This window comes from Mycobacterium shigaense (assembly GCF_002356315.1).
Lineage (GTDB): Bacteria > Actinomycetota > Actinomycetes > Mycobacteriales > Mycobacteriaceae > Mycobacterium > Mycobacterium shigaense.
In genome coordinates, this window is sequence record NZ_AP018164.1 from 4138585 (window position 1) to 4194352 (window position 55768).

Below are 55768 nucleotides of genomic sequence, written 5' to 3' on the forward strand. Positions count from 1 at the left end.
GACGCAGGAATCGGCTATTACCCGCCGGGAACCTACCCGCGAGTAAATTGCCAAGATTTTCCGAATCGTGACTCAAAGATTCCTTAATGGTTGCTCTTACGCTCAATGTCATGTGGATCGACGACACGAGCGCAGACGTCATCAAGGCTGACTTCGATGCCCTCTACCACGGCGACATGCTGGTGGAAGGCGAGACCTCCGAGCAGCTCGAAGACTGGCAGTTCCTGCAAACGGCAAGCTGACCTGATGAGCATGCTCGCGCGGCTACTGATGGCCGAACCCGCCGTCAGTCGATGGTTCCGTCGGTCCCACTGAACCTGACTGAATAAACGAAAGCCCCCGCCACGGCGGGGGCTTTCGTTTCGGCGGCTCGAGCGCTCAGCGGGGCGCCATGCGGATCGCACCGTCGAGGCGGATGACCTCGCCGTTGAGCATCGGGTTTTCGACGATGTGCACGGCCAGCGCGCCGTACTCGTCGGGGTCGCCCAAGCGGGCCGGGTGCGGCACCTGCTTGCCCAGCGACTTCTGCGCCTCCTCGGGCAGCGAGCCCAGCAGCGGCGTCTTGAACAACCCCGGCGCGATGGTCACCACTCGGATCAGCTCGCGGGACAGGTCGCGGGCGATCGGCAGCGTCATGCCGACCACGCCGCCCTTGGACGCCGAGTAGGCGGCCTGGCCGATCTGGCCATCGAACGCGGCGACCGAAGCGGTGTTGATGATGACCCCGCGCTCCTCACCGAGGGGTTCAGTCTTGGCGATGCGCTCGGCGGCCAGTCGCAGCACGTTGAAGGTGCCGATCAGGTTGACCCCGACCACTTTCTTGAACGCGTCCAGCGGGAAGGGGCCGTCCTTGGACAGCGTCTTGATGGCGTTGCCGATGCCCGCGCAGTTGACGTTGATGCGCAGCGGGCCCATCGCCTCCGCGGCGTCCAGCGCCTTGCCGACCGCGGCCTCATCGGTGACGTCGGCCTCGACGAAGCGCGCCCGATCCCCCAGCTCGCGGACCGCGTCCTCGCCGCGCAGGTCGATCACGACCACCTGCGCGCCGCGGTCGAGCAGTCGCTTGGTGGTGGCCAGGCCCAGGCCCGACGCTCCCCCGGTGACGACGGCTACGGCGTCCTTGATCTCCATCCCGAGTCCTCTCCTGCTGCGCTCTGCCGACCAACCTGTTGGTCGGGACTATACCCAGCCCTCGAGCACGTCCCGGCCGTCGGGCACCGACACCGCCGGGCGGGGCAGGTCGTTGGCGGTGCGGGAGAACCGCGGCGCGGGCCGCGGCTGCAGGTTGCCGTCTACTTCGTAGAAGGTGTCCCGCTCGGTGTTGTGCGGCTCGGTCTGCACCTCGCCGAACGCCAGCACGGGGGTCACGCAGGCGTCAGACTGGGCGAACACCTTGGCCCAGTGGTCGCGATCGTGGGCGCCGAAGGCCTCGGTCAGGGCCGCCCGCAGCTCGGGCCAGCGGTCGGCGTCGTTCTGGGCGGGCAGGTCGGCGCCCTCGAGACCGAGGCCGGCCAGCATCGCCGCGTAGAACTGCGGCTCGATGGCGCCCACCGCGACGTAGCGCCCGTCGGAGCACTCGTAGGTGTCGTAGTAGGGCGCGCCGGAATCGAGCATGTTGGTGCCGCGCTCGTCGGTCCACATCCCCGAGGACCGGAACTGCCATATCATCTGCGCCAGCACGCTGGAGCCGTCGACCATGGCGGCGTCCACCACCTGCCCCTTGCCGGAGGTCTGGCGCTCCCACAGCGCGGCGAGGATACCGACGAGCAGGAACATCGAGCCGCCACCGAAGTCGCCGGCCAGGTTCAGCGGCGGCACCGGTCGCTCGTTCACCCGGCCGATGGAGTGCAGGATGCCGTTCAGCGAGATGTAGTTGATGTCGTGGCCGGCTTGCTGGTTGCGCGGCCCGGTCTGGCCCCAGCCGGTCATCCGGGCGTAGACCAGACGTTCGTTGAGCTTGGCGCAATCCTCGGGGCCCAGCCCCAAGCGCTCGGTGACGCCGGGACGGTAGCCCTCGATCAGGACGTCGGCCTTGGCGATCAGGTCGAGCACCAGCTGCCGGCCCTCGTCGGATTTCAGGTCGGCGGCCACGATGCGCCGGTTGCGGTTCGTGTTGTCCCGCACGGCGGCAACCGGATTCACCGACGGCCGATCGATGCGCACCACGTCGGCGCCCAAATCACCGAGGATCATCGCCGCATGCGGTCCCGGGCCGATGCCGGCCAGCTCCACTACCCGTAGTCCCTTGAGCGGTCCTGCCATGACCCACCGACCTTTCGTCTGCCCTGACGCGTGTCAACCAGTTGGCATCTTCGCAGCTGCCCCGAAGGAGCGCGCAACCCGGTCGCCTAGGGTGAGCCCATGCCGGAATCCGCCATCGCCGCCCTCGCTCCCGTCGCAGGCCTCGACGTCACCCTGTCCGGGGGCGTGCTGTCGGTCACCATCAACCGCCCCGACAGCCTCAACTCCCTGACCACTCCCGTGATCAGCGGGCTTGCCGACACCATGGAACGCGCGGCCGACGACCCGGCGGTCAAGGTGGTGCGCCTCGGTGGCGCTGGGCGCGGCTTCTGCTCCGGAGCGGGCATCAGCGCCGACGACATGTCCGGCGGTGGCGGAGTCCCGGACGACATCATCATCGAAGTCAACCGACTGATCCGAGCCATCACCGCGCTGCCGCATCCGGTGGTCGCCGTCGTTCAGGGACCTGCGGCGGGCGTCGGTGTTTCCCTCGCCCTGGCCTGCGACATCGTCTTGGCTTCGGAGAAGGCGTTTTTCATGCTCGCCTTCACCAAGATCGGGTTGATGCCCGACGGCGGCGCGTCGGCACTGATCGCGGCCGCGATCGGGCGGATCCGCGCGATGCGCATGGCGCTGCTGGCCGAGCGGCTGCCGGCGGCCGAGGCGCTGGCGGCGGGCCTGGTCACCGCCGTCTATCCGGCCGACGACTTCGACGCCGGAGTCGCCGAGGCGATTTCGACGCTGCTCGCCGGTCCCGTGGTCGCCTTCGCCAAAACCAAGGACGCGATCAATGCGGCCACGCTGACCGAGCTGGATGCCACCCTGGAGCGGGAGTACCGCGGGCAGTCGATCCTGCTGCGGTCGCACGACTTAAGGGAGGGCACAACGGCATTCCAGCAGCGCCGCACCCCGCAGTTCACCGACCAACTGCAGGCTTAATCCCGGCCGAACTGGCCATCCTCCTATGGGTCGGTTCCGAATAACCGGCGGGCACGAGAGGAGACCCGGTGGGCGGACAGGTTCATTGCCTGGTGACGGGCGCGACCGGTTACATCGGGGCGCGGCTCGCGCCGCGGCTGCTGGACGAGGGCCATCGGGTGCGCGCGCTGGCGCGAAACCCGGACAAGCTGGCGCCGGTGCCATGGCGGGAACGAGCGTCGGTGGCGCGCGGTGACCTGGCCAACGTCGATTCGCTGGCCGCGGCGTTCGACGGCATCGACGTCGTCTACTACCTGGTCCATTCGATGGGAAGCTCCAAGGATTTTGCCGCCGAGGAGGATCGGTCGGTCCGCAACGTGGTGACCGCCGCCCGCCAGGCCGGGGTGCGCCGGGTTGTCTATCTTTCCGGGCTGCATCCGGAGGGCGGCGGCAGGCTTTCGGCCCACCTGGAGTCGCGCCGCGCCGTCGGCGAAGCGCTGATCGACTCGAGCCTGGAGGCGGTGGTGCTGCAGGCCGGCGTGGTGATCGGGTCGGGGTCGGCGTCGTTCGAGATGATCCGGCACCTCACCGACCGGCTGCCGGTGATGACCACACCGAAGTGGGTGCACAACCGGATTCAGCCCATCGCGATCGCCGACGTGCTGCACTACCTGGCCGCGGCGGCGACGGCGGCGGTGCCGTCCTCGCGGACCTGGGACATCGGCGGGCCCGACGTGCTGGAGTACGGCGACATGATGCGGGTGTACGCCGACGTCGCCGGGCTGCGCCCGCGCCATCTGATCGCGCTGCCGTTCCTGACGCCGACGATCGCGAGCCTCTGGATCGGGACGGTCACCCCGATGCCGCCCGGGCTGGCGCGTCCGCTGATCGAGTCGCTGGAATGCGACGCGGTGATGCGCAACGCCGACATCGACACCGTCATTAAGCCGCCGCCGGGCGGCCTGACGGGCTACCGCGATGCCGTCGAGCTCGCGCTCGACCGCGCGGTGCAGGGCCTGAGCGGGGCGGACTGGGCATCGCTGGGCTCGCGCCCGGCCGACCCCCTACCCACCGACCCGGACTGGGCCGGGGCCCGCTGGGCGCTCAGACGCCGAACAGCGGCGGCAAGGCGAGCACCATGATCAGCCCCCACACGAAGTGGGTCAGCACCGGCGCCAGCACCCCGCCGCTCGCGCGTCGCTCCAGCGCGCAGACCAAACCCAGCACCACGGCGGCGAAGCTGAGCATCGGGTTGCCACTGGCCATCGTCGCCAGGGTGTAGAGGATCGTCGAAATCAGCACCGGGCGCCGCCGGCCCAGCGCGGTGTAGACCGCGCCGCGGAAGAACATCTCCTCGGCGATCCCGTTGATCAGCGTGATCGCCACGACGAACAGCAGCGTTCCGCGGCTTTCGTATTGCAGCACCCGCACGATCAACGCCGCGACCGCCGGGATCTCCCTGACGATCAGGCCGCCGGCCAAGAAGATCGCGCCGAGCACCAGACCGACCGTCAGCCCGGAGATGACCGGGCGCTGATTGCGGCCCCGCCAATTGATGCCGCCCAAATGCAGCGGTCGGGACGCGAACGCCCCCGCCAACCACACCCCCGCCAGCGCCAGGGTCAGCCAGTAGAAACTCGATTCGCCGGGCGTGCGCCGTAGCGAAAACCCCAGCACCGCAGCGCCGATCACCAGCGTGATGGCGACGACGACGCGGCGGCGGCGCACGACCACGGGCGATTCATTTTGTGGCACAGCAACATTGGTGATCGCGCGGCGCAGCTCGGAGTACAAGCTGGCGCGATACGGGACCGCGGGCTGGCTCATGCGGACAGCGCCTGGAGGGTCAGCGCGATCAGGGGGCTGCGGCCGGTGCGCCGCCCGCCGCCGAGCATCCGGGCGAACCGCCGCGCCCGCAGCGCGTCACCGCCGGCCCACTCCGGGTCGGTGTCGGCGAGGTCGTGCGGATCGGCCAGCGCATTGACCGGCCGCGGCGGGCGCGCCTGCCCCGCCAGTGCCAGCGCGATGGCGTCCTCGACGCCGAGCAACCCCCCGGGGGGATCGGGCACCCGGTCGCGCAGATTGCTGACCGACGCCACCATCGGGTGATCCAGCGAGTCGACCAGGTCTCCGGCCAGGCCGTAGGGCACCGGCAGCGTCAGGGCCAGCAGCCGCGCGGTCACCGCTGTCTGGAACCCGGGCACCCGGAAACTGAGCTGCCACCTGCCGGCCACTCGCGCATACGTTTTCAGCAGCCGCCGGTACGAGGTGGTTTCGGGGCCGGAGATGTCGTAGGCGCCCGCGGGCACCCGGTCGGGGTCGGCCGCCGCGACCAGATAGTGCAGCACGTCGCGGATCGAGATGGGGTCGATGGGGTTGTCCAATCGCGGCGGCGTCGGGATCACCGGGAACCGGTCCGCCACGTAGCGCAACATTTCGAACGAGGTCGAGCCGGCGCCGAGAATGATCGCCGCGCCCAGCCACACCAGCTCGGGGCCGCCCTCGACGGTCAGGGCCCGGGCGACTTCGGCCCGGCTGGCCAGGTGCTCGGACAGCGTCTCGTCGCCCGGCACGAAACCGCCCAGGTAGACGATCCGGCCGACGCCGGCGTCGCGGGCCGCGGCCGCGACGTTGGCCGCGGCGGCGTTGTCGGCGTCGCGGAAGTCATGCTGGCCGATGGCGTGCACGAGGTAATACACCACGTCGATCGGGTCCCCGGCCGCCGTCACATCGGCCAAGGCCGCCTGCGCCGACTCCGCATCGGAGGCGTCCAGGCGCACCGGCGCGACCTGGTCGAACCAGCCGAAGCTTTTGAGGCGCTCCGGGTTTCGGGTGGCCGCAACCACCTCGTGCTGGGCCGCTAACAGGGCCGTGACCAGCCGCGATCCGACATATCCGGTGGCGCCGGTGACCAAGATTCGCATACCTCGACCCTAGCGGGGGCGCGCCGAACGTGACGGGGCACGCGGCCGACGTGCCCGTCGGGACGGTTGAACCGAACAACCTACGGTCCCGTAACAGATTTACATATGTACCACCGCAGGTGGCGAGGTACCACCACAGGGGGCTACTGCAGTGCGCCCACCTTCGAAATCACCCATGACCTACGCGGATCCGTCCAGCGTGGCGGCCGCGGTGTCGCTGGCGCCGCACGACGTGTCCCGGTGGGTCTGCCGCCCGGGCGGGCCGCGGGTGATCGAGACGGTCGAGGACGTGCTGGATCTTCCCGGCGGGGCCCTGGATCACACGCGAAACTCATTGCGCAACAACGGCAACTTGTCTTCGGTGTGGGTGCTCGACGTGCTACGGGCCAATTTGGCCGATCCGCCGCCTGCTGGTTCGATGGGCCTCATGATCGCGATGGGCCCGGCTTTCTGCTCCGAACTCGTCCTGCTGGCCTGGTAGGGACGCACAGGAGATAGTGAAGACATGTACTACCTGCTGATCCTCGCGGTCGGGATCGAACGCGTCGTGGAGCTGGTGCTGTCCAATCGCAATGCGCAGTGGTCATTTGCGCAGGGCGCCAAGGAGTTTGGCCGACCGCACTACGTGGTGATGGTGATCATCCACACCGCGCTGCTGGTCGGCTGCGTGGTCGAGCCGTGGGCGCTGCACCGCCCGTTCCTACCCTGGCTGGGCTGGCCGATGTTGGCGGTGGCGGCCGCCAGCCAGGTCCTGCGCTGGTGGTGCATCGCGACGCTGGGGCGCCGGTGGAACACCCGGGTCATCGTTCTGCCGGCCGAGCCACTGGTGCACGCCGGCCCCTACCGGTGGCTGCACCACCCGAACTATGTTGCAGTCGTGGCTGAGGGGATCGCGCTGCCGCTGATACACACCGCGTGGCTGACCGCGGTGGTCTTCACGCTGGCCAACGCGATCCTGCTCAGCGTACGCATCCGGGTCGAAAACTCGGCGCTGGGTTACACATGAGCTACGACACCGACCTGTTGATCGTCGGCGGCGGCCCGGGCGGACTCGCCACGGCATTGCACGCTAGGCGGCTCGGGCTTTCGGTCATCGTGGCCGAGCCGCGGGAGAGCCCCATCGACAAGGCGTGCGGCGAGGGCCTGATGCCTGGGGGGCTGGCCGAGCTCGCCTCGCTGGGCGTGGATCCGGCCGGGATGCCGTTTCACGGGATCGCGTATCTGGACGAAAGCCGCCGCGCCGAGGCACGGTTTCGCGGCGACCCCGGCCGCGGCGTCCGGCGCACCACCCTGCATGCCGCACTGGCCGCCCGGGCCAAAGAGCAAGACACCGAATGGATCCGGACGCGGGTCGGCACGGTCGAGCAGGACGCGCATGGGGTGACCGCCGCCGGCGTGCGCGCGAAGTGGTTGGTGGGGGCTGACGGACTGCACTCGGCGGTCCGACGCGCCGTCGGCATCGAGGCCACCGCCGGGACACCGCGGCGCTACGGCGTGCGCTGGCATTTCCAGGTGCCGGCGTGGTCGGAGTTCGTCGAGGTGTACTGGTCGCGATGGGGCGAGGCGTATGTGACGCCCGTGGAACCGGATCTGGTCGGTGTCGCCATCTTGTCACCCGGACAGCCCGACCTGGCCTGGTTCCCGCGGCTGGCCCGGCAACTGGCGGGCGCCGAACGCGGGGCCGCGCGCGGCTGCGGCCCGCTGCGGCAGGTGGTCTCGCGGCGGGTCGCCGGCCGGGTGCTGCTGGTGGGCGACGCCGCCGGCTACGAGGATGCGCTGACCGGTGAGGGCATCAGCCTCGCCGTCAAACAAGCCCGCGCGGCGGTCGACGCCATCGCCGCGGGCGCGCCCGAGACCTACGAGGCGGCCTGGCACCGGGCCACCCGGAATTACCGGCTACTCACCCGCGCACTGGTGCTGGCCAGCACGCCTGGCCCGGTACGGCGGGCGATCGTCCCGGCCGGCCGGCTGCTGCCCTCCGCGTTCCGCTACGGGGTCAACATCCTGGCCCATTAGCGGGCCTTCCAGACCGGTTCCCGCTTCTCCGCGAACGCAATCGGGCCTTCCTTGGCGTCCTCGGATCGGATCAGGGTGCGCATCTCGTTTTGCGTGCGCTCCCAGCCCGCGACCTCGTCGGTGACGACACCGTCGTCGGCGCCGCAGGCGATACGCTTGCTGGCCTGCACCGACAGCGGCGCGTTGACGGTGATCCGCGCCGCCAGGGCCAGCGCGGCGTCCAGCACCGAGCCGTCGGTGACGACCTGGTTGATCAGGCCCCACTCCCAGGCGTCGTGGGCGGTCAGCGGTTCGCCGGTCATCAGCAGTTCCATCGCCACCTTGCGGGGCAGCTGGTTGACGATCCGGAAGACCCCGCCGGCGGCGGCGACCAACCCGCGTTTGACCTCGGGCAGGCCGAACTTGGCGCGCTCGTGCGCCACCACCAGGTCGCTGGCCAGCGCCAGCTCGGTGCCGCCGCCCAGGGCGGTGCCGTTGACCGCGGCGATAGTGGGCTTGTCGACGAAGTGCTGGACGTAGCCGGCGAACCCCCATTCCGGATGGTCGGGGTGATAGATGTTCTCGCGGCGGGCGATTGCCTTGAGATCGGCTCCGGCACAGAACGATTTGTCGCCCGCGCCAGTGATCACCACGGCCCGCACCTCGGGGTCGTGCTGCGCTTGGTCGAGCGCCTCCCCCACCCCGATGCTGACGGCGGCGTTGATCGCGTTGCGCGCCTCGGGACGGTTGATCGTGATGATCGAGACGTTGCCGGCGCGCTCCACGAGCACCGCCGGCTGCTCGGCGGGTTCCGTCACAGCAGCTCGACGATGGTCGCGTTGGCCTGGCCGCCGCCCTCACACATCGTCTGCAGGCCGTACTGAATTCCCTTGTCCCGCATATGATAAAGCAGCGTGGTCATGATGCGCGCGCCCGAACCACCGAGCGGGTGGCCGAGCGCGATCGCGCCGCCGTTGGGGTTGAGCTTCTTCTCGTCGGCGCCAATGTCCTTGAGCCAGGCCAGCGGAACGGGCGCGAACGCCTCGTTGACCTCGTAAGCCCCGATGTCGCCGATCGACAGCCCGGAGCGCTTCAGCACCTTCTGGGTGGCCGGGATCGGAGCGGTCAGCATGATGACCGGGTCGGCGCCGGCCAGCGTGGCGGTGTGCACCTTCGCAATTGGCTTGAGCCCCAGCGACTTTGCCTTCTCGGCCGACATGAACAGCAGCGCGGCCGCACCGTCGGAGATCTGCGAGGAGTTGCCGGCGTGGATCACGCCGTCCTCCTTGAAGGCGGGCTTCAGCGAGGCCATCTTCTCGATCGAGGTGCCGCGGCGGATGCCTTCGTCCTTGAGGACGACGTTGCCGTCGGCGTCCTTGATCCCGACGATCTGGTCGTCGAAGGCGCCGGAATCCTGTGCGGCGGCGGCCTTTTCGTGCGAGTCGAGGGAGAACTGGTCAAGGGTGGTTCGGTCGAAGCCCCACTGCTCGGCGACCATCTCGGCGCCCACGCCCTGGTTGGGGACCTGGCGGTCGTAGCGATCCAGGAACGCGTCGGGGTAGGGCCGCCCGCCGTTGGCCAGCGAGGCACCCATCGGGGTCCGCGACATCGACTCCACACCGCCGGCGACGACCACGTCGTAGTGCCCGGCCACGACGCCGGCCGCGGCGAAGTGAATGGACTGCTGGCTCGAACCGCATTGACGGTCGACCGTCACGCCCGGGACGGTCTCCGGCCAGCCGGCCGTCAACAGCGCGGTGCGGCCGATGTCGAGGGCTTGCTCGCCGGCCTGCATCACGCAGCCCCAGATCACGTCGTCAACGATTTCGGGGTCGACGCCGGCCCGGCTGACCAACCCGTTGAGCACCTGCGCGGACAGCTCGGCCGGGTGGACGCCCGACAGCCCGCCGTTTCGCTTACCGACCGGTGAGCGCACTGCCTCGACGATGACGGCTTCAGCCATGGTGATGTCTCCTTCGACAAACGGTGGGCTACGTGACCACTTCAGATGACTCCGTCAGAAGATTGTCAACCAAGGGGTTGGGAGAGGGCCTACCGGGGTGCTTTTCGCCGACGCCCGGCTGCGCGCCATCTGCTCACTCCGAGGTTGCCGTCACGGTCGTGATCAGGGTGAGATCACAACCGTGACGGCAGTTTCGACGGTCAAGCGGCAGCAGCGAACTCAGAGCGCGGGATAGGCGACGGACTTGATCTCGGTGTACTGGTCGAATCCGGCCACGCCGTTCTGGCGTCCCACGCCGCTCTCCTTGTAGCCACCGAACGGCGTGTCGGCGCCGTACGGGGCACCGCCGTTGACGCCCATGAAACCGGCCCTGATCCGGCGGGTCACCGACAGCGCCCGCTCGAGCGAACCCGCAAACACGTTGCCGGCCAACCCGTACACGCTGTCGTTGGCGATCCGGATCGCGTCCTCCTCGTCGTCGAACGGGATGACCGAGAGCACGGGGCCGAAGATCTCCTCCTGCGCGATGGTCATCTTGTTGTCGACGTTCGTGAAAAGCGTTGGGCGGACGTAATATCCCTTGTCGAAGCCGGTCTCTGCGCCCGGGCCGCCGACCAGTGCGGTGGCGCCCTCGTCGACACCCTTCTGGATGTAGCCGGTCACCCGCTCGTACTGCCGTTCCGAGATCACCGGGCCGCACAGCGTCGCGGGGTCCTGCGGGTCGCCACAAGTCACGTTCTCGTAGATGTTCTTGAGGATTTCGACGCCCTCGTCATAGCGCGACCGCGGCAACAGCAGCCGGGTCGGGTTGGCGCAACCCTGGCCGGCGTGCATGCACGGCGCGATGCCGACCAGGCACGCCGTGCCGAAGTCGGCGTCATCGAGGACGATCGTGGCGGACTTGCCGCCGAGCTCGAGGAACAGCCGCTTCATCGTCGCGGCGCCCTTTTCCATGATCCGCTTGCCGACCACGGTCGAACCCGTGAACGAGATCAGGTCCACCTTCGGCGACAGGGTGAGCTCCTCGCCGACGAAGTGGTCCGAGGCGGTGACGACGTTGACGACGCCCGCGGGGATGTCGGTCTTCTCGGCGATCAGCCGGCCGAGTCGGGTCGCGTTGAACGGGGTGTTGGGCGCCGGCTTGAGCACGACGGTGTTGCCGGTGCCCAGCGCCTGGCCCAGCTTGTTGAGAGTGACCTCGAACGGGAAGTTCCACGGCACGATCGCCCCGACGACGCCGACCGGCTCCCGCCACACCTTGCGGGTGGTCAGCGTTCCGGTCAGGCTGATCACCTTGTCGCCCAGGTCGGTTTCCCAGGCGTACTCGTCGATCAGCCGGGCCGGGTACTTGAGCCCGTCTTCCAGCGGGGCGTCCAGCTGGGGGCCGAAGGTGATCGCCCGCGGCGAACCCACCTCGAGGATGAGCTCCTCGCGCAGCTCGTCGATCTCGGACTCGATCGCCTCGTGCAGCTGCAGCAGACAGCGCTTGCGCAACTCCTTGTCGGTGGACCAGTCCGTATCGTCGAAGGCCCGCCGGGCGGCGTCGATCGCGCGCAGCATGTCCTCTTTCGAGGCGTCAGCCACCTCGCCGAGCGACTCCTCGGTCGCCGGGTTGATGTTGGTGAAGGTGCCGGCCCGGCCGTCGACGAGCTTGCCGTCGATCATCATCTTCGGCTCGAACCGGACCTTTACAGTGTCAGCCATTTCTGTCGCTCTCCATTTGCTGGGGGCCTTCTGCGGGTCATCCTACGGAGAGCCTTACGGGAAACTAGCCGATTGGCAACCAGCAACTCGCTTAGCGCCGGTCAACGGCTCGGCAGGCGCCTCGCGCGGGGTGTCCAACCCCCCGGCGAGCCGTGCGGCGGGCCTATCGGCGGCTCGGTGCCGTCCCGGAACAGACCGCTCCCCGGTGACGCGCCGCGCTGTAAACCTAAGATTTGTTCACACCATGACGCGGCGTGTGCCGGACCGTCGATCAACCCGCCGGAGAGCTGCCGGCAGGGGCTCTCCGGCGCGGTTGACCAAAAATCTGCTCCGCCGTAAAGTCCGGCTTGACCGCAGTCATCGTGCAGGGTCGATCAAGGGACCGTCTAGAACGTGGACTTCTCATACCCGGCGGAGGTGGAACAGTTCCGCGCCGAGCTGAGCGCTTGGCTGTCGGCGAACCTGACCGACGATGTGATCGCCGCGCGGCGGAGCCACGACGACGCGGGATTCGAGAAGCTGCGCGGGTGGAATCGCACGATGGCCGACGCCGGCTGGGCCGCGGTGTCGTGGCCCGCCGAGTACGGCGGCCGGGGCGCGACTGTGCTCGAGCAGTTGGTCTACACCGAGGAGACCACGCGGGCCCGGGCGCCGATGCCGCTCAACATGATCGGCATGAACAACATCGCCCCGGCCATCATGCAGTACGGCACCGAATCCCAGAAGACGACGCTGCTCCCCCGCATGATGCGCGCCGACGACATCTGGTGCCAAGGCATGTCGGAGCCCGAGGCCGGATCCGATCTGGCGTCGCTGCGCACCAGAGCGGTGCCCGACGGTGACGACTTCGTGGTGACCGGCCAGAAGATCTGGACCTCGCTCGGGCATCGGGCGCAGTGGTGCCAACTGTATGTGCGCACCGACCCGGATGCCGCCAAGCACAAGGGCATCTCGTGCCTGATCGTCGACATGCGACTGCCCGGCATCGAGGTTCGCCCGCTCGTCACACTCAACGGCGAGACCGATTTCGCCGAGGTCTTCTTCCACGACGTGCGCGTGCCCGTGGACGCGTTGCTCGGACCGCTGAACGGAGGCTGGAGTGTGGCCACCACCACGCTGAGCCACGAGCGAGCCGGCGCCGCGCGGCTGTACGCCGAGATGCAAGTGCGGCTGGAAGAACTGGTCGATGACATCGCCGCGCGCAGCGACGGCCTCGAGGACCCGGTGACGTTGCGGCGGCTCGGCGAAATCGCCGTCCGGATCAAATATCTCGAGGTGCTCTGCCAGCGCTCGATCTCCGCGACCCTGCACGGCGGTTCGCAGCTGGCGGCCTCCGGGACGGCCAGCCTCGCCAAGACGGTGTGGGGCGAGATCGGACAAGACCTGGCCGCCTTGGCTTTCGACGTGCTCGGCATGGGCAGCGAGAACGCCGCGTGGGCCAACTACCGCCTGACGTCGCGGTCCCTGACCATCGCGGGCGGCACCACCCAGATCAACAAGAACATCACCGCGCAGCGCGTGCTGGGATTGCCGCGCAGATGAATCTCGAGCTCACCGCGGAGCAAGTGGCCCTGCGCGACACCGCGCGACGCTATCTTGCCGAGAAGGCGCCGGTTTCGGGCCATGTGCGCGAACTGCTCGACGATCCGACCGGCACGACCGAACAGGTCTGGCGCGGGCTCGCCGACCTCGGGACGACGGGCCTGCTGGTGCCGCAGGAATACGGCGGGGCCGGCATGACGATGGTCGAGGCCGGGATCGTCGCCGAGGAGCTCGGCGCCGCCCTGCATCCGGGTCCCTGGCTGTCGAGCGCGGTCGCCGCCGTCCGCGCGCTGACCCGCTTCGGCGTGAACGGCGCTGCCGCAAAGCTTTTGACGGGTCTTGCCGACGGCACCAACATCGCGACCGTGGGATTCCTGGACCCGTCCCAGGCCCCGCTCGCCGCGGTCGGGTCGGGTAGCACCGACGCGGTGCTGCGCGGCGAGCTTGCCGCCGTGCCCGACGCCGCGGCTGCCGACACCGTGCTGGTGCTCGCCGGCGACCCGAGCGAGCCAGGGCTGTATGCGGTGACGACCGCGGGAGTCTCGATAACGCCGGTCCGCGGTATCGACCAGACCCGCAAGCAGTTTCACGTCACGCTCGACGACGCCCCCGCCACCCGGCTGGCCGCCCCGTCGCCGCAGGCCGTCGCGGCCGTCGTCGACGACGTGCTGATCGCGACCGCCGCCGATGCGCTGGGCGCCGCGCAGGCCGTCCTGCACCTGGCCGTCGAATACGCCAAGGTGCGAAAGCAATTCGGTCAGGTCATCGGCTCGTTCCAGGCCGTCCAGCATCTGTGCGTCGACATGTTCGAGACGGTGGAGTTGGCCCGCAGCGGGGTGGTGCACGCATTGTGGGCCGCCGACAACGCCGACGCCGGCGAGCGCCACCTGTCCGCCGTGCGGGCCAAGGCGTTCGCGGGGCGGCTGGCGACCGTGGGCGATACCGCGATCCAGGTCTTCGGAGGAATCGGGTACACCTGGGAGCACGACGCTCACCTGTACCTCAAGCGGTTGCTGAACTGGAGCGCGTACCTCGGCGGGCCCGAGCCTTACCTGACCGAGCTCGGCCGCGGTCTCGCGAACAGGGGACGCACATGATGGACGGCCGGGAGCCCCGGCAACGGCGTCGCCGACGGGGTGGTCGCGTACGACGGGGGGATTGGCCACCCCTCTGAAATGCCCCCAGCACCCCGGTATGCAGCGCATTTGTTGCCGGCAGTCTGATAATCTTTTAACAAAGATTTGGTTCGGCTGGGAGGACGATTGCACTTGTTTGCACGGCCACGGTCCTGCGGGCTTGCGCGCCGCTAGTCATGGCTAAAGCCGAGTCACCGGCAAAGGGTCGGCCGCCGCCCACAGTTCGTGTCCAATCGGGCGTCAACATCGACGATGCCGGCACGCGGCGCACCGAGATCCTGCAAACCGCGGCATCGTTGATCGCCTCCTCGGGTTTGCGGACGTCTTTGCAGGAGATCGCCGATGCCGCAGGGATTCTGCCGGGCAGCCTGTATCACCACTTCGAGTCCAAAGAGGCAATCCTCGTCGAGCTGATCCGGCGCTATCAGGACGATCTGGACCGCATCGGGCGCACCGCCCAGGCGCGACTGGACGAACCCAACACGCGAGGAGCCGCCGAGCAGATCATCGCGCTGGGAACGGCCATCGCCGAATGCGCGGTGCGGCACGGCGCCGCGCTGCAGATGTCGTTCTACGAGGGCCCCAGCACCGATCCCGAACTGATGAAGCTGACCCGGCAACAGCCCACCTCGATTCAGGAGGCGATGCTGCAGACGCTGCGCGCGGCGCGCTGGAGCGGCTACATCAAACCCGACATCGATCTGCCCACGCTGACCGACCGGATCTGTCAGACCATGCTGCAGGTGGGGCTCGCCGTGATGCGCCACAATTCGTCCACCGACCAGGTGGCCGAGCTGTTGTGCCGAATAATCTTGCAAGGCTTGGCGGTACGGCCGCCCACGGATGCGGCATTGGACCGGTCCAATGCCTTCAAGGCGGCCAGCGACGTGATCGAAACATGGGCCGACGACAGCGACGCCGACCCCAGCGACAAGGCGGCGCACGTGCGCGCGGTGGCACGAACCGAGTTCGGCCGCAAAGGTTTTGAGGTCACCACCGTCAGGGACATCGCGTCGGCCGCGGGACTGGGCACCGGAACCGTCTACCGGGTGATCGGGTCGAAGGATGAACTCCTCGATTCGATCATGCGGTCATTCGGCCAGAAGGTCGAGGCGGGCTGGGTCAGCGTGCTGCGCGCCGATGCGACCCCGATGGCGAAGTTGGATGCGCTGTGCTGGGTCAATGTCAATGCGCTGGGACAGTTTTCGGATGAATTCCGGATCCAGCTGGCGTGGATGCGGCAGTCGCCGCCGACGGCGAATCCGGGCTGGTCCTACACCACCCGCTTACGGCAAATGAAATCACTGCTCGCCGAGGGAATCCGGGCGGGCGAAATTCAGACCGAGGCGCCCTCGGTCGCGATGCTGGCCCGTTGCGTCATCGGCCTGCAGTGGATACCGGAGAACATGCTGCGCTCCGTGGGCAAGCGGGCGGCGCTGGTGCACACCCGCGACACTTTCCTGCGCGGTGCCGCCGTCCGCGGCAAATAAGCCCCTGATTCAATCCGGGCCTGGTATTGAACCGAAAAACTGTTACCCATACAGTTGAGCAGATAGAACCGCGTTAGCATTATCCGAGAAGAGGATTTCCATGACCATTGTCGATCGGTTGCGCTACGACGGCAAGCGCGCTCTCGTTGTGGGTGGCGCGACCGGCATGGGCGCGGCGGCGGCCAAGTCAGCGGCCGAGCTGGGCGCCGAAATCATCGTTTTGGACTACGCACCGGTGGGCTACGACGTCGCCCAGTCGGTGCAGGTGGACCTGCGCGACCCCGCCTCGATCGATGCCGCGCTCAGTCAGGTCGAGGGTCCCATTGACGCCGTGTTCTCCGCTGCCGGCGTCGCCGACGGGACGATCGACTTGATGAAGATCAACTTCATCGGCCACCGCCACCTGATCGACCGTCTGCTCGAAAAGAACCAACTGCCCAACGGCTCGGCAATCTGCTTCATCTCCTCTGTCGCCGGCATGGGCTGGGAGAACGACCTGGACCTGATGCTGGACTTTCTTGCCACGCCGGACTTCGCGGCGGCCGAAGCCTGGTGCCAGGCGCACGAGGCCGAAGGCATCAACCACTACGGCACCAGCAAGAAGGCCATCAACACCTACGTGGCCACCCAGGGCTACCCGCTGGCAAAGAAGGGCATTCGCATCAACGCGATCTGCCCCGGCCCTACCGACACTCCGCTGGCCCAGGCCAACGCGGACCTGTGGCTGTCCTTCGCCCAGGACTACCGCGACGAGACCGGTTGCAAGGTGCACACGCCCGAGCAGATGGGCGACGTCATGGCATTCCTCAACAGCGAGGCGGCCTGCGGCATCAGCGGAATCACGCTGCTGGTGGACTCCGGACACACGATGGCCTCCATGACCGGCGCCTACGCACCCGGCAAGATGATCATCGACATCATCATGGGCAAGGTAAAGCTCTAGCGGCGGTCGCAAGCGCGGCGTAGCCGGGCGAAGCGGGTCGCCACCATCGGCTCCGGCGGCCGCGTACGGTCGAGGGCGTGGCACGAGTCATCGTCATCGGCGGGCACGGGAAAGTCGCACTGCAGCTCGCCCGCATCCTCAGCGAGCGCGGCGACGAGGTCACCTCGGTGTTCCGCAATCCCGAGCATTCCGACGACGTCGCGGCCACCGGCGCCACGCCCGTGGTGGCCGACATCGAGCGCCTCGACACCGACGCGCTGGCCGAGCTGGTGGCCGGGCATGACGCGGTCGTCTTCTCCGCCGGCGCCGGCGGCGGCAACCCCGCGCGGACCTACGCCGTGGACCGGGACGCCGCGATCCGGGTGATCGACGCCGCAGGGCGGGCGGGCGTCAAACGCTTCGTCATGGTCTCCTACTTCGGCGCCGGGCCGAATCACGGTGTTCCGCAAGATGATCCGTTCTTTGCCTACGCGGAGGCCAAGGCCGCCGCGGATGAACACCTACGGGCCAGCGAGCTGGACTGGACGGTGCTGGGTCCCGGGCGGCTGACGCTGGACGAGGCGACCGGACGGATCTCGATCGGCAAAGGCAAAGGCGAGGTCACGCGCGCCGACGTCGCGCTGGTGGTGGCCGCCGCACTGGCGGGCGACTCGACCATCCGCCGGACCATCGACTTCAACAACGGCGACACTCCCATCGCGGAGGCGCTTGCCAGCTAGCCCGTCGCGAACGTGACGCTACCGTCACGCCGGCGGCCCAACGTGACGCTACCGTCACGTTGGGCCACATGTCTGTTGTCGACCCGACGCCGGAGTAAGCTCCGTTACGCAGCTGGTCTGCTTGCGCCGCAACCGCGGCGCAAGCATCGAGCGGGGCAACGTTAGTAACGCTTCGCGAGAGGGAACCCGGTGAGAATCCGGGACTGTCCCGCAACGGTATGCAGGAACGACCGCCGTCAGAGTTTTTGGCAAGCACTGGTCGCAAGACTGGGAAGCGACGGCCATTAGGAGCACCACCGAGTGCGCGCCTGCGAGTCCGGAGACCTGCCAGCCGTGCTGGGCGCGCCGCGTCCGGCGGCTCATCGCCTCGAGGAATGGGCGTTTGGCTGCAGCCGTTGCGGTTGGTACTGGGTACCGCCGCCGACGGATCGGCTGCACGTCCGCCGGCGGTGACCATCACGCCGATTGAAGGACGAACAAAACCGTGACCCCCCAACGATTTACCGCAACAGTCGTCGGCTCCCCGCGCATCGGCCCCAAGCGGGAACTCAAACGTGCGACCGAGGGCTACTGGGCCGGACGCACCAGCCGTGCCGAGCTGGAGGCCGTAGCTGCAACCCTGCGCCGAGACACCTGGGCGAGTCTGGCCGCGGCCGGCCTGGACTCGGTGCCGGTGAACACCTTCTCCTACTACGACCAGATGCTCGACACCGCCGTCATGCTCGGCGCGCTGCCGGCTCGGGCCGCGCAGGTTCCCGACGAGTTGGATCGCTATTTCGCGGTGGCGCGCGGCAACAACGAGGTGGCGCCGCTGGAAATGACCAAATGGTTCGACACCAACTACCACTACATCGTTCCCGAGATCGAGCCCGCGACGACGTTCGCGCTGAACCCCGACAAGGTACTTTCCGAGCTGAAAGAGGCTATCGCGCAAGGTATCCCGGCCCGCCCAGTCGTCATCGGACCGATCACCTTCCTGTTGCTGAGCAAGGGCGTCGGTGACGTCAAGGGCGGCGCGGGCGCGCCGATCGAGCGGTTGCAGGAGCTGGTGCCGATCTACTCCGAGCTGTTGTCGCTGCTGGCCGATAACGGTGCGCAGTGGGTGCAGTTCGACGAGCCCGCGCTCGTCACCGACATCTCCCCCGACGCCCCCGCCCTGACCGAGGCGGTCTACAACGCGCTGGGCAAGGTGACCAACCGGCCGGCGATCTACGTGGCCACCTACTTCGGTGACCCCGGCGAATCGTTGGGCGCGCTGGCCCGCACGCCCGTCGAGGCGATCGGCGTCGACCTCGTGTACGGAGCCGACACGGCGATCGCGCCCGGCCTGGCCGACAAGACGCTCGTGGCCGGCGTCGTCGACGGGCGCAACATCTGGCGCACCGATCTCGAAGCGGCACTGGACAAGCTGGCGGCGCTGCAGCATTCGGCGGCCCACGTCGCGGTGTCGACGTCGTGTTCGACCCTGCACGTGCCTTACTCGCTGGACCCCGAGACCGGCCTCGACGACGCGCTGCGCAGCTGGCTGGCGTTCGGACAGGAGAAGGTCGTCGAGGTGGTGACCCTGGCCCGGTCCCTGCGCGAGGGACGTGAGGCGTTATCGAAGGACGTCGCCGACAAGATCGCGGCCTCCAACGCCGCCGTCGCGTCGCGCACGAGTGACCCGCGCCTGCACGACGACCAGCTCCGCGAGCGTCTCGGCTCGGTCGTCGCGGCCGGTGTGCATCGCGGCGACGCGGCCGCACGTCGCGCCAGCCAGGAAGCGCGGCTGCACCTGCCGCCGCTGCCGACCACGACCATCGGGTCGTTCCCGCAGACCGTCCAGATCCGCAAGGCCCGTGCCGCGCTGGTCGCCGGCGAGATCGACGAGGCCGAATACGACCGCCGGATGAAGCAGGAGATCGCCGACGTCATCGAGCTGCAGCAGCAGCTCGGCCTCGATGTGCTGGTGCACGGCGAGCCGGAACGCAACGATATGGTCCAGTACTTCGCCGAGCAGCTCGACGGGTTCTTCGCCACCAGGAACGGCTGGGTGCAGTCCTACGGCAGCCGCTGTGTGCGGCCGCCGATCCTCTACGGCGACGTCATCCGACGGCACCCGATGACCGTGCAGTGGGCCCGCTACGCGCAGTCGCTGACCGACAAGCCGGTCAAGGGCATGCTGACCGGACCGGTGACGATCCTGGCGTGGTCGTTCGTCCGCGACGACCAGCCGCTGGCCGACACCGCCAATCAGGTGGCGCTGGCCATCCGCGACGAGACCGTGGACCTGCAGTCCGCCGGCATCGCGGTCATCCAGGTCGACGAGCCCGCGTTGCGCGAGCTGCTGCCGCTGCGGCGCGCCGATCAGGAGGAGTACCTGCGCTGGGCCGTCGGCGCGTTCCGGCTGGCCACATCCGGCGTCGACGACTCCACGCAGATCCACACGCACCTGTGCTACTCGGAGTTCGGCGAGGTGATCGGCGCGATCGCCGACCTGGATGCGGACGTGACGTCGATCGAGGCGGCGCGCTCGCACATGGAGGTGCTGGACGACCTGAACGCGGTCGGCTTCGCCAACAGCGTGGGCCCCGGCGTCTACGACATCCACTCGCCCCGGGTGCCGAGCACGCGCGAGATGGCCGAGTCGCTGCGCGCCGCGCTGCGGGCCCTGCCCGCCGAGCGGCTGTGGGTCAACCCCGACTGCGGGCTGAAGACGCGCAACACCGACGAGGTGACCGCGTCGCTGCAGAACATGGTCGCGGCCGCGCAGGAGGTTCGCGCGGGGGCCTGATTTGCGCCGAGCGTAACCACACTGCGATTTTCCGGGCGAAAGTTCACGGTGTGGTTACGCTCGCGACCTACTGTTCGGTCGACAGCTCTTCTTCGCTCGGCGGCGCCGTCTCGGCCTCTTCCGTCAGCACCTGGACCGGCACGTCGTCGGCCCAGGGCTGCCGGGTCACCATGTCGGCGACCTTGACGACGCCGCGTTCGAATTCCCCGGTAGCGGCGTCCACCAGCCGGTAGGTCTGGGTCTGCTTGTGGATCGGTTGCGCATCGAGCAGCACGACGCGCACCTCGCCGGGCGCGAACCGGCAACGTTGCTGCAGCGCCGCGATCAGCTGTTCGTTGTGCATGTGCCCGTCGCCGAAGTTCCAGCCGACGGCGGTGCTGCAGATTCGTTCCCCGTCAGTGATGACGTAGTCGTCCTCGTTCTCGCCGGCCATCGCCCGATGCGCCAGCGTGAACAACGCGCGGCCGTGAGTGTTCATGGCGCGGAACGCATATCCGAGATACATGGGGATCTGCGCGCGCTCCTTGCCGTACAGCTTTTCCAGCTGAGCCGCCGGCATGCTGGCGATCGAGACGATGTTGTGGGCAATCTTCTTGTCCGCGGAGGGCTTGATGCACCACAGCGTGGTGTCCCAGTTGCCCGCGTAGTAACGCATGCCGGGCAGGAACGAGATCTTGCGCGGGAACAGATTGCCCAGGATCACGATCGCGGCGATGAAGGCGATGAAAATCGCCACGGGCACAGGGTGTTTGAGGCTGGCCAGACCCGCATGGGCGTGGCCTACGAACAAGGACAGCACGCCGAAGATCATGAAGACGTTCCATTCCAGCGGCACGCCCATCGGGATGGCGGTCAGGATCCCCAGGTGGAAGGCCACCATGATGCCCGCGGGAATCGCGGTCCACCAGCCGCCGTGCGCGACGAATAGCAGGACGGGCACCCACATCTCGATGAAGGTGCTGACGTGAGCGAACAGCCGCGACAAGCGCCCGGGCCGCAGATCGTCGGGGAACTTCTCGAAGAACGCCCGCTTGACGAACCGGGGCCGAAACAGCGGGTTGTTGGACATCATCGTCGACATCACGAACGGGAAGTGCTTGTTGAGCTTGGAGGTCGCCGCGCCTATCCAGATCACCAGGAACACCAGCTTGGCGGCGACGATCATGTCCCCGCCGAACAAGAAGGTCACCGCCAACGACGCGTAGACCTCACCGCGGGCGGCCAGGAAGATCACCTTGTCGCGCAGCCCGAGCACCCCGAGAACGACCAGGATCAGCACGATTCGCCACTGCGGGATCAGCCCCACCTGGGTGCCCAGCTCCCGCACCGGCCCGGTGCCGTCGGCGAACAGCGTCAGCAAGAGCAGCAGTAGCAGCAGGGCGTACAGCGCGATATCCACCAGGGTCCGGGCGGTTCCCTTGGTCGCCGGGACCCGGCGCGGCCACGGAGGCAGCCGGATGGTGTCCGGCCGCAACCAGTACAGGATCGAGCCCATCGGCGGCTTGACCCGGTTGTTCAACGGCCCGAAGCCGCAGCCCAGCCCGATCACCTCGAACAGCATCGTGTAGAGCACGACCTTCTCGAACACGATCGGCTCGGCGTACCACGACTTCACGTCCAAGAACGCCAGGCCGCGGGTGGTCGCCACGGCAAACACCCACCCCAACAGGATGTAGAGCAGGATCTTGCCGACGTAGAACAGGTGCAGGATCACCGGCGTGCCGAAACCGACCTCTGCCCAATGCCTGGCCATCGGGCGGATTTTCTCGCTGCGAGTGCCCTTGCTCCACTCTTCGATGTCGATCTGAGGCACGTCGGGCTGCAGAAATCCCATGGCCACAGACTAGAACCCGTTCTGAGCCAACGCGCTCGCGACCGTGCACGCGTGTCTTTGCCCGCCGGTTGTTCGGCGGATAGCGTGAACGCCAGTGCTTAGGAGATGTCGGTCATGAGCAGATTCGCCGTATCGGCCGCCGCGTTGATGTTGGTCACCGCGCCGCTCGCCTATGCTCAGGCGCCGGCGCCGGCGCCGGCGCCGGGCGATTCATGCACGGTGTTGCACGCGACCACCCAGGACGCCAACGGCCGCACGATGTGGTGCAACGCGACGATGACCGGCGATCACAGCCTGGTTTGGCAGTACGGCGGGCCCGGCGAATAGCGGCCCGGAATTCATCGGTGCGCCAGGGCGCGCTGCGCGCGACCCGAGTAGGCGCTCAACGGGCGGATCAACGAGTTGGCCGCCGCCTGCTCCATGACGTGGGCGGTCCATCCGGTGATCCTGCTCATCACGAATATCGGCGTGAAGCTGCCGATGTCGAAGCCCATCAGGTGATAAGCGGGGCCGGTCGGGAAGTCGAGATTGGGTTTGATACCGGTGGCATCCCACATCTCGGCTTCCAAGATGGTGTAGATGTCCAGCCAGCGCTGGCCGTCACGAATGGCGGCCACATCGGCCAGCGCCCGCTTCATTGTCGGCACCCGGGAGTCACCGTTCTTGTACACCCGATGTCCGAATCCCATGACCTTTTCCTTGCGAGCAAGCTTGTCGTGCAGCCATTCTCGCGCATTCCCCGGATCGGCGATCGCGAGCATGTCGTGCATCACCGCTTCGTTGGCGCCGCCGTGCAGCGCGCCCTTGAGGGCACCGATGGCCCCGGTCACCGCGCTGTAGATGTCCGACTGCGTCGACGTCACCACCCGTGCGGCGAAGGTGGAAGCGTTGAAACCGTGCTCGGCGTAGAGGATCATCGACTGCTCGAACGCCCGGACGACCGTCGGTTCGGGGACCTCGCCGAAGCACATCTGCAAAAAGTTCTCGGTGTAACCCAGGCCGCTGTGCGGCGCGATCGGCGCCAGGCCGCGCCGCCGCCGCATGTCCACGGCAACGATCGTGGGCAGCACCGCGAGCATGCGCAGCGACTTCGCGCGATTCGCCGAGTCGTCGTCCTCGTCGGGATCCTCGGCGCCCAAATAGCTGATGGCGGTGCGTATCACATCCATCGGGTGGCAGTTGTCGGGCAGCTTTGTCAGCAGCGACAGCATCGACCGGTCGACCCGGCGACTGGCCCGCTCCCGTTGGCAGAACAACGCGAGTTCGGCATCGGTGGGCAGTTCGCCGCGCCACAGCAGGAAGGCGACCTGCTCGAAGCTGCAGTGCGCGGCCAGGTCCTGGACCGGATAACCACGATAGGTCAGCGAATTCGTCTCCGGTACCACCTTCGAGATCGCGGTGGTGTCCACCACGACGCCCGCAAGGCCCTTCTTGATCTCAGCGGTCGGGGTGGTCATCGGCGGTTCCCTTCAGCGTGAAGTTGTGGATATCGGCGTCGAAGTCGTTGTAGTCCGCGTAGCGCAGTAGCTCGTAGAGCCGGCTGCGGTGTTGCATCCGGCCCAGCAGATCGAGTTGCGTTCCCGTCGAATCGATTTCGTGCAGTCCGGCTTCGATCGCGAACATCGCCAGGCGCAACGTGGTGACGGGATAGATGACGACGTTGTAGCCCAGGTCGGCCAGTCGGCGCGTGCTCAGCAGTGGCGACTTGCCGAATTCCGTCATGTTAGCCAGCAACGGAACATCGACGGCGGCCCGGAACGCCGCGAAGTCGTCCGGTTCGGTGAGCGCCTCGGTGAAGATCATGTCGGCGCCGGCGTCGGCGTAGGCCCGGGCACGATCGATCGCCGCGGCGCGACCCTCGACGTCCACGGCGTCGGTGCGGGCGCAGATCACGAAGTTGGGGTCGCGACGCGCGGATACCGCTGCGCGCAAACGCTTGACCATGTCAGCGGTCGAGACGACGGCCTTGCCGTCCAGATGTCCGCATCGCTTCGGGTTGACCTGGTCCTCGAGATGGCATCCGGCCAGCCCGGCGTCCTCCAGCAGGCGCACGGTGCGAGCGGCGTTGAGCGGCTCCCCGAACCCCGTGTCGGCGTCGATCAGCGTGGGCAGCCCGGTGGCCGCCGCGATCTGCGCGCCGCGGGCCGCGACCTCGGTCAGCGTGGTCAGCCCGATGTCCGGTAGGCCCAGGTCGGCCGCGAGCGCGGCACCCGAGACGTAGACACCCTCGAAGCCCGCAGCCGCGACGGCCTTGGCCACCAGCGGTGAAAACGCGCCCGGAAGCCGTTGCAGCCGGCCGGAATTCAGGGCTGTCCGGAAGGCGGTGCGCCTGTCGGCCGGGCTGGTCACCGGAATATCCCCGACGGGATCACTGGCGCCTTGTCCAGCACCCGCGGGTCGACCAAGACGTTCAGCGCGCCCAGCCCGCCGCCCTTGAGGTCGGCAAGCGAGTCCACGGCGGCCAAGAACCGTTGCTGCTCAGCAGGTTCCACGACGTCATCGGCCAGCTGGCCGAACTTCTTGACGTATTGCTCGCGCGCGAACGGCCGGGCGCCCAGCGGATGAGCATCGGCCAGCGCGAGCTCGTCGCAGAGCACCTCACCGCTCTTGAGCGTCACCTCCGCCCGCGCCCCAAAGGCCTTCTCGGCCGGGTCATTCGAATGGTATCGGCGCGTCCACTCCGGATCCTCGACGGTGGAGATCTTGTGCCATAGCGCGATGGTGTCAGGCCGGTGCGTGCGCTCCGGAGCGTAGGAACGCTCGTGGTGCCAGCTGCCGTCCTGCAGGGCAACGGCGAAGATATAGGGCAGCGAGTGGTCCAGCGTCTCACGTGACGCGTCCGGATCGAACTTCTGCGGATCGCCGGAGCCGGTGCCGATCACCACATGCGTGTGGTGGCTGGTGTGCAGCACGATCGTCGCGATCTGGTCGAGGTCACCGATGCGTTCGCGCAGCCGGCGGGCCAGGTCGATCGGCGCCTGGCTCTGGTATTCCGCGGAGTGCTCTTTGGTGTAGCTGTCCAGGATGGCGCGCTTGGGCTCGCCGGGAGCGGGCAACGGCACCTCGTAAGTGCGGTCGGGCCCGCCGAGCAACCAGGCGATGACGCCGTCCTCGCCTTCCCAGATCGGCGCAGGCGATCCCTCACCGCGCATCGCGCGATCGACCGCCTCGATGGCGACCTTTCCGGCGTGGGCGGGAGCGAACGCCTTCCAACTGGAGATCGAGCCCTTCCGGGACTGGCGGGTGCTGGTGGTCAGATGCAGCGCCTGACCGACGGCCTGGTAGATCGTGTCGGCGTCCAGCCGGAGCATCGTTCCCAAGCCGGCCGCCACCGACGGGCCGAGGTGGGCGACGTGGTCAATCTTGTGCTCGTGCAGGCAGATTCCCTTGACCAGATCGATCTGGATCTCGTATGCGGTGGCCAGGCCGCGAATCAAGTCGGAGCCGCGCACCCCCAGCTGCTGGGCAACGGCGACCAGCGGGGGAATGTTGTCGCCGGGATGGGAGTACTCGGCCGCCAAAAACGTGTCGTGGAAGTCGAGTTCGCGCACTGCGACGCCGTTCGCCCAGGCTGCCCACTCCGCAGAATAGCTGCCCTCGACGCCGAAGACGGCCGCCCCCTGCCGGGCGCGGTGGGCCAGCGCCTGCTGGCGGGCGACGGTGACGGGACGCCGCACCACCGAGGCCGCACTGACGGCTGCATTGTCGATGATCCGGTTGAGCACCATCTCGGCGGTCTGTGCGTCGACGGCGACCGGGTCGGTCGCGACGCGGGCGATCTTGGCGGCCAGCTGTTCAGCGCGCGGGAAATCCTCGGCGCTGCGCCGCGTCCGGACCTGGTGCATCTCCATATCCGCACACTATGCAACGGGGATGTGCTTGGAAAGCCCCTGTAAATGCGTATTTTTGTGTCCTTCTCCGGCGCACATTGCGAAGATTGCGAACACGATTTTGGAGTAAGGTGGCAACGGTGGCTCGAACCATTTCCAGGACGTTTTCGGGCGCCCGGCTGCGGCGACTGCGGCAGGAACGCGGGCTCACCCAGGCCGCCCTCGCCCAAGCCCTGAACCTGTCCACCAGTTACGTCAACCAGCTGGAGAACGACCAGCGGCCGATCACCGTGCCGGTGCTGATCGCGCTCACCGAGCGCTTCGAGCTGCCGCCGCAGTTCTTCTCCTCCGACACCGACGCCCGCCTGGTGGCCGACCTGTCCGACCTGTTCGCCGAGATCGGCGCCGAGCACGGCGTGACCCGCGGCCAGATCCAAGAGTTGGTCGCCCGCATGCCCGAGATCGGCCGCAGCCTGGTCACCGTTCACCGGCGGCTGCGCGATGCCACCGGCGAGCTGGACGGCTATCGATCTCGTGCGACGGCCGACACCGCACTGCCGCTGGAGCGGCCGATGCCCTTCGAAGAGGTGCGCGACTTCTTCTACGACCGCAACAACTACATCGGCGATCTCGACCTCGCCGCCGAGCAGATGGCGGCCCAGAGTGGGCTTCGCGCAGGCGGATTGGATGTCCAGCTGACCGAGCTGATGCGGGACCGCCTCGGGATCGCGGTGGTGGTCGACGACACCCTGCCCGAGACCACCAAGCGCCGCTACGAAGCCGACGCCAAGGTGCTGCGGGTGGCTCGCTGGCTGATGCCCGGCCAGCGCGCCTTCCAGATCGCCACCCAGCTGGCCCTGCTCACGCAGTCCGACCTGATCGCGGCCGTGGTCGCCACCGACGAACAGCTCAGTGCCGAGTCCCGCGGTGTCGCCCGCATCGGACTGGCCAACTACTTCGCCGGTGCTTTCCTGCTGCCTTATCGTGAGTTCCATGCTGCCGCAGAAGAATTACGGTACGACATCGACCTGCTGGGTCGTCGTTTCGGTGTCGGCTTCGAGACCGTCTGTCATCGGCTTTCCACCCTGCAGCGCCCGCAACAACGTGGGGTGCCGTTCATTTTCGTGCGTACCGACAAGGCCGGCAACATCTCGAAACGCCAGTCCGCCACCGCGTTCCATTTCAGCCGGGTCGGCGGCAGCTGTCCACTGTGGGTGGTGCACGATGCCTTCGCCCAGCCGGGGCGCATCGTCCGCCAGGTTGCCCAAATGCCCGACGGGCGATCATACTTCTGGGTCGCCAAGACCACTGCGCCCGAAGGCCGCAGATTTTTGGACCAACACAAGGCCTTTGCCATCGGGCTGGGCTGCGACCTGGCCTATGCCGAAAAACTGATCTACTCCACCGGCGTCGTACTCGACGACCCCACTACCGCCGTCCCGATCGGTGCGGGCTGCAAGATCTGCAATCGGGAAGCGTGCACACAACGCGCCTTCCCCTACCTGGGCGGCCGAGTGGTGGTGGACGAGAACGCCGGCAGCAGCCTGCCCTATTCGTCGACGGGCCAGCCGCTGTGAAGTACGAAACTGCTGGAGATTGCGAAGCGGAACAGCCGTGCATGAATTCAACGCGACGCTTCCGCTGCCCGGTCCGACCGGTGTAGTTTGCTGCTCAACGGGGCACGGCAACCGAGGAGCCGGTCATGGCGGACGTCGACTATTGCGTGGTCGGAGCGGGTTTCGCGGGTTTGACGGCCGCGTTCCGCCTTAAGCAGGCCGGGCACTCGGTGGCCTTGCTGGAGGCGCGCGACCGGGTCGGCGGTCGCACGTACTGCGTCACGCGCGACGACGGGGTGTGGATCGATCGCGGTGGCGCGTGGATCGGGCCGGGTCAGGACCGGATCTATGCGCTGATGAAAGAGTTCGGCGTTCCGGAGTACAAGCAGAACAACGACGGCGACGCGATCATGATCGTCGACGGGAAGAAGCACCGCTACCGCGGCACCATCCCGTGGACCATGAGTCCCTGGGCGATCGCCAACCTCGGCATCGGCCTGGCCTCCATAGACGAGATGTGCGAAGAGATTCCGCTCGAAGCCCCCTGGGAAGCCAAGAAGGCCCACGAGTGGGACCGCATCAGCGTCGGCGCATGGATCCATAGGCACACGGCGTCCGGGCAGGCCCGCGAGATGCTGGACATGGCGCTGGGCGGCACCTACACCTCCGACGCTTCCGAGACGTCGCTGTTGTGGCTACTGACGCAGATGGGATCCTCCGGCGGCGGCGCCACTTTCGTGATCTCCGGCAAGGGCGGCGCGCAGGACGCGCGTCCGGTCGGCGGCATGGGCGCCCTGCACCGCCCGATGGTGGCGGAACTCGGTGACGCGCTGCACCTTTCGCAACCGGTCCGCCAGATCGCACAGGACGCCGACGGCGCGACGGTCCGCGCGGCCGACCTGAAGGTGCGGGCCCGACGGGTCATCGTCGCGATCCCGCTGGCGATCGCGACTTCGATCGACTACGAACCCGCGCTGCCGCTGGATCGGGCCCTTTTGCACCAGCGGGTGCCGAGCGGCGCGGTCATCAAGACCTCGATCTGCTACGACGAGCCGTTCTGGCGCGGCGACGGACTGTCCGGTCAGTCCTCCTCGCCGGGATCGCCCGCGACCCTGACCATCGACGCCTGCACCGACACCGCGGACCCGGGGATCATGTGCGTCATCACCGAGGGGCCCGCGGCGCGCAAGCTGACCTACCTCGACGAGGCCGAGCAGAAGTCGATCCTGATCAACGAAGTCGTCGACCGGTTCGGCAGCAAGGCCAAAGAGCCGCGCGAATTCCATCTGCAGAACTGGAGCACCGAGCGTTACTCCGGCGGCGGGATGATCGGCCACACCCCCACCGGCGTGCTGACCCAATTCGGCTACACCCTGCGCGAGCCCTGCGGCCGAATCCATTGGGCCGGCACCGAGAGCTCGGCGAAGATGTGCGGCTGGATCGACGGCGCGATTCGTTCCGGGGAGCGCGCCGCGGCCGAGGTCACGACGGCCGAAACCGCCACCATCGCCTAGGAATCGCCTAATACCAAACCACTTGCGCCACTTGTGTTTCAGTGGTCTGCGTCCGGCGCGATTTGTCGGTGGCCGGGGATATCATTCGAACATGGGTGGGTTCGAGCACTCGCGAAGAGGTCCAAGAGGACTACGAGGCTCTGCATGCTGTCGTGTCTCGCATACAAGAACATTCCTACGAGGCGCTGACGACCCCGGAACGCTTGGGATTGTTGGAGGCGCTCGAACACGAGACGCGCCGGCTCCGGGTTCCCGCTCACCAGCTGACGAATCAGCTCGCGCATCAGGCCACCTCCGAGGAACTCGGCGGGAAGCTCACGCACGCCTTGTCCGACCGCTTGCACATCAGCCGCGCCGAATCAACACGGCGCGTGGCCGAGGCCGATGACCTGGGACCACGCCGAGCACTCACCGGCGAGCCGTTGCCGCCGCGGCTTCCGGCCACCGCCGCCGCCCAGCGCGACGGTGCCATCGCCGACGGCCACGTCACGGCCATCCGGCAGTTCTTCGATCAGTTGCCGTCCTGGGTAGACGTGGAGACCGAAGCCATTGCGGAGCAACAGTTGGCTCGCTGGGCCGCCCAGTTCCGCCCCGAACAGATTCGCAAGCTCGCCGACCGGCTCACCTATTGCCTGAACCCCGACGGCGATTTCACCGACGCGGATCGAGCCCGACGCCGCGGGCTGACGCTGGGCAACCAAGACCTCGACGGCATGTCGCGGCTCAGCGGCTGGCTGACCCCCGAAGCACGCGCCACCCTCGAGGCCGTGCTGGCTAAGCTGGCCGCCCCCGGCATGTGCAATCCCGACGAACTCTCACCCGTCGTCGACGGGGCTCCGGGCGAGGAGGCGATCCAACGTGACTCCCGCTCGGCGAGCCAACGCAACCATGACGGCTTGCAGGCGGCACTGCGCGCCGTGCTGGCCAGCGGAGAACTCGGTCAACACAACGGGTTACCAGCCTCCATCGTTGTAAGCACCACGCTGAGCGAATTGGAAGGAGGCTCGAGCAAGGCGCTCACCGGGGGCGGCACGCTGCTGCCCATGAGCGACGTCATCCGCCTGGCCCGGCACGCCCATCACTACCTGGCGATCTTCCACAAGGGCCACCCGATTGGGCTCTACCACACAAAGCGACTGGCCTCACCCGGCCAGCGAATCGTCCTGCACGCCAAGGAACGTGGCTGCTCGGCGCCCGGCTGCGACGTGCCCGGCTATCTCTGCGAGGTCCACCATGTCGACGACTACGCCGCCTGCCACAGCACCGACGTGGACAACCTCACGTTCGCGTGCGGCACGCATCATCGCCTGATCAGGCCCGGCGGCTGGGCCACCCGTAAACGCACCAACGGCGACACAGAATGGATCCCCCTGCCGCATCTCGATCGCGGACAGCCGCGCCTCAACAGCCTCCAACACCCCGAGGACCTGTTGAGCAGTGACGACGACCCCGACTAGCACTAGCTCGCTTGCTGGGCCGGCGGCCGATAGAAGATCAGAAGCTGGCCGACGGCGCCGGCGAGGCCGAGCACCACGGAGATGGCCAGGCCGTTCCAGCCCATCAGCGGGTTGTTGACGCCGAAGATCGCCCAGTCCAGGCTGAATCTGCCGGGCCCCAGGGTGGCGACCGCGATCGCGGCAATCGCGAGGACCAGGTTGTACTCCCAGCCCTCCTTGACGATGAAGAAGCCGTTGTGGCGATGCACCGTCCAGGCCGCGACCAACATCAACGACACGAAGCCCGCCGCCGGAATGGGGGTGAGCAACCCGACCGCCAGGCCCAGCCCGGCGGCGAGTTCGGTGGTGGCCGCCACGGTGGCGTGGAACTTCCCCGGCTTCATGCCGATGCTCTCGAACCAGCGCGCGGTGCCCGGTATGCGACCTCCGCCGAAGAATTTGTTGTAGCCATGCGCAGCCAACGTCACGCCCAACACCAGCCGCAGAACCAGTAACCCGACATCCTGATAAGACGCGTAGGGAGTCATACGTGCAAACCTAGATCATCGCAGTGGCGCAGATAACAGCAGCGGTTGCCTGACGCGGCTGCACCGGCCGCGACGTGGGACATCGACGGCCCGGATATCGCGCCGTGAAACGATGAGTGTGCACCTGGTGGGCCGGCGGAAAGGAGTCAGCGGCAATGACCGGATCGGCGCCCTTTCGGCACCCATCCGTCGTGTTGCTCGACGGTACCGCGACGCCGCCGCGAGACATCCTCGGCAACAAGGGATACGGCATCAACGCCATGCGCCGCGAGGGCTTGCCGGTGCCGCCGGCGTTTTGCATCACCACCGAGGTGTGCGCGCGCTACTTCGACAAGCCCGACGCCACCATTGAACTCATCCGCGACGAGGTGCGGTCGAAGCTGCGCTGGCTGGAGTCCGAGACAGCACGCACGTTCGGATCCGGACCGCGGCCGCTTTTGGTGAGCGTCCGCAGCGGCGCAGCGGTGCCGATGCCCGGGATGCTGGACACCGTGTTGAATTTGGGCATCGACGATGCCGTCCAGTCGGCTCTGGTCGCGCTGCACGGTGCCGAGTTCGCCGGTGACACCCGGCAACGCTTCGACCGCAGTTACCGATCCGTCGTGCTCGGCGACGAGAACGGCACAGTGCCCGAGGACCCCTTCGCGCAATTGAGCGGCGCGATCGGGGCGGTCTTCCGGTCGTGGTATTCCGCCCGGGCCATCGCCTACCGGACCCACCACGGACTCGGCGCGGCCGGCGGGACCGCGGTGGTGGTGCAGGCGATGGTTTTCGGCAATATGGACTCGGGATCCGGTACCGGCGTTCTGTTTTCCCGCAACCCCATGACCGGCGCCGACGAGCCGTTCGGCGAGTGGCTGCCCGGCGGCCAGGGCGAAGACATTGTTTCGGGCACTTCCCACGTGCAGCCGGTATCGGCGCTGCGCGCAGAGCAGCCGGAAATATACGACCAGTTGCTCAGCGCTGCAGGCACTCTCGAACGCATCGCCAAAGATGTCCAGGACATCGAGTTCACCGTCGAGCAGGGCAAGCTGTGGTTGTTGCAGACCCGGGTGGCCGAGCGGTCGGCGCAGGCCGCGGTGCGGCTGGCCCTGGCGCTGCGCGACGAAAACCTGATCACCGACTCCGAGGCGCTCTGCCGGGTAGATCCCGGGCAGGTCGAGATGCTGTTGCAACCATCGTTGCAACCCGAGACCAGGCTTGCTGCACCACTTTTGGCCAAGGGCCTGCCCGCCTGCCCCGGGGTGGTGTCCGGCATGGCCTACGACGACGTCGACGAGGCGATCGATGCGGCCGAGGACGGCCGCGATGTCATCTTGGTGCGCGCGGCCACCAGTCCCGACGACATCCACGGCATGATTGCCGCGCGCGGCATCGTCACCGACATCGGCGGTGCGACCAGTCATGCGGCCGTCGCGTCCCGCGAATTACACAAGCCGTCCGTCGTCGGTTGCGGCACCGGGGTCGCACGCATGCTCGCCGGCAGACAGGTGACCATCGACGGCACCGAAGGCGAAGTCCGCGAAGGCATCCTGCGCCTGACGGCGTGGTCGGAGGAAGACTCCCCCGACCTGGCAGAGTTCGGCGCGATCGCGCGCACCTTCAGTCCGTTGTTCGCGCACGCGACCGGGGACTATCCGGTGCTCGACGACAACTCCGAGACCGGTGTGCGGACGGCGCTGAACGCGGGGCTGACCGATGTCGTTTCGGCGCACCCGCTGGTCACCATGCTGATCGCGGCGCGCCTGCGGGCCGAGGCGCTAGCCGGCTGACCCGGGCGCCGACTGCTCGATCGCCGGGGCCGGCTCACCCGGAGGAGGCTCGGGGAATCGCAATAGCGACCCCGGCGCGAGCTCTTCGACCCGGCCGCGACATTCGATGATCACCGGCGGAACGTCTCGGGGTTCGGCGCTGATCTCGACACCCTTTCCGCTGACCCGCACGTGCAGATGGTGTCCGCGGTAATGAAGCGGAAAACCTAGTCCACCAAGCGAATCGGGCCAGTTCGGGGCGAACACGAGGCGATTCTCCCGTATCTCGAGGCCGGTGAAGCACCGCTGCACGAGGTCGACACTGCCGGCCATCGCGGCGAGGTGAACGCCTTCGGATGTGGTGCCACCCTGGATATCGGCGACATCGGACTTGAGCACTTCGTGGAAGAACTCCATCGCCCGATCACGATTGGCTCTGGCGAGCACCCACGAATGCACGACGCCACTGAGCGTCGAACCGTGCGACGTGCGGGCGAGGTAGTAGTCGACCATGATCGGGATCTGCTTGCGCGGGAAGTCGTAACCGAGACGGTTGAGCAACTCCTCCAATGCATCTGCCGAGAGCAGGTACAGCAGCATGAGGACGTCGGCCTGCTTCGAGGCCTTGTACCTGTTGACGTCGTCATTTTCGGCTTCGAGGATGCGGTCCAGCCGTTGCATGTTGCCGTAGCGCCGGCGATATCGGGGCCAATCGAGTTCGTCGAGGTCTTCGTACCCTTCGAACTGGCTTATCACGCCGTCGTGGAAGGGAACGAACATCCGCCGGCTGACATGATGCCAGTGCGCCAGCTCCGCATCGGTGAGGTTCAGCGTCTCGCGGATGTCGAGCCGATTCGGCAGGGGCACCAACTCGAGCGCGTCGAGCGCACGCAGGATCACCCACACCGCCATCACATTCGTGTAAGCGTTGTTGTCGACGCCCTCGTACGGCCGGTTGGGATACCCCGAATGAAACTCATCGGGCCCGATCACGCCGTAGATGCCGTAGCGGTCGCTCTTTTCGTCGTAAGTCGTTCTGCTCACCCAAAATCGGGCGATCTCCACCAACAACTCGGCGCCGTAATCGATCAGGTAGGCGAGGTCTGCGGTCGCCTGGTAGAACTGCCAGACGTTGTAGGCGACCGCGATGCCGATGTGGTGGGCCAGGTGGCTGGGATCGGGATTCCACCGGCCCGACCGCGGATTGAGATGCAACTCCGGGCTTTCCTCGCGCCCGTCGCTTCCCGACTGCCACGGAAACATCGCTCCGGCGTAGCCGGCCAGCTTGGCCGCACGGCGAGCCTCCAGGAGCCGCCGGTAGCGGTAGCGCAGCAACGCCCGGGTGACCGTCGGCAGCCGCAGGTTGAGCACCCGAAAAATGAAAACCTCGTCCCAGAACACATGGCCGCGGTACGCCTCGCCATGCAACCCGCGCGCGGGAACCCCGACGTCGAGGTCTTCGCTGTTGTAGGAGACCGTCTGCAGGAGATGAAGCAGATGCAGACGCAGGATGCGCAATTCGTCTGTGTGGTCGTCGAACTCGAAGGACAGCCGTTCCCACAGGTGCGCCCAGGTGACGGTGTGCGCCTCGAGTATCTCGGCGAAGCGCCCCTGGCGGCCGAGCCTGCGCCGCGCCCCGGCGGCCGGCTCCGAGGTCGCGACGTCGCGACCGGTGACAATCGTGACGACCTTCTCCACCGACACCGAGGCACCGAGGGTCAATTCAGTGCAGATGTCGTGGCCGATCTCGAAATCGCCCTCGAACACTCGATACGTCGCCGCGACAGGGACCTCGTTGTGCCACAGCATGGTTCGCGACCCGACCGCGATCGGAATCTGCGATTGCCTGGTCTGCACGGTCAACAGGACCGAATTCTCGGACAACTCGACTTTTTTCAGCGCCTCGAGGTGATTGCTGCTCAACTCGCGGTAGCGCTCCACCCCTGAATTGCGCACGTTACCGTCCACGGTCGACCGGATCTCGATCGTCCCCGACCAATCCTCGGCGGTGATCGTGGTCTCGAGAGCTCCGATGTGGGCCATGTGCATGGCCACGAACCTGCGTTGGGTCACCGCGGTCGTGCGTCCCGCGGCGTCGCGGAAGCGAAGCTCCCGGGTCAGCACCGCAGCACGCAGATCGAAGGTCTGCCGATAGGACAACAACGTGACGGCGTCGACGTCGAACCAGTCTTCCCCGTCGATGCGGAATGTCAGCGAAAGCCAGTTGGGCAGGTTCACCAGGCTTTCGTGGCCCATCTGGTGGCCGGCCACGACGTCTTCGAGGCGGTTGTAGACACCACCGGCATAGGTGCCGGGGTAATGAACCTTGCCGGCGGCGGATTCGGGCGCCGCTCCCCTGGTGGCGAAGTAGCCGTTGCCGACGGTGCACAATGCTTCGCGGAGCTTCTCGCTGGGCGGATCGTAGCCCTCGAACGACAGCAGCCACGCCTCGTCGGAGGTCTCCCGCCGATAGGTCAGCAGGCCGGCTCCCCGGCGCAGGAATTCGCATACCTCGCGGGGGCTGCTCAGCGTGAACCGGGCCGCCGTCGGGCGGCCGCCGTCTTCGTCGTTGCGCACCACCACCCCGACGCCACCGAATCGGATCGCGTCGAACGCGTCCTCGTCGGTGAGGTCGTCGCCGATGTAGAACGGCAGCGCGCGGCCGGTGTGGGGTATCTGGTCCTGGATCCAGACCAGCGCCGCGCCTTTGTCCCAGTCGATATCCGGCCGAAGCTCGACGACCTTGCGGCCGCTCGTCACCCGTAGCCCATATTGGCGGCCCCGTCGATGCGTAGCGGCAACGATGTGGCCGACGAACCGGGGGTCGGCGTTGCGGTAGTGGACGGCGACGCCGAAACGCTTGTGCTCGACCCGTGCGCCGGACACACCCTGCAGCTCCTCGCGGAGTTCGGCCGTTGCCTTTTCCAACGCCGGCACCGCGGCCAGCGCCGCGTCGTTGTGGTGGTAGCTGCCGTCAGGGCCGGTCAGTTCGAAGCCGTGGCTGCCGGCGTACCAGATTCCCGGTAAGCCGACGCGCTGCCGAAGGTCCGCGAGGTCTCGACCGCTCAAGATCGCGACCGGGCACAGCGCGGCGAGACTCTGCAGAGCCGCGGCCGCGCCCTCGACCAGCTGGGCCGCGTCGGGATCGGCGACGATGTCCGACAACGTGCCGTCGAAGTCCAAGCACACCAACGGCTGCCGGCCGGCCGGGAGCACCGCCCCGATCAGCTGCCCATAGGAATCAAGGGCGTTCGGCAACGATGTCATGCGCCTGTCGCCGTTGCGGACGGCGACACCGGCAAGGTCGGCCAACACCACGTCGGCGCGAGACTGCCGCTGCTCGTCAGCCTGGCCCGCGTTGTCGACCGCGATCACCAGGGCGAAACCGTCGTCGCCGACCGAATGCGCCGCGGCCCCGCAGACCTCGACGACGACGGACCGCTCCGGCGCCGCGCCGAGCCGACGGGCCGCTTCCGCTGCCGCGCCGTCGACACAGGCGACGAACACGTCGGCGGCCCCGACCGCCCGCAGCACGTCCGCGCAGTCGCGGCTGGACGAATAGGCCGCGACCGGCACCGCGGCTTCGGCCAGCCTGCGCGCAAGGGCAACCGTCGATTCCCATACGGAAGCCGCAGCCGCGAGCAACCCCAGGTCGAAGACCACGGCATCGTGCAAACGGGGGTCGATGGTGACCGAAGTCCGCACGTGTCTACCCCTATCGCCGACGGTCGGGCAGGTTATCCCGCTCTGTGACGTACCATCGCCGACATAAACTGTGCGTGTTTGTCCCGCACTGAGATAGGGGCTTTCGTCCCACAGCAGGCGACGGATGTCATCGTGTGCACGTCGTCGTACCGCCCATCGCGTTCTGGAGGCTCGGAAGGATTCGGTGATGATCGAGCTGAAAGTCCTTCAGGCAGTTCGCCTCAAAGGCCGCATCGATCCTGGCCAGCTCGCAGCCACCGTCGGCGAGGACCCCGCCGCGGTCACCGAGGCGGTCACGGCGGCGGCCCGGGCCGGCTTCCTGGTCGAAAATAAGATGCTTCGGCTGTCTGCGCAGGGCCGCACCCGACTCAGCGAGCTGCTTGCGGCCGAACGCGAGCACATCGACGGGACGGCGGTCGAGGCCGTCTACGACGAGTTCCGGGCCGTCAACACCGAATTCAAAGCCCTGGTTACCGACTGGCAGCTCAAGAACCGCGAGCCGAACGCGCACGACGACGCGGAATACGACGCGGCAGTGCTGGCTCGGCTCGCCGACGTACACGCGCGGGTGGTGCCGATCATTCGCCGAGCCGCGACGCAATTGCCGCGACTGAGCGCATATTCGGTCAAGTTGGTTGCGGCACTGGACAACCTCGAGGCCGGCGACACCACCTGGCTGACCCGGCCGCTGATCGACTCCTATCACACGGTGTGGTTCGAACTGCACGAGGAGCTGATCGGGGCCGCCGGTTTGACCCGCGAGGAAGCCGCCAGATCCGGCGACGCGCACTAGGTTCTGCTGCGAAGGCGTACGGGTCCTAGAGCGCGGCGTCAAGGCGCGCGACGTAGGCGTCGACGTCCTGGACCGCGGACTCGGCGGCATGAACGCTGACGGCGATGATCTCACCGATGCCGTGCACCCCGTGCGTCAGGCTCATCGCGGGACCCAGCGTCGGGCACGCCGTCGCCAGTATCACCGGCGCTCCCCCGAATTCCAGATCGGCGGGCCCGCGGTTGACGCTGGACACCACGGTGTTGCCCAGCACCTGCACGGGCCGGACATCGGGGTCGAACAGCGAGACGCCCCAACGCAGCAGCGGCGCGGGCATCGCGGCGAAGGCCCGGTCGGCCGAGCGGACGGCCGGATGCTCGAAGCGACGCCGGCCGTTGCTCAGGTCCGCGGCGATTTGCTGCATTCTCGCGGTCCGGTCCAGCCGCGGATACAGCCCGACGACGACATTACCGAAGTGATTATGTGCTTGCCTTACACCGGGTTTCGTCATCGGAACTTCCGCCCCCAGCGAATCTGCCGCCCCGCCGAACACGGCCGACAGCGCCGCGGAGACCGCGGACAGCGCCGCGACGGTGACCGTGGGACCCTGCAGCTGCGAGCGATGCCGCACCAGCATGCGCAACGATCGCGCGCCGTCCGGGCGGGCGTTGGTGGACAGGGGCGGCCGGTACCCCACCCCCGGCGCGAGCCGCCCCGCGCGCGTGTCGCGAACCAGCAACCGATGGGTGCGGGCCGCGTCGAACGCACGCCAGGGCAAGAAGCCCTTCGGGGGCCGTCGCACCTCGGGCACCGGGACCGGCCGCCCGAACAGCCAGGCCGCCAATTCCGAGGCCCGGACGCCGTCGGCCAGTGCATGCGGGACCTGCATGACCGCGACCGTCCCCGGCCCCCTCGCACCGGGAATACCGAGTACCGGCGCAAATATGTGTATCCGCCAAGGCATCTCGCGCATGTCCAACTGGTTTTCGGCCAGGCCGGCCACCGCCGACAGGCAGCCGTCCCAGCCGGCGTCGGCCGCGTCGCGGTGCACCACCCAATCCGGCCCGACCTCCGCCGGCACCCATTGCGGATACGTCAACGCCGCGCCGTCGCGGACCCGTACCGCCAGATCGGGGCTCTCGGAGGCGCGACGCCGCAGGTCGGCCATCGTGCGCTCGAGGTCGGCCGCCTCGCCGTCGAACGCGTAGAGCATGAAGTCGTCGTTGCGGACTTTGGCCGACATCCAATAGAACTGCGCATCGACGGCCGCCATCCGGTGTGCCGTCACGGGCGTCAGGTGGCTGGACCGATGAAGGCCAGTATCCGCTCGGCGACCTTCTCCGGCTGTTCCAGCTGCAGGAAATGACCGGCGTGATCGACGATGGTGACGTCGCTGCCGGGCGGCAGCACCTTTTCCGTCCAGTGCGCGAAAGCCGGTGTCATGCAACCGTCCTCGAGACCGTGTAGATACAGGGTCGGCAGGATGGGTGCCTCGGTCCAGCGCTGGTTCAACTCGGCGTAGCGCTGCGGCGGCCGGGTGTTGCGCAGCGTGGCGCGGTAGGTCCCCAAGGCCGCGCGCCAGCTCTCCGGTGTTCCGATGGCGGCGTCGACGTGGCGCAGGTCCTCCTCGGCGCCGCGATACCCCGGCGACCACCGCCGCCACAGCAGCGGCAGCACCCAGGGGGCGGATCGCTCCGGCAGGAACGGCAGCTGGAAATAGAACATGTACCAGCTGCGCAGCAGCTGACGCGGCAGTTGACGGATCAGCCGACCACGCTCGGTCACGTGACCCCGGAACGCCGCGGAGACCGGCACCGACATGATCACGGCCTTGGTGAACGGGCTGTCGGGCATCGCAGCCAGCCCCGTCGCGGTCAGCGCGCCCCAATCGTGGCCGACCACGACGTCGCGGTCGGTGCCGCCCGCGGCCGCGCGCACCCGCAGGGCGTCTTCCATCATCGCGCCGACGTGATAACTGCCGTCGTCCGGAATCGCCGACGGCGCGTACCCGCGGTTAAACGGCGCGATCACCCGCCAGCCCGACGCCGCGAGCAGCGGGGCCACCTTGCGCCACCCGTAGGCGGTATCGGGGAAGCCGTGCAGACACACTGCGATCGGGCCGTTCGGATCACCCCAGGTCAGCGCCTTCAGATCAGCCGGCGGTCCCGGCACGTCGATCCAACGTGGCTCCGTCACACGGACCAACCTAACGCGTGCGGGTACCTGGCCGGAACCACGCCTCGCCGTGTTTGGTCGCGCTCGGCGCGTCCTGCCGCGGCCGCCCTGTCGGGGACGTCATCGGCAAACTACTGGCGCAGAGGGGACTTCAGCCCCTACCGGTCGAGAGCCCAGTGCCAAAAGATGACGTCGAAGGATCACGTCAAAGGATCCTCGTCCCCGCACCGGAGAGCAAGGGAGCGCACCGTGCAGCCGAGGGCAGATACCCAGCACCGCCAAGACCCTCGTCGCACCGGACAGCGCAGTCTGGGCGCCGCCGAAGGCGTGCTAGTTGCCCTCCGTCACTGCACCCTCGACGAGGCGTTCATCGATATCGTCGAGACGGCCAAACGGCACGGTGTGGCGCCATTGGAGTTGGCCAATGCACTCGTGGCCGTCGCTCAAAACGACGAGAGCCGCGACCGTGACGATGCGGCCATTGCGGCGGCTGACCAACAGTGGGGAACGCTATTCAGCCGCGCCATGTCCTACGGTGGTGACCGCGGCCACGAGTGAGCTGGCTGATAAGAGTCCGAGTCCCGCTGGGCAGAACGTCAACCGGCCGTGTCGGATCGCGATCGATCCAAGGCACAGCCGGTTGCTTACGTCACGACCACAGTCGGCTACTGCCTTACTCCTGACCGTCAGACTTGCTCAACGCCCGGTCTGCAGTCCGGACCAGCTTCTGGTTGAACTGATATTGAGCGGCGACGAGCCTGTCGGCCAACTCGATCGCGGCGTCGACGATCTTTGTGCGCAGCGGTTGGACCGACTCGGGAATTGCCTCATCGACAGCCTGACGGAACTTCCGCAGGGCCTCGGCCGCAGCGTGCTGGCCCAGCTTGGCCGATTCGTGAATCTCGTCGAGTAGATCACCCGAACGGGAAGTCGCGGAACGTGATTCGGTGGTTTGAGCCATGCCTAATCCTTTCTTACTGGTTACCCCGCGCCGACGCCACACCGTCGGTGACAGAGATCCGGCCACGGAGGGTCGATGGGTGAAATCAGGCTTAACCGGCGGCCTTTACCGTGATGTGCTTTTCCGTGGGAGTCGTGGCTTTCTGTTCGGGAACGGAGACGTCCACGGTCAGGATGCCCTTCTCGTAGCTGGCATTGATGTCGTCTTCATCGGCGCCGGTCGGCAAACTTATCGAACGAGTGAACGAGCCGTAGGCGAATTCCGATCGGCCGTTGGTCTGCTTCTTTTCGGTGCGCTCGGCCTTGATCGTCAACTCGCCGTCACGCACGGTGATGTCGACGTCCTTGGCCGGATCGATGCCGGGCAGTTCGGCGCGCAACAGGTAATGACCGTCCTGCACCTCGTCCTCGAGCCGGATCAGGTTGCCATGACGCAGCGCTGCGATCCCCGGAAAGCCGGTCCACAGGTCCGACCACTCCGGCAGCCACGGGCGAGTGTGCTGGCGCACTGGAAGATTGGTCATGAGTCCTCCTTGGTGTCGTGCTGCTGATGGATGTCTGCAACAATTTTCGATCGACGGATCCCTCGGCAATAGGGACCGAAGTCACCTACCTCGGCACCGCTCACCGAGACCCGGAAGGTACACCGCAGAACTACCGCGCTGTCATTCGAATAGGTTGAACCGCAAGGTGATTTGTCGTTAACGGCAGTCACGGCGATGGTGGCGCCGTTGGCTGCTGCGTGGCGCGTATCCCTCGGCGCCAGGCTTCCTCGCGATCTCGGTGAATTCGGGCCCACCGGCGAGGAAAGACGAGGAAAATAATGCCGAGCGAGGGGCCGAACAAAGGAGTGTGCAATGGCCGCAGACCCGCAATGTGCCCGCTGCAAGCAACCGATCGGGCCGGGATGGCTCTATTTGAGTGCGCACCGTCGTGGCCAGGCCGCGACGACGGAAGACGACACGGTATTCATTCACGTACCCGGGGAATGCCCTCGGCCAGGCGAGCACGCGCCGCCCGGCTAGCCGGGTCGCCCAGTCCGCCAACGGGTTTCATACACGTCGTCATACCAGCGCAGCTTCCATATCCATCTCGATCCAGCCCTGGCACGGGCCGCTCGCGATGTCGGTGTGCATCACGCCGGCAAGTTTTCCGTCGGCCTGGGGCGTGTAGCGCACGGTCGCCCGGGCCGGAGCCCACTGGATCGCGGTGTCGGGCATCATGCAGTCCCACTGGAAATCGCTGACCTGGGTCCAGGACGTCCCGTCCCAGGTGAACTGCACCGGTTGGGGAACCGTCGGGTTGCTCGGCGGAGGGCCGCTGATGATCGTGGCGATGCACTTTCCGCTCGCGCAGGTCGAACGAAACCCATATGTCTCGGTGTGCTGCAGCTCGGCGTTGCCGACGGCCATGCTGGTCCCGGACTTCGGGCCGACCATGAATGTGATCGCATACTCGCCATTCCACGACGCAGCCTCGGCGTGGGCGGCTGGCGGAGGCCAGAGCACGACCGTCAGCGCACAGGAACCGACCAGACCCCTCAGATGAGCTGGGGCCATTGGTTTCTCCTCTCGCCCCGCAGCCACCTGGAACCAGGATGCGCCCCGCCGAGCGGCGAGTCCAGCCGGCGCCGGGTTCACGCCGGCCCCGCGGCCGCCCGCTCGAGTTCGGCGATGACGATCTTGCGCATGCCGTACATCGCCTTGGTCGCCGGCGTCGCGCGGGCGGGATCCGGATGACTGACCAAGTCGTACAGCCGCTTGGGAACGATCTGCCAGCTGAGCCCGAAGCGGTCCTTCAACCGTCGAGGACGAAGGTGCCGGACAGGACGTCACCCGGTTCGCCGGTTCCGGCGTCGGTGACTCCATTGAGATCCTCGATCCGCGAATTCGGGAACACCGCGGCGTAGAACGTGACGGCGTCCTCGAGGTTGTGGTCGAACCACAGCGTGGGCGTGATCGAGGGCATGAGCGACTCCTTCTAATCGAGGATTCTGATCGGTCTCACGCAGTTAGACCCCGCCGTGCACGAGATCTCATGGCGAGGCTATGTAACGTCAGTTCGATGAGCACGGTTAGCAGCAGTTCCGAGACCGTTCACTTCGCCGGCGTCGACGGGATCACCCTGGTCGCCGACGAATGGAACCGCGACGCCGGTGCCGACAGACGCCCGTCGATCCTGATGCTGCACGGCGGTGGCCAAAACCGGCATTCCTGGAAGAACACCGGCCAGATCCTGGCCGACAGCGGCTACCACGTCGTCGCGCTGGACAGCCGGGGGCACGGCGACAGCGACCGCGCGCCGGGTGCCGATTACGCGATCGAGACGCTGACGGCCGACGTGCTGCACGTGCTCGAGGCGATCGGCGGCCCGGTGGTGCTGATCGGTGCCAGCATGGGCGGGCTCACCGGCATCCTGGTCGCCGACAGCGCCGGTCCGGAGAAGGTGACCGGGCTGGTGCTGGTCGACGTGGTGCCGCGCTACGAGAAGAACGGCAGCGCGCGCATTCGCGACTTCATGCTGACCAACCTCAACGGTTTCGGCTCGCTCGAGGAGGCGGCCGACGCCGTCGCGGCCTATCTGCCGCACCGCAGCAAGCCCCGCAGCCCCGAGGGGCTGAAGAAGAACCTGCGCCTGCGGGACGGGCGGTGGTACTGGCACTGGGACCCGGCATTCATGACCGCCCCCGGCGATGATCCGGAACTGCGCACCGAACACTTCGAAGAGGCCGCCACGGATCTGAAGATCCCGATCCTGCTGATCCGCGGCAAGCTCTCCGACGTGGTGAGCCCCGAGGGCGTGCGGCATTTCCTGGCGACGGTCCCGCGCGCGGAGTTCGTCGAACTCTCCAACGCCGGACACACCGCGGCCGGCGACGACAACGACGCCTTCAGCGACGCCGTGGTGACGTTCGTGCGGCGGCTGACCGGCTAGTTAGCCGCCCACCCCCGGCTTTTCGGCGTGGCCGCCGAACTGCTTGCGCATTGCCGACAGCGCCTTGTTGGCGAAGTCGTCGAGGCTGCGCGAGGCGAACCGGGACTGCAGCGCGGTCGTGAGCACCGGCGCGGGAACGCCTTCGTCGATCGCGGCGATGGCGGTCCACCGGCCCTCGCCCGAGTCGGAGACGCGTCCGGAAAACTCCGACAGCGTGGGCGACTCGTGCAGGGCGATCGCGGTCAGGTCGAGCAGCCACGAGCCGACGACGCTACCGCGGCGCCACAGTTCGGCGACGTCCTCGATGTCGAATTCGTATTGATAGCACTCCGGGTTGGCCAACGGCGCGGTCTCGGCGTCGCCCGCCTCGACGCGCTTGCCGATGTCGGCGTTGCGCAGGATGTTCAGGCCCTCGGCGAGCGATGCCATCATGCCGTACTCGATGCCGTTGTGCACCATCTTCACGAAGTGCCCGGCCCCGGATGGCCCGCAGTGCAGGTAGCCCTTCTCGGCCTGGGCTACTTCACCTTCGCGGCCCGGGGTGCGCGGCGCGGCGTCCACACCGGGAGCGATGGTCTTGAACAGCGGCTCGGCGTGCTTGAACGCGTAGTCGTCGCCGCCGATCATCAGGCAGTAACCGCGCTCGCGGCCCCACACACCACCGCTGGTGCCGCAGTCGATCAGGTGAATCCCTTTCTCGGACAGCAGCTTTGAGTGTTTGAGGTCGTCGCGGTAGTAGGAGTTACCGCCATCGATCACGATGTCGCCTGACTCCAGCGTGTCGGCCAGCGCCTCGATGACCGACTGCGTGATGGTGCCGGCAGGGACCATGACCCACACCACTCGCGGCGCGGTCATCTTCTCTTTCAGCTCGTCGAGGGAGTACACGCCGGTCGTATTCGGCTCGTCGGCCATCGCCTTGACAGCGTCCGAATTGTGGTCGTACACAACGGTTTCGTGCCCGTTGTCGGCCACCCGCCGCGCGATGTTGGCGCCCATTCGACCGAGGCCGATCATTCCTAGCTGCATATCTGTCGTCTCCTTACTGTCCCGGTTGAGTTTGTGGAGGGAACCACGGGTCTTGCCATTTGCGGTGACCGCGTACCAGTGACTGCGCGGCGTCAGGCCCCCACGACCCGGGCTCGTACTGGTGGACTTCGCTCGGCTTGTCCAGCAGCGGCTGGACGATGCGCCACGTCTCTTCGATGCTGTCCTGCCGGGCGAACAGCCCCCGATCGCCGGTCAAGGCGGCGTGGAACAGCAGTTCGTACGGGGTCTCCGGTTCGCCGAAGTCCTGGGCGAACAACGAGTCCAGGTGTACGTCGTGCCAGTTGCCGTCGACCTGGCCGGCCAACTGCAACCGCATGCCCGGATCGGGGTCGATGCGCAGCACGATCTGATTGGGCTCGGCGACCCGGCGATGCGGCAGGAAGGCCAGCTGCGGTACGCGGTGCAGGAACAGCCGGACCTCGGTGACCTTCTCCGGGAGGGACTTGCCGGCCCGCAGGAAGATCGGCACCCCGGACCAGCGCCAATTGTCGATCCCGGTTCGCAGCGCGATGAACGTCTCGGTCTGCGAATCCTTCGCCACCCCGTCGACGGCGGTGTACCCGCGGTACTGGCCCCGGACGCACCGGTCAGGATCCAGCGGCGGAATCGCGCGGAACACCTCGGATTTCTTGTCGTTGAGGTCATCGGCGCTGTCGCCGACGGGTGGTTCCATCGCGACCATGGCCAGCACCTGCAGCAGGTGGTTCTGCACCACGTCGCGCACGGTGCCGACCTTGTCGTAGAACCTGCCGCGGTCCTCCACCCCGAAATCCTCGGCCATGGTGATGTGGATTTCGGAAACACTGTGACGATCCCACAGCGCGGCCAACGCCTGATTGGCGAACCGGAGGCATTCGAGCTCCACTACGGGCTGCTTGCCGAGGAAATGGTCGACCCGCAGGATCTGGTCTTCGGCCAGCACCGCATGCAACCGCTCGTTGAGTTCGCAGGCGGAGTTCAGGTCATGGCCGAACGGCTTTTCCACCGCAACGCGGGCGCGCTGCACCAGCCCCTCGCGCGCGAGGTTCTCGACGATGGGCGCGAACAGCGCGGGCGGCATCTCCAGGTAGTACAACGGGCGGTAGTCGCCGTCGATCATCTCGGCCAGCCGGTGGTAGAGCTCACCGTCGGTGACATCGCCGTGCACGTAGTCCAGCCGACCCGCCAGCCGGTCGAAGACCTCGTCGTCGATCTCCTCGCCCGCATCCTTGATTGCTTTGCGCGCCCGCTTGATCAATTCGTCGACGTCGATGTCGTCACTGGCGACCCCCAGAATCGGGCAGCCCAACAGTTTCCGGCGCTCGAGGCGGTACAAGGACCGAAACGTCATCTTGCGCGCGAGGTCGCCGGTAATACCGAAGATCACCAGCAAATTCGACGAACTACCACCGTCGTCGGCCAAGACCGAAACCTCCCAAAAGTCACCTCATCGGAGCACTGGAGATTCACTACCCGGGGGTGTTCGCACTCAACCCTAGACACTGCTCAGGGGGCCGACAACCGGAAGCCCGCATGGGCTTTGCAAGGATGCGAGGCGTGGGTGACGTGCTGCACATCGCGGTGTACGTGCTGGCGGGGATCGCCGTGATCGAGGCCGGCGCGCTCGGTGTGTTGTGGAGGTTGCTTGCCCGTAGCCGCGAGGAGGCCGAGGAGTTAAGACAGCGCGCCGACACCCGCAACTGGCTGATATCCGGCGGCCGCGAGGCCGTCAAGACGGTGTGGAACACCGCTAACGTGATGCGCAAACAGGGCTTTGGCGCAGCAGTCCGCAGCAGTATCGAGGATCTCGCCGACTGGGCCGAGGTCGAGCGACCCGACCTGGCCCGCGTCACGCCCGACGGCCGCGTGGTGATCCTGTTCTCCGACATCGAGGAGTCGACGGCGCTCAACGAGCGCATCGGTGACCGCGCGTGGGTCAAGCTGATCAGCTCGCACGACAAGCTCGTCGGTAGCCTGGTGCAACGCTATTCGGGTCATGTGGTCAAAAGCCAGGGCGATGGATTCATGATCGCGTTCGCCCGGGCCGAGCAGGCGGTGCGGTGTGCGATCGACCTCCAACAGGCGCTGCGAAAGGACGCAAAACGCAAGCGGCACGAGGAGATTCGGGTCCGGATCGGCATCCACATGGGCCGCTCGGTGCGTCGCGGTGACGACCTGTTCGGGCGTAACGTCGCGATGGCGGCGCGCGTGGCCGCCGAAGCGGTCGGCGGCCAGGTGCTGGTGAGCGAGCCGGTTCGAGATGCGCTGCGGGACAGTCCGGATTCTGAAGATATCGGTTTCGACGACGGCCACGACGTCGAATTGAAGGGGTTCTCCGGTAGCTATCGGTTGTATGCGGTCGACACCGCCCCTCAGGAGGATTCGGCCGACCCCGACTGAGCGACGTGTCCATTGGATTCGGCCAATCGCTGATGCAGCCGGGCCCGTATCTCGTCGGGTGTGTAGGCCTGCCGCTTGCGCTGATCGCGCACCACCAGCGCGCCGCCGGCGACCACGCCCGCGACCCCGGCCAGCCCGACCCACTTCCATATGTTGCGCATCCCCACAGGCTAGCCTTGGGCCCAATGGACAATTCGCGCGTCAAGGTGTGCGTCGTCGGCGGAGCAGTACGGCGCAACTCCGCGGCGGCGTGGGTGGTGGCCATCGACCTTGACGCGGACGGTATCTACTTGCGGCCCAACGGTATTGGAGCCACGTTGCGGGGCGCGGGGCCGGGCCCGCCGTTCGGCCACGCGAACGCCTATATCGACTACCAGATCTGCCGAAAACCCCTCCTCTGCACAGCCATGGATGAACAGCGATGAAAGGCGGCACACCGATGACCGACACCCGCGCCCAGGGCCTCGACGTGTTCAGGCAGATGCTGCCCGGAATGATTCCCGACGACGCCACCGGTGTGCACGACGACGGCATAGCCGGCGAACTCATGGACCTCGGCATCGATCACGTCTTCGGCGCGTTGTGGGCGCGGCCCGGACTGGATCGCCGGTCGCGCAGCCTGGTGACCCTTGGCGCGCTGATCGCGCTGCGCGCCTCCGAGGAGCTGAAGTTCCACTTCCCGATCGCGTTGCGCAACGGGCTGACCATCGAGGAAGTCGAAGAGGTGATATACCACATGACCGGCTACGTCGGCTACCCGGCCGCCACCAATACGCGCAACGTCGCGCGTGCGGTCCTGACGCGTCCCTAGGCTTTCGGAACATGCTGACCCTCGACCAGGCGTTGCACGAGACGCGCACCGGCGACCTTTGGCTGTTCCGCGGCAGGTCGGGACCCGACCGGGCAATCCAGACGCTGACCAATGCCCCGGTGAATCACGTTGGCATGACGGTGGCCATCGATGACCTGCCGCCGCTGATCTGGCACGCCGAGCTGGGCGACAAGCTCACCGATATCTGGACCGGCACCAACCACCGCGGTGTGCAGCTCAACGACCTACGAGCGGCGGTTACGCAGTGGACCCAGCGCTATGCGCAGCGGTGCTGGTTGCGCCAGCTGACGCCCGATGCCACCCGCGAGCAGGAGAACGAGCTATTGCGAGTGATCGCGCGCATGGACGGCACCGCTTTTCCGACCACCATGCGGCTGACGGGCCGGTGGTTTCGCGGCCGGCTCCCGACGATCAACGATTGGGTGCGGGGAATCCCGTTGGTGGACAAGAAGTTTCGTGAGCAAACGCAGCGACGCCGGGAGCAGCGCAAGATGAGCCTGGCGACCGCGTATTGCGCTGAAACAGTGGCGATCACCTACGAGCAGATGGGTTTGCTTGTCACGGACAAGGATTCGAACTATTTCGATCCCGGGTCGTTCTGGAGCGGCGACATGTTGCCGCTGGCGCCGGGTTATCGGCTGGGCGGCGAGATCGAGGTCGCGGCCGGTTAGCCGACCGCCATTTCGCCCATCTCCGACCATCCGTCGGCATCGATGGTCTGATTGATGATCTTGGGCGTGGATTTCAGCGCCTGCGGCAACTCCCTCATCGCGCGCCGGAAGTGCTCGCTGTGGACGTGAACGCCGCCCGCGGCGTCGTCGCGGAACGCCTCGACCAGGACGTACTCGGCCGGGTTGTCGAGGCTGCGCGACCACTCGAACCACAGGTTGCCCTCCTCGGCGCGGGTGGCCGCGGTAAACGCGGCGACCAGGTCCGGCCAGCGGTCGGACCAGTCGGGCTTCGTTTCGAACTTGACGACGATGAAGATCATTGCGTCCTCGCCCCCTGGTCACGGCTGCCAGTGCGCTCGCCGGCCGGACGGCGCGTTCGGGCGAGCAGCGCCAGGATAGCGTGGCGACTCGCCCAATCTTCGCCTTCCTTCGACTCAGCAAACTTCCGATCGAAAAGTCGATGGCGCGCCAATCGGAGCTTTTCGCTATGCGGATAACTTACCGCCTGCACGAGAGTGATGCAGACCACAAACGTGGCTGCGGCACGACTACTTCACTTTTCCCAAGCACGCAATGCGATCAGCGCCAATGTTGTACAGCGATCGGCGGCATTAGCCAGAGCTCGCGCAATTCGATTCTTTATCAATTCGGAATTCCGGGGTCGCCCGGCGGCGGCAGCTCGGGCGCCGGCGGAGGCGGGGGGGCGGGGGCCGGAGCGCCGACCAGGATTGCAGGGGCCTCGGGCGGCGGCGGGGGTGCGTCCGGCGGCGGAGGCGGCGCGAGCGGCGGAGGTGCGTCGGGCGGCGGCGGTAGCAGGCCGCCGTCACCCTCCGGGGGCATCGGCAGGAACATGTGGTGGGTGAATCCGGCCTGGTAGGCGCCAGCACCGCCGATATGTACGCCGCCGCGCTCGCCACTGGACACCGGCGTGCCGTCCGGCAGGGTCACTGCCGTGTGGCCGCCGTTCCAGCCGATCACCAAGGCGTTGGGAGCGGTCCCGTACTGAAAGCCCCGTGCCAAAAGCGCGGCTTCCTCGTTGCCCGTGTTGAATCTGCTTCCGAAGACCGGTCGATCGGTCGCGGCATTCGCAATCCACGAAGCCAGGCCGGAGCAGTCGGTCCCCGCGGGGGAATCCCCACCCACAATATACGGCGTCCCCGAGACCTGGTTAACGAGGGACATCAACGCAGCAAGAGCAATCATGGCCAGCGACGCTAGCAACAACACGGTTAACGAGCCAAAATTTGTGGCGTGCATCACGCATCAAATAAAGAATGGCATGTGCCGCATTTACAGCAAACTTATTACATAAATACATCTTTATTGTCACCAATGGTCCGCCCGGGCCGGCGGCGGGCGGGCGGCCCCGGCCGGGGCGGCCCCAGGCCGCGAAACCGGCTGCGCAAACGTCGACCGCGGACGGCATTCGGTCGCTTACGGTGAGGTGGTGTCCTCCCCCGCCCGACACTCGTCGTCCGCGCAGCCGCGATGCGCCAAGATGGTGCTGTCGAGAAAGTTGAGAAATACGCGCACTGAGGGGGTTGGATGACCGCGGCACTACCTCCGGCGGGCTGGTACCGCGATCCGTCGGGGGCCCGCGCGCAACGGTACTTCGACGGTTCGGAGTGGACCGAGCACTATGCGGCCACGCTCTCGGCGGAACAGCGGTCCGAAATTCTCGAGGAAGCGATCTCCAACCACTACCCATGGGCCCGTGTCGAGTCACGCTCAGCCACCCAGGCTGTCCTCTTCCTCGGCGGCGGCGTGTCCGCGGCGGCGCATGTGGTGTGCGCGCTGCTCACGGTCGTCACCTGCGGGCTGTTCGGCATCATCTGGCTGATCGTGGCCGCGACCTCGCCGGAACGGCGCGCGTATGTGGCCGTCGACTCGTTCGGCAACGTCACCTTTAACTAGCTGTCGGGGCGGACGCACTAGTTGTGATGTCCAGGGAGGTTGTTTCTCCCGTTATCGGTGAGTCTGTGTGACAGGGAAGGCCTCCGGTTGTGAAGTGGAGCTGTCTAGGAACCGCTTCATCAACCAGGAGGCCTTCGTGTCCCACGCTAACGCTGCACTGACCCCGCGCGCTCGATTGAGGCTCGCCAGACTCGTCGTCGAGTCCGGTTGGACCTACGCGGCGGCGGCGAAGATGTTCATGGTCGCCCCGCGAACCGCCAAGAAGTGGGCCGATCGGTTCCGCGCCGAGGGGCCCGCCGGGATGGCCGACCGCAGCTCACGTCCGCACGTCAGCCCCACCAGGACCGCACCGGCGCTGATGCGCCGGATCGTGGATCTGCGATGGCGCAAGCGGCTCGGGCCGGTGCAGATCGGCGGGCGCTTGGGGGTGCCGGCCTCCACTGTGCACGCGGTACTGACCCGGTGCCGCATCAACCGGCTATCCCACATCGACCGCGTCACCGGCGAACCGCTGCGCCGCTACGAACATCCCCATCCCGGCGCGTTGATCCACGTCGACGTCACCAAGTTCGCCAACATCCCCGACGGTGGCGGTCACAGATTCCTGAGTCGAGAACAAAGCAAACGCAACGCCATCGCCACCGGCCACCGCACCGGGGAACGCGGTGGCATCTCGACGAATTACCGCCCGAAGATCGGAATCGCGTTCGTACACACCGTGATCGACGATCACTCTCGGATGGCTTACGCCGAGATCTGTACCGATGAGAAGGCCGCGACGGCCGTCGCCGTGCTGCAGCGCGCAGTCGCGTGGTTCGCCGAGTGCGGGGTCGTCGTCGAACGAGTGCTCTCAGACAACGGATCGGCCTACCGATCCTTCGCGTGGCGTGACGCCTGTGCCGAGTTGCGCGTCACTCCGAAGCGGACCCGCCCGTACCGGCCGCAAACCAACGGAAAGATCGAGAGATTCCATCGCACCATGGCCGACGGTTGGGCCTACGCCCGTCACTACCAGTCCACTAAAGAACGCGACACCGCTTTAGCGGGCTGGCTGCACTTCTACAATTTCCATCGAGCCCACTCCGCCATCGCAGGCAAGCCACCAGTCACCAGACTGACCAACCTCCCTGGACATCACAACTAGCCGTCGATGACGGCGAGTCCCCGGCGCTCGAGATCGGCCAACCTGTCGCGCTTGGTCTGCAGCTGCTCGGGTGGATGCCCGGCCCAGTCCGTGAGCTCCCCGACCACCTTCACCGGCTCCCGGGTGCGGTAGGACCGGGTCGGGTTACCGGGAAACTTCTTGTCGGTCACGTTCGGGTCGTCCTCGAGGACGCCGTCGGCTTCCACAATGTAGATGCGGCCGCGGCCCTCACCAACGGCGAGCTCGGCTCCCCACACCGCCGCATCCAGGGTGAACGTGACATACACGTGGTTGGCGCGCCGTCCTCCGCCGTAGTTCGACGGGCGTCCGGGTACCAGGAAGTCACCCGCCGAGAGGTCGGCCTTGGTGCCGTGCAAGAGCGCACCCGACTCGTGCGCTTCGAAGGGCTTCGGCGTGCTGGTCACGGCTGAACTCCGTCCTCGTTCGGCCAGTTCATTCAAAGTTCAGTCTTCCGTGGGCTGCCGCTTTCCCACGACGGGCAGCACTACCCACATGACTACCTGCACTCGCGAGCTGCGAAAACTGGCGCTGACGACGCTACTGGCCCTGTCCGCACTGCTGTGCTCGGCCCCGGCGGTTGCCGGCGCCGCTCCGGACAGCAGAGCAGCCTATCTGAACAGCCTCAATCAGCACGGAATCAGCTACAACGACCCCACCCACATGGTCGAGATCGGCACGACGCTGTGCCACGAGCTGCGCAACAACCTGGTGCCTCAGGAGGAGGCCGTCAGCCGGATCCAGAACATGGGCTATTCCGGCGCTCAGGCGAACGTGATCGCGGCCAGCGCCGTGTTGTCGTTCTGCCCCGACATGGACGCCGACGCAAAGTAGCTCAGATCGGGGTCCATATCCCGTTGTTGAAGAAGCCCCACGTCTGCGACGTAGGGTTCCACATCAGGTGCGCCTGCGGCGCCCATGCCGGGGGCGGCGGCTGGGGGGGAGCCCACGGCGGCGGGGGGCCCCACGGCCCCCAGCCGGCAGGCGCGGGACCCTGCCAGTCGTGGCACTGGTTCCAGTTCCAGTGGTAGTCGGTGCCCCAGGCCGGGTCCCACTGCTGGCCGGGGCACCAATGGTTGCGGGGCGCGGGGGCCGGTGCCGCCGCGGCGGGACCGGCCGGTCCGAGGGCCGGTATCGCCAGCCCGGCACCGACCAGCACGCCAATGCAGCGCCGCACCCACGGCGTCGTTCGCTTCGCAGTCGCCATCTCTTCAGCATGGTCGACGCCGGGACGTCGCCGCTAGACGTCGGACCGGACTAGGTCGTCTCCGCTTCGTCCGGGGGAATCTCGCCGAGGCGTCGTCGGGTTTCGGCCACCGCGCGCCGGATCTCGGCCTCGTCGCGCCGGCCGCCGGCCCGCTCGCGCTCCGCGCGCTCGCCAACGCGTTGCTGCCGCTCGCGCTCCCGCTGCGCGGTCGCGCCCTCGCGTTGGTCGGCACGCTGTTCTCGCTCGTCGGCCAACTGCTCGCGTTCGTCCGCGACGCGGTCCCGCTCGTCGGCGACGACGTCGCGTTCGTCGGCCACTCGCTCGCGCCTGGAGAGCTCAGCCTCCCGCCGCGCGAGGTTCTGGTCGCGCGCATCCGACTCCGAACCCGGCTGTTCGGAACGGTCCTGGATGACCACGGCGGTAAGCGTAACGCCGGGGTCGAGCGGAATTACTGCCGCCCGCCGGGTGCAGAGCAGCTTCCGTGGCCGTCGAGCGCCGGCCGCGTGGCGCGGGCCCAAATGCCAGTTAAACTGCCATAACGGCGTCGTCGCGACTTTCCGGATGGCACCGCGCGCCGCCGGAATAACCTAGGAGGAATGTGATGCTGGCGAGAGCCCTTGCGCTGACGGTCCTTTCCGTCGGGTTGGCCGCGCCCGCGCACGCAGATGCCACCGACGACGCGTTCATCACCAACCTCAGCACATCCGGCATGGATTACGGCGCACCAGACCGGGCGATCCAAGTGGCGAAGACCGTCGTCTGCGCCAGCCTCACCGCCAACCCCAAGACCAGCAACGCGGATCTGGTCGCCAAGGTCACCAGCGCCACCAACTGGCCTCCGCTGAACGCCGCCTACTTCACCGGCGCCGCGATCCAGGCCTACTGCCCGCAGTACGGCTCCCTCACCGCGCCTCCCGTCCCCACCCCGGCCCCCGGCGGGCCCAGCACGGCACCGTCGCGACAGCCGGTGGAAACGGCGTGAACGCGGCCTGTTAGACGTCGGCTCATAGGTCGGCTCATACGTCGGCTCATACGACGGCCCCGAACTTCGCCCGAGCCTCCTCAGTGACCGGCGTGAACAAATTGACCAGATTCCCGTCCGGGTCCCGAAACAGCAGAGCACGATTGCCCCACGGCATCGTCGTCGGTGGGGTCACCACGTCGCCGACGCTGCCCCGCAGCCGCTCGTATTCGGCGTCCACATCGTCGACGATGAACTCGATGATCACGCTTCGGTTGGCCGCCGGTTCCGCAGATCCTGGCCCGAACAGCGGGACGGTCATCTCGCTACCGATGGCCAGCACGCCGACCGGTGTCGGGATTTCGGCGAATAGTTCGTTTCCCCAAGCAGCCGCGGTCTCGGTGACCATCTCGTAGAACGCGACCAACCGGCTGACATCCGCTGTGATGATGCGGGTCGAAACAAATTTCACGAGGTCTCCGTTCACGGCAGGGTCGCGCTGCCTGCTCGCAGCGCCTTCGTTCACGGATGTTAGGGATCCCCACCGACAGGCAAGGCGGTTGCAGGGCGCATGGTTACATGGAACAGCCGTCGCCTCACTAGAGTTCAGGAGTCATCCATGGCCGACACCGATGCCGCAGCGATCCGAGCGTCGCGAGTTGACTGGATCAGCGAGCACCTCGACACCTACCTGAGTTCCGGTGGCACCCGGGGCCACATCCTGGATGTGAGCGCGGTCGGGGGCCGTGAGATGACAACGCACTGTCTGATCAGATGCGTGGGCCGAAAGTCGGGCAAGGTATTCGTCAGGCCGTTGATCTACGGCAACTTCGGTGGCGAGATCGTGATCGTCGGGTCGAAGGGCGGGGCCGACACGCATCCGGGGTGGTATTTGAACATCCGCGCGAGCGAGAAGATCGGCGTGCAGATCGCGACCCAGGCGTTCGAGGCGACCTGGCGCGAGCCGGAAGGCGAAGAGCGCCATCAGGTTTGGGCGTACATGGCGCACCTGTACCCGCCGTACATCACCTATCAGCGATCGACCAGCCGCCAGATCCCGCTGGTGATGCTGACGATCGGACAGCCGATCGACGTCTTCACCGCACAGGACTAGACGTTGAACCGGAATTCGACCACGTCGCCGTCGGCCATGATGTAGTCCTTGCCCTCCATCCGGACCTTGCCGGCCGCCTTGGCCGCCGCCATCGACCCCGCCGCGATCAAGTCGTCGAAGGACACGATTTCGGCTTTGATGAAGCCCTTCTCGAAATCGGTGTGGATGACGCCGGCGGCCTTGGGCGCGGTGTCGCCCTGGTGAATCACCCACGCGCGCACCTCTTTTGGGCCGGCCGTGAGGTAGGTCTGCAGCTTGAGAGTGTGAAAACCGGCCCGCGCCAACGCATCCAGGCCGCGCTCGGTCTGCCCGATCGATTCCAGCAGCTCGGCCGCCGACTCGTCGTCGAGCTCTTGCAACTCTGCCTCGATCTTCGCGTCGAGGAACACCGCGTCGGCGGGGGCGACCATCGCGCGCAGCTCGGCCTTGCGGGCGTCGTCGGTCAGCACGGACTCGTCGGAATTGAACACGTAGAGAAACGGTTTGGTGGTCATCAGGTTCAGCTCGCGCAGCGGTGACGTGTCGACGCCGGCCGCGAACAATGTCTTGCCGGAGTTCAGCACGGCCTCGGCGGCGACCGCCGCCTCGTGCACGGGCTTGCGGTCCTTGTTGTTGCGGGCTTCCTTCTCCAGCCGCGGGACGGCCTTCTCCAGGGTCTGCAGGTCGGCGAGGATCAGCTCGGTTTCGATTACCTCGATATCGGAGCCCGGGTCGACCTTGCCGTCGACGTGCACGACGTCGTCGTCGGCGAACACCCGCACCACCTGGCAGATCGCATCGCACTCGCGGATGTTGGCCAGGAACTTGTTGCCGAGCCCGGCACCCTCCGAGGCGCCCTTCACGATTCCGGCGATATCGACGAAGGTCACCGGCGCCGGCACGATCTTCTCGGAACCGAACATCTCCGCGAGCTTGTCCAGCCGCGGGTCGGGCAGCGCGACGACGCCCTCGTTGGGCTCGATGGTCGCGAACGGGTAGTTGGCCGCCACCACGTTGTTCCGGGTCAGGGCGTTGAACAGCGTGGACTTGCCGACGTTGGGCAGGCCGACGATTCCGAGGCTCAGGCTCACGGGGAACCAAGTCTAGGACTCGCGGGGCGTTCGGCCGCCACGGCC

55 protein-coding genes, 3 pseudogenes and 1 riboswitch are annotated in these 55768 nt (G+C 67.2%); of the genes and pseudogenes, 29 read left to right on the top strand and 29 right to left on the bottom strand.

The features are described from left to right. Positions 1-110: 110 nt before the first annotated feature. Positions 111-242, top strand: coding sequence for a hypothetical protein (locus tag MSG_RS25930; protein WP_258173959.1), 132 nt, complete (start codon positions 111-113; stop codon positions 240-242). A 136-nt stretch (positions 243-378) separates the two neighbouring features. Here MSG_RS25930 and MSG_RS19215 read toward each other — a convergent pair whose 3' ends face one another. Continuing rightward, the gene (locus MSG_RS19215) at positions 379-1131 is read right to left on the bottom strand and encodes a 3-hydroxyacyl-CoA dehydrogenase (RefSeq protein WP_096442076.1); all 753 of its coding nucleotides are present in this window, start codon (positions 1129-1131) and stop codon (positions 379-381) included. Positions 1132-1179: 48 nt separating this feature from the next. After that, on the bottom strand, positions 1180-2262 hold the full coding sequence (locus MSG_RS19220) for a CaiB/BaiF CoA transferase family protein (protein WP_096442078.1): 1083 nt from the start codon (positions 2260-2262) through the stop codon (positions 1180-1182). 99 nt (positions 2263-2361) lie between these two features. Here MSG_RS19220 and MSG_RS19225 point away from each other — a divergent pair, with 99 nt between their 5' ends. Together MSG_RS19225 and MSG_RS19230 are read left to right on the top strand one after the other, a co-directional pair. Next, the gene (locus MSG_RS19225) at positions 2362-3180 is read left to right on the top strand and encodes an enoyl-CoA hydratase (RefSeq protein WP_096442080.1); all 819 of its coding nucleotides are present in this window, start codon (positions 2362-2364) and stop codon (positions 3178-3180) included. A gap of 68 nt (positions 3181-3248) precedes the next feature. After that, positions 3249-4298, top strand: a pseudogene (locus tag MSG_RS19230) (NAD(P)H-binding protein); the annotation flags it as partial. Here MSG_RS19230 and MSG_RS19235 read toward each other — a convergent pair. Both MSG_RS19235 and MSG_RS19240 read right to left on the bottom strand, forming a co-directional pair. Continuing rightward, complete coding sequence (locus MSG_RS19235) at positions 4264-4986, bottom strand: CPBP family intramembrane glutamic endopeptidase (RefSeq protein WP_096442084.1); 723 nt, start codon at positions 4984-4986, stop codon at positions 4264-4266. The pseudogene MSG_RS19230 and the gene MSG_RS19235 overlap by 35 nt on opposite strands. Next, complete coding sequence (locus tag MSG_RS19240) at positions 4983-6083, bottom strand: NAD(P)H-binding protein (protein WP_096442086.1); 1101 nt, start codon at positions 6081-6083, stop codon at positions 4983-4985. The genes MSG_RS19235 and MSG_RS19240 overlap by 4 nt, the downstream gene beginning before the upstream one ends. A gap of 217 nt (positions 6084-6300) precedes the next feature. Here MSG_RS19240 and MSG_RS19245 point away from each other — a divergent pair. From MSG_RS19245 to MSG_RS19255, 3 genes and pseudogenes are all read left to right on the top strand, one after another. Continuing rightward, a pseudogene (locus MSG_RS19245) lies at positions 6301-6564 on the top strand (type III polyketide synthase); the annotation flags it as partial. 24 nt (positions 6565-6588) lie between these two features. Beyond that, on the top strand, positions 6589-7089 hold the full coding sequence (locus MSG_RS19250; RefSeq protein WP_096442088.1) for an isoprenylcysteine carboxyl methyltransferase family protein: 501 nt from the start codon (positions 6589-6591) through the stop codon (positions 7087-7089). Next, positions 7086-8099 (top strand): NAD(P)/FAD-dependent oxidoreductase, encoded by a 1014-nt coding sequence (locus MSG_RS19255; RefSeq protein ID WP_096442090.1) that lies wholly within the window; start codon positions 7086-7088, stop codon positions 8097-8099. Before MSG_RS19250 ends, MSG_RS19255 begins: the two co-directional genes overlap by 4 nt. Here MSG_RS19255 and MSG_RS19260 read toward each other — a convergent pair. The 3 genes from MSG_RS19260 to MSG_RS19270 form a co-directional block, all read right to left on the bottom strand. Further along, positions 8096-8896 carry a crotonase/enoyl-CoA hydratase family protein gene (locus MSG_RS19260; RefSeq protein ID WP_096442091.1) on the bottom strand — a complete coding sequence of 267 codons (801 nt, stop codon included), beginning with the start codon at positions 8894-8896 and terminating at the stop codon, positions 8096-8098. The genes MSG_RS19255 and MSG_RS19260 overlap by 4 nt on opposite strands. After that, positions 8893-10041: a thiolase family protein gene (locus MSG_RS19265; RefSeq protein WP_096442093.1), complete on the bottom strand. Its 1149-nt coding sequence runs from the start codon at positions 10039-10041 to the stop codon at positions 8893-8895. The genes MSG_RS19260 and MSG_RS19265 overlap by 4 nt, the downstream gene beginning before the upstream one ends. Positions 10042-10260: 219 nt before the next feature. Then, positions 10261-11745, bottom strand: coding sequence for an aldehyde dehydrogenase family protein (locus MSG_RS19270; protein ID WP_096442095.1), 1485 nt, complete (start codon positions 11743-11745; stop codon positions 10261-10263). 393 nt (positions 11746-12138) lie between these two features. Between MSG_RS19270 and MSG_RS19275 the strand changes: the two genes are divergently transcribed. The 6 genes from MSG_RS19275 to metE all read left to right on the top strand — a co-directional run bounded on the left by MSG_RS19275 (position 12139) and on the right by metE (position 20348). Next, complete coding sequence (locus tag MSG_RS19275) at positions 12139-13287, top strand: acyl-CoA dehydrogenase family protein (protein ID WP_096442097.1); 1149 nt, start codon at positions 12139-12141, stop codon at positions 13285-13287. Then, positions 13284-14384 (top strand): acyl-CoA dehydrogenase family protein, encoded by a 1101-nt coding sequence (locus MSG_RS19280; protein WP_096442099.1) that lies wholly within the window; start codon positions 13284-13286, stop codon positions 14382-14384. Before MSG_RS19275 ends, MSG_RS19280 begins: the two co-directional genes overlap by 4 nt. Positions 14385-14599: 215 nt before the next feature. Then, on the top strand, positions 14600-15913 hold the full coding sequence (locus tag MSG_RS19285; protein WP_096442101.1) for a TetR/AcrR family transcriptional regulator: 1314 nt from the start codon (positions 14600-14602) through the stop codon (positions 15911-15913). Between the two features lie 100 nt (positions 15914-16013). Further along, entirely contained in the window at positions 16014-16856 is an 843-nt protein-coding gene (locus tag MSG_RS19290; protein ID WP_096442103.1) for an SDR family oxidoreductase, read from the top strand. 77 nt (positions 16857-16933) lie between these two features. Next, positions 16934-17575, top strand: coding sequence for an SDR family oxidoreductase (locus MSG_RS19295; RefSeq protein ID WP_096442105.1), 642 nt, complete (start codon positions 16934-16936; stop codon positions 17573-17575). A gap of 145 nt (positions 17576-17720) precedes the next feature. Next, positions 17721-17921: riboswitch (cobalamin riboswitch) on the top strand. Between the two features lie 138 nt (positions 17922-18059). Next, positions 18060-20348 (top strand): 5-methyltetrahydropteroyltriglutamate--homocysteine S-methyltransferase, encoded by a 2289-nt coding sequence (metE, locus tag MSG_RS19300; RefSeq protein WP_096442107.1) that lies wholly within the window; start codon positions 18060-18062, stop codon positions 20346-20348. Between the two features lie 67 nt (positions 20349-20415). On the opposite strand, the gene MSG_RS19305 is transcribed toward metE, so the two are convergent. After that, entirely contained in the window at positions 20416-22182 is a 1767-nt protein-coding gene (locus MSG_RS19305) for a DUF3556 domain-containing protein (RefSeq protein WP_096442109.1), read from the bottom strand. A 114-nt stretch (positions 22183-22296) separates the two neighbouring features. On the opposite strand from MSG_RS19305, the gene MSG_RS19310 reads away from it, so the two are divergent. Then, entirely contained in the window at positions 22297-22509 is a 213-nt protein-coding gene (locus MSG_RS19310) for a hypothetical protein (protein WP_142404502.1), read from the top strand. 11 nt (positions 22510-22520) lie between these two features. Here the strand turns inward: MSG_RS19310 and MSG_RS19315 are convergent, their stop codons facing one another. From MSG_RS19315 to prpD, 3 genes are read right to left on the bottom strand one after another with little or no spacing between them, the layout of a single operon-like run. Continuing rightward, on the bottom strand, positions 22521-23639 hold the full coding sequence (locus tag MSG_RS19315) for a bifunctional 2-methylcitrate synthase/citrate synthase (RefSeq protein WP_096442113.1): 1119 nt from the start codon (positions 23637-23639) through the stop codon (positions 22521-22523). Beyond that, positions 23620-24531, bottom strand: coding sequence for a methylisocitrate lyase (gene prpB / locus MSG_RS19320; RefSeq protein WP_373421180.1), 912 nt, complete (start codon positions 24529-24531; stop codon positions 23620-23622). The genes MSG_RS19315 and prpB overlap by 20 nt, the downstream gene beginning before the upstream one ends. Further along, positions 24528-26033, bottom strand: coding sequence for a 2-methylcitrate dehydratase PrpD (gene prpD / locus MSG_RS19325; protein ID WP_105886881.1), 1506 nt, complete (start codon positions 26031-26033; stop codon positions 24528-24530). Before prpD ends, prpB begins: the two co-directional genes overlap by 4 nt. 86 nt (positions 26034-26119) lie before the next feature. On the opposite strand from prpD, the gene MSG_RS19330 reads away from it, so the two are divergent. From MSG_RS19330 to MSG_RS19340, 3 genes are all read left to right on the top strand, one after another. Continuing rightward, a complete protein-coding gene (locus MSG_RS19330) occupies positions 26120-27589 on the top strand; it encodes a short-chain fatty acyl-CoA regulator family protein (RefSeq protein WP_373421181.1) in 1470 nt (489 codons plus the stop codon). A gap of 125 nt (positions 27590-27714) precedes the next feature. Beyond that, positions 27715-29082 carry a flavin monoamine oxidase family protein gene (locus tag MSG_RS19335; protein ID WP_096442116.1) on the top strand — a complete coding sequence of 456 codons (1368 nt, stop codon included), beginning with the start codon at positions 27715-27717 and terminating at the stop codon, positions 29080-29082. A gap of 95 nt (positions 29083-29177) precedes the next feature. Continuing rightward, positions 29178-30539: an HNH endonuclease signature motif containing protein gene (locus tag MSG_RS19340; RefSeq protein ID WP_096444675.1), complete on the top strand. Its 1362-nt coding sequence runs from the start codon at positions 29178-29180 to the stop codon at positions 30537-30539. 2 nt (positions 30540-30541) lie between these two features. Here the strand turns inward: MSG_RS19340 and MSG_RS19345 are convergent, their stop codons facing one another. Further along, a complete protein-coding gene (locus MSG_RS19345; protein ID WP_096442118.1) occupies positions 30542-31066 on the bottom strand; it encodes a DoxX family protein in 525 nt (174 codons plus the stop codon). 155 nt (positions 31067-31221) lie between these two features. Between MSG_RS19345 and MSG_RS19350 the strand changes: the two genes are divergently transcribed. Next, positions 31222-32838: a pyruvate, phosphate dikinase gene (locus MSG_RS19350; RefSeq protein ID WP_096444676.1), complete on the top strand. Its 1617-nt coding sequence runs from the start codon at positions 31222-31224 to the stop codon at positions 32836-32838. Here MSG_RS19350 and otsB read toward each other — a convergent pair. Continuing rightward, positions 32827-36522 carry a trehalose-phosphatase gene (otsB, locus tag MSG_RS19355; protein WP_096442120.1) on the bottom strand — a complete coding sequence of 1232 codons (3696 nt, stop codon included), beginning with the start codon at positions 36520-36522 and terminating at the stop codon, positions 32827-32829. The genes MSG_RS19350 and otsB overlap by 12 nt on opposite strands. Before the next feature lie 187 nt (positions 36523-36709). Between otsB and MSG_RS19360 the strand changes: the two genes are divergently transcribed. Beyond that, entirely contained in the window at positions 36710-37315 is a 606-nt protein-coding gene (locus MSG_RS19360) for a MarR family transcriptional regulator (RefSeq protein ID WP_096442121.1), read from the top strand. 25 nt (positions 37316-37340) lie between these two features. On the opposite strand, the gene MSG_RS19365 is transcribed toward MSG_RS19360, so the two are convergent. Together MSG_RS19365 and MSG_RS19370 are read right to left on the bottom strand one after the other, a co-directional pair. Beyond that, positions 37341-38582, bottom strand: a complete 1242-nt coding sequence (locus MSG_RS19365) for a WS/DGAT domain-containing protein (RefSeq protein WP_096442123.1) — start codon at positions 38580-38582, stop codon at positions 37341-37343. Between the two features lie 5 nt (positions 38583-38587). After that, entirely contained in the window at positions 38588-39490 is a 903-nt protein-coding gene (locus MSG_RS19370) for an alpha/beta fold hydrolase (protein WP_096442125.1), read from the bottom strand. A gap of 228 nt (positions 39491-39718) precedes the next feature. Here MSG_RS19370 and MSG_RS19375 point away from each other — a divergent pair, with 228 nt between their 5' ends. Then, positions 39719-40027, top strand: coding sequence for an ANTAR domain-containing protein (locus MSG_RS19375; protein WP_096444677.1), 309 nt, complete (start codon positions 39719-39721; stop codon positions 40025-40027). A gap of 115 nt (positions 40028-40142) precedes the next feature. Here the strand turns inward: MSG_RS19375 and MSG_RS19380 are convergent, their stop codons facing one another. The 4 genes and pseudogenes from MSG_RS19380 to MSG_RS19395 form a co-directional block, all read right to left on the bottom strand. Then, positions 40143-40430 (bottom strand): hypothetical protein, encoded by a 288-nt coding sequence (locus tag MSG_RS19380; RefSeq protein WP_096442127.1) that lies wholly within the window; start codon positions 40428-40430, stop codon positions 40143-40145. Between the two features lie 91 nt (positions 40431-40521). Continuing rightward, positions 40522-40953, bottom strand: coding sequence for an Hsp20/alpha crystallin family protein (locus MSG_RS19385; protein WP_096442129.1), 432 nt, complete (start codon positions 40951-40953; stop codon positions 40522-40524). 540 nt (positions 40954-41493) lie between these two features. Next, positions 41494-41988, bottom strand: coding sequence for an Rv2253 family sensor-like surface protein (locus tag MSG_RS19390; protein WP_096442131.1), 495 nt, complete (start codon positions 41986-41988; stop codon positions 41494-41496). Positions 41989-42065: 77 nt separating this feature from the next. After that, positions 42066-42397: pseudogene (locus tag MSG_RS19395) on the bottom strand (VOC family protein). A 96-nt stretch (positions 42398-42493) separates the two neighbouring features. Here MSG_RS19395 and MSG_RS19400 point away from each other — a divergent pair. Next, positions 42494-43363, top strand: a complete 870-nt coding sequence (locus MSG_RS19400) for an alpha/beta fold hydrolase (protein ID WP_096442133.1) — start codon at positions 42494-42496, stop codon at positions 43361-43363. Here the strand turns inward: MSG_RS19400 and gnd are convergent, their stop codons facing one another. Then, positions 43364-44392 carry a phosphogluconate dehydrogenase (NAD(+)-dependent, decarboxylating) gene (gnd, locus tag MSG_RS19405; RefSeq protein WP_096442135.1) on the bottom strand — a complete coding sequence of 343 codons (1029 nt, stop codon included), beginning with the start codon at positions 44390-44392 and terminating at the stop codon, positions 43364-43366. 13 nt (positions 44393-44405) lie between these two features. Beyond that, on the bottom strand, positions 44406-45815 hold the full coding sequence (locus MSG_RS19410; protein WP_096442137.1) for a glucose-6-phosphate dehydrogenase: 1410 nt from the start codon (positions 45813-45815) through the stop codon (positions 44406-44408). A 125-nt stretch (positions 45816-45940) separates the two neighbouring features. Between MSG_RS19410 and MSG_RS19415 the strand changes: the two genes are divergently transcribed. Continuing rightward, on the top strand, positions 45941-46792 hold the full coding sequence (locus MSG_RS19415; protein ID WP_096442139.1) for an adenylate/guanylate cyclase domain-containing protein: 852 nt from the start codon (positions 45941-45943) through the stop codon (positions 46790-46792). Here MSG_RS19415 and MSG_RS19420 read toward each other — a convergent pair. Beyond that, positions 46765-46953 carry a hypothetical protein gene (locus tag MSG_RS19420; RefSeq protein WP_096442141.1) on the bottom strand — a complete coding sequence of 63 codons (189 nt, stop codon included), beginning with the start codon at positions 46951-46953 and terminating at the stop codon, positions 46765-46767. The two genes, MSG_RS19415 and MSG_RS19420, sit on opposite strands and share 28 nt — an antisense overlap. Positions 46954-46977: 24 nt before the next feature. Between MSG_RS19420 and MSG_RS19425 the strand changes: the two genes are divergently transcribed. The 3 genes from MSG_RS19425 to MSG_RS19435 are packed head-to-tail and all read left to right on the top strand — an operon-like array spanning position 46978 to position 48295. Next, positions 46978-47217, top strand: coding sequence for a hypothetical protein (locus tag MSG_RS19425; protein WP_096442143.1), 240 nt, complete (start codon positions 46978-46980; stop codon positions 47215-47217). A 14-nt stretch (positions 47218-47231) separates the two neighbouring features. Beyond that, complete coding sequence (locus tag MSG_RS19430) at positions 47232-47603, top strand: carboxymuconolactone decarboxylase family protein (protein ID WP_096444678.1); 372 nt, start codon at positions 47232-47234, stop codon at positions 47601-47603. Positions 47604-47614: 11 nt separating this feature from the next. Then, positions 47615-48295: a guanylate cyclase gene (locus MSG_RS19435; RefSeq protein WP_096442145.1), complete on the top strand. Its 681-nt coding sequence runs from the start codon at positions 47615-47617 to the stop codon at positions 48293-48295. On the opposite strand, the gene MSG_RS19440 is transcribed toward MSG_RS19435, so the two are convergent. Further along, positions 48292-48615 carry a putative quinol monooxygenase gene (locus MSG_RS19440; RefSeq protein ID WP_096442147.1) on the bottom strand — a complete coding sequence of 108 codons (324 nt, stop codon included), beginning with the start codon at positions 48613-48615 and terminating at the stop codon, positions 48292-48294. The two genes, MSG_RS19435 and MSG_RS19440, sit on opposite strands and share 4 nt — an antisense overlap. A gap of 322 nt (positions 48616-48937) precedes the next feature. After that, a complete protein-coding gene (locus MSG_RS19445; protein WP_096444679.1) occupies positions 48938-49498 on the bottom strand; it encodes a glycoside hydrolase in 561 nt (186 codons plus the stop codon). A 342-nt stretch (positions 49499-49840) separates the two neighbouring features. Here MSG_RS19445 and MSG_RS19450 point away from each other — a divergent pair, with 342 nt between their 5' ends. Next, positions 49841-50209, top strand: a complete 369-nt coding sequence (locus MSG_RS19450) for a DUF2510 domain-containing protein (protein ID WP_096442149.1) — start codon at positions 49841-49843, stop codon at positions 50207-50209. A 136-nt stretch (positions 50210-50345) separates the two neighbouring features. After that, on the top strand, positions 50346-51353 hold the full coding sequence (locus tag MSG_RS19455) for an IS481 family transposase (protein ID WP_118915815.1): 1008 nt from the start codon (positions 50346-50348) through the stop codon (positions 51351-51353). Here MSG_RS19455 and arr read toward each other — a convergent pair. Next, on the bottom strand, positions 51350-51778 hold the full coding sequence (gene arr / locus MSG_RS19460; RefSeq protein ID WP_096442151.1) for an NAD(+)--rifampin ADP-ribosyltransferase: 429 nt from the start codon (positions 51776-51778) through the stop codon (positions 51350-51352). The genes MSG_RS19455 and arr overlap by 4 nt on opposite strands. An 88-nt stretch (positions 51779-51866) precedes the next feature. On the opposite strand from arr, the gene MSG_RS19465 reads away from it, so the two are divergent. After that, entirely contained in the window at positions 51867-52205 is a 339-nt protein-coding gene (locus MSG_RS19465; protein WP_096442153.1) for a DUF732 domain-containing protein, read from the top strand. A 1-nt stretch (position 52206) separates the two neighbouring features. Here the strand turns inward: MSG_RS19465 and MSG_RS19470 are convergent, their stop codons facing one another. Further along, the gene (locus tag MSG_RS19470) at positions 52207-52578 is read right to left on the bottom strand and encodes a hypothetical protein (RefSeq protein ID WP_232011086.1); all 372 of its coding nucleotides are present in this window, start codon (positions 52576-52578) and stop codon (positions 52207-52209) included. 50 nt (positions 52579-52628) lie between these two features. Continuing rightward, a complete protein-coding gene (locus MSG_RS19475) occupies positions 52629-52994 on the bottom strand; it encodes a hypothetical protein (RefSeq protein ID WP_096442155.1) in 366 nt (121 codons plus the stop codon). A gap of 185 nt (positions 52995-53179) precedes the next feature. On the opposite strand from MSG_RS19475, the gene MSG_RS19480 reads away from it, so the two are divergent. Further along, positions 53180-53560, top strand: coding sequence for a DUF732 domain-containing protein (locus tag MSG_RS19480; RefSeq protein WP_096442157.1), 381 nt, complete (start codon positions 53180-53182; stop codon positions 53558-53560). Positions 53561-53606: 46 nt separating this feature from the next. On the opposite strand, the gene MSG_RS19485 is transcribed toward MSG_RS19480, so the two are convergent. After that, complete coding sequence (locus MSG_RS19485; protein WP_096444681.1) at positions 53607-54011, bottom strand: VOC family protein; 405 nt, start codon at positions 54009-54011, stop codon at positions 53607-53609. 147 nt (positions 54012-54158) lie between these two features. On the opposite strand from MSG_RS19485, the gene MSG_RS19490 reads away from it, so the two are divergent. Continuing rightward, complete coding sequence (locus MSG_RS19490; protein ID WP_096442159.1) at positions 54159-54653, top strand: nitroreductase/quinone reductase family protein; 495 nt, start codon at positions 54159-54161, stop codon at positions 54651-54653. On the opposite strand, the gene ychF is transcribed toward MSG_RS19490, so the two are convergent. Then, positions 54650-55723 (bottom strand): redox-regulated ATPase YchF, encoded by a 1074-nt coding sequence (ychF, locus tag MSG_RS19495; protein WP_096442161.1) that lies wholly within the window; start codon positions 55721-55723, stop codon positions 54650-54652. The two genes, MSG_RS19490 and ychF, sit on opposite strands and share 4 nt — an antisense overlap. Positions 55724-55768: the final 45 nt, after the last annotated feature.

Bases quoted from the DNA above. Each gene is read 5' to 3' on its own strand.
- MSG_RS25930 (WP_258173959.1), top strand. From the start codon at position 111: ATGTGGATCGACGACACGAGCGCAGACGTCATCAAGGCTGACTTCGAT.
- MSG_RS19215 (WP_096442076.1), bottom strand. From the start codon at position 1,131: ATGGAGATCAAGGACGCCGTAGCCGTCGTCACCGGGGGAGCGTCGGGC.
- MSG_RS19220 (WP_096442078.1), bottom strand. From the start codon at position 2,262: ATGGCAGGACCGCTCAAGGGACTACGGGTAGTGGAGCTGGCCGGCATC.
- MSG_RS19225 (WP_096442080.1), top strand. From the start codon at position 2,362: ATGCCGGAATCCGCCATCGCCGCCCTCGCTCCCGTCGCAGGCCTCGAC.
- MSG_RS19235 (WP_096442084.1), bottom strand. From the start codon at position 4,986: ATGAGCCAGCCCGCGGTCCCGTATCGCGCCAGCTTGTACTCCGAGCTG.
- MSG_RS19240 (WP_096442086.1), bottom strand. From the start codon at position 6,083: ATGCGAATCTTGGTCACCGGCGCCACCGGATATGTCGGATCGCGGCTG.
- MSG_RS19250 (WP_096442088.1), top strand. From the start codon at position 6,589: ATGTACTACCTGCTGATCCTCGCGGTCGGGATCGAACGCGTCGTGGAG.
- MSG_RS19255 (WP_096442090.1), top strand. From the start codon at position 7,086: ATGAGCTACGACACCGACCTGTTGATCGTCGGCGGCGGCCCGGGCGGA.
- MSG_RS19265 (WP_096442093.1), bottom strand. From the start codon at position 10,041: ATGGCTGAAGCCGTCATCGTCGAGGCAGTGCGCTCACCGGTCGGTAAG.
- MSG_RS19270 (WP_096442095.1), bottom strand. From the start codon at position 11,745: ATGGCTGACACTGTAAAGGTCCGGTTCGAGCCGAAGATGATGATCGAC.
- MSG_RS19280 (WP_096442099.1), top strand. From the start codon at position 13,284: ATGAATCTCGAGCTCACCGCGGAGCAAGTGGCCCTGCGCGACACCGCG.
- MSG_RS19285 (WP_096442101.1), top strand. From the start codon at position 14,600: ATGGCTAAAGCCGAGTCACCGGCAAAGGGTCGGCCGCCGCCCACAGTT.
- MSG_RS19290 (WP_096442103.1), top strand. From the start codon at position 16,014: ATGACCATTGTCGATCGGTTGCGCTACGACGGCAAGCGCGCTCTCGTT.
- MSG_RS19305 (WP_096442109.1), bottom strand. From the start codon at position 22,182: ATGGGATTTCTGCAGCCCGACGTGCCTCAGATCGACATCGAAGAGTGG.
- MSG_RS19310 (WP_142404502.1), top strand. From the start codon at position 22,297: ATGAGCAGATTCGCCGTATCGGCCGCCGCGTTGATGTTGGTCACCGCG.
- MSG_RS19315 (WP_096442113.1), bottom strand. From the start codon at position 23,639: ATGACCACCCCGACCGCTGAGATCAAGAAGGGCCTTGCGGGCGTCGTG.
- prpD (WP_105886881.1), bottom strand. From the start codon at position 26,033: ATGGAGATGCACCAGGTCCGGACGCGGCGCAGCGCCGAGGATTTCCCG.
- MSG_RS19335 (WP_096442116.1), top strand. From the start codon at position 27,715: ATGGCGGACGTCGACTATTGCGTGGTCGGAGCGGGTTTCGCGGGTTTG.
- MSG_RS19345 (WP_096442118.1), bottom strand. From the start codon at position 31,066: ATGACTCCCTACGCGTCTTATCAGGATGTCGGGTTACTGGTTCTGCGG.
- MSG_RS19350 (WP_096444676.1), top strand. From the start codon at position 31,222: ATGACCGGATCGGCGCCCTTTCGGCACCCATCCGTCGTGTTGCTCGAC.
- MSG_RS19360 (WP_096442121.1), top strand. From the start codon at position 36,710: ATGATCGAGCTGAAAGTCCTTCAGGCAGTTCGCCTCAAAGGCCGCATC.
- MSG_RS19380 (WP_096442127.1), bottom strand. From the start codon at position 40,430: ATGGCTCAAACCACCGAATCACGTTCCGCGACTTCCCGTTCGGGTGAT.
- MSG_RS19385 (WP_096442129.1), bottom strand. From the start codon at position 40,953: ATGACCAATCTTCCAGTGCGCCAGCACACTCGCCCGTGGCTGCCGGAG.
- MSG_RS19390 (WP_096442131.1), bottom strand. From the start codon at position 41,988: ATGGCCCCAGCTCATCTGAGGGGTCTGGTCGGTTCCTGTGCGCTGACG.
- MSG_RS19400 (WP_096442133.1), top strand. From the start codon at position 42,494: ATGAGCACGGTTAGCAGCAGTTCCGAGACCGTTCACTTCGCCGGCGTC.
- gnd (WP_096442135.1), bottom strand. From the start codon at position 44,392: ATGCAGCTAGGAATGATCGGCCTCGGTCGAATGGGCGCCAACATCGCG.
- MSG_RS19415 (WP_096442139.1), top strand. From the start codon at position 45,941: ATGCGAGGCGTGGGTGACGTGCTGCACATCGCGGTGTACGTGCTGGCG.
- MSG_RS19420 (WP_096442141.1), bottom strand. From the start codon at position 46,953: ATGCGCAACATATGGAAGTGGGTCGGGCTGGCCGGGGTCGCGGGCGTG.
- MSG_RS19425 (WP_096442143.1), top strand. From the start codon at position 46,978: ATGGACAATTCGCGCGTCAAGGTGTGCGTCGTCGGCGGAGCAGTACGG.
- MSG_RS19430 (WP_096444678.1), top strand. From the start codon at position 47,232: ATGACCGACACCCGCGCCCAGGGCCTCGACGTGTTCAGGCAGATGCTG.
- MSG_RS19435 (WP_096442145.1), top strand. From the start codon at position 47,615: ATGCTGACCCTCGACCAGGCGTTGCACGAGACGCGCACCGGCGACCTT.
- MSG_RS19440 (WP_096442147.1), bottom strand. From the start codon at position 48,615: ATGATCTTCATCGTCGTCAAGTTCGAAACGAAGCCCGACTGGTCCGAC.
- MSG_RS19445 (WP_096444679.1), bottom strand. From the start codon at position 49,498: ATGATTGCTCTTGCTGCGTTGATGTCCCTCGTTAACCAGGTCTCGGGG.
- MSG_RS19450 (WP_096442149.1), top strand. From the start codon at position 49,841: ATGACCGCGGCACTACCTCCGGCGGGCTGGTACCGCGATCCGTCGGGG.
- MSG_RS19465 (WP_096442153.1), top strand. From the start codon at position 51,867: ATGACTACCTGCACTCGCGAGCTGCGAAAACTGGCGCTGACGACGCTA.
- MSG_RS19470 (WP_232011086.1), bottom strand. From the start codon at position 52,578: ATGGCGACTGCGAAGCGAACGACGCCGTGGGTGCGGCGCTGCATTGGC.
- MSG_RS19480 (WP_096442157.1), top strand. From the start codon at position 53,180: ATGCTGGCGAGAGCCCTTGCGCTGACGGTCCTTTCCGTCGGGTTGGCC.
- MSG_RS19490 (WP_096442159.1), top strand. From the start codon at position 54,159: ATGGCCGACACCGATGCCGCAGCGATCCGAGCGTCGCGAGTTGACTGG.